Here is a 57,671-nt window from a genome sequence, read left to right as displayed (position 1 = left end):
TTGCGTTGCTCTGCCTGTTTTATTATGGCAGAGGCCACACTGTTGTCCTGCACTCTTATAACTTCTGCACCAAGTTCGGTAGCGAGTTTAAAATTATTAATCAGATGTCGTTGTCTGTCAAGCGGTATTTTATTGGCACTCTCACAAGGGAGTTCTACATAAAGAAGATACCATTTGCTATGATAATAATTAGCCAGCCTTGCCGTTTTACGGATTACCGTTTTAGCCGTATTATGATTACTGCTAATACAAGCCATAAACTTTTCCTGTTTAAAGTTGCGAAGACCTACCACTTCGGTCTCTACCTTTCGCTCAACCTGACTGGCAACTTCTTTGAGTGCCAGTTCTCTGAGCTGTAGTATATGTTCAGCTTTAAAAAAGTTATTTAATGCCGACGGAATTTTATCCGGCGTATAGATTTTACCCTCCTTAAGACGAGTAATTAGTTCATCAGCAGTAAGGTCTATATTTACAACTTCGTCAGCGGCTTTTAGTACGCTGTCAGGCACTCGTTCTTTAACCTCTATTCCTGTAATTTCTTTAATATCATCATTCAGGCTTTCGATATGCTGAATATTAACGGCACTGATAACATTAATCCCGGCATTTATAATATCCATTACATCCTGCCAGCGTTTTTCATTTTTACTGCCTTCAACATTCGTATGGGCCAGCTCGTCTACGATTACCACCTCAGGGCGCAAATTGATAATGCCCTGAACATCCATTTCTTCAAGGTACTTGCCCTTGTAAAATATTGAGCGTTGCGGTACAACAGGCAATCCTTCCAGCAATTCGTGGGTTTCTTTTCTCCGGTGAGTTTCAACAAAGCCTACTTTAACATCGATACCATTCCGCAAAAGGGTATGTGCTTCCTGTAGCATACGATAAGTTTTGCCTACACCGGCACTCATCCCGATGTAGACTTTAAACTTACCTTTTCTCGACTTTTGAATGAGGTCGAGAAAATGTTTTACATGATTTTCTTTCTCACTGTCCATTAAAAAGAAATTGCGAGTGCCGTTGTAACAAAAGTATTGTTTTTAGTAGAATTACCATCTTTTATAAAGATTTCATCCTTGCTATTAAGTGAGCGGGCTTCAATTCTCCATACAACATTGCTGTATAGGTTATAGTCAAAGTTTAAAGAATATCCAAAGGTTTTAAAACCATTTTGGGTACCTGTAGTAATAATTACCCCGTTTTCATCAACATAATACTCTCCTCTTGCAGTTAACGAAAATCTATCACTCAAAGAATATTTTGCGATAACTATAGGAGTATACCAACAGTTATAACTTTCGCTGCCTTTCGCTTTTTGTTCAGCGCCAATATCAAATCCAGCAATCAATCCTAAATTGTCTGATATCTGAAACTGTCCATAAAAATTATGGAAATAGCGCATACGCTTATCATCGGCGGGCTTATCGTTCCCTATAAAAGAACTACTGTTTAATGTTACCTTGCCATTAGGCTTATATGTCAGTTGGTGGCCAAATGCCAGACTTTTATTGCCATCAACCCTTTGAATGCGCTGCCACCCGTTAAGTACCAGACCACTCATAAACCATTTCCCTGAAGGTGAGGTATAGGATAGTTTTGCGCCACTCTCATAATACGGAGAATTGTCTGCCAAAATACTGCGGGTTAATGCCCAACAATCTTTGCCTACAGCACTTTCAAATCCCAAATGGGACGAAAATATTCCGGCATCAATCCATAAGTTGGCTGATTTAGATAATTTCACTCCTGCATTTGCTTCAAAAACATTTTTTAAAACTCCCTCTTCTGCAGAAAGGTTGGCGTTAGAATAGGTTCCCGCCATTAAGGCAAGGTTTCCACGCACGTTTCCGTTGTCATAAGCTGCTTTTATAAAGCCCAGGTTAAGAGCCACTTCATTATTTCTGTTGTACGAATAAAAAAATCCGGGACGAACATTACTGTCCGGCTTATTAAAATCGTAACTATAATAGGTTTCTATATATCCACTGAATTTAAGCGCAGGGATTTCACTCTGCGGTAAAATTTTAATTGTGTCATTTACTTGTTGTGCAGTTGCAGCAAAACCTATAAGGCTTACTACAATAACTGATAGTACTGCTTTCATTTATTTAAGTTTGTCTAACGCTAAGTTAAGTTTTAATACATTAATTTTCTCAGTTCCCAAAGCACCCAGCAATGGTGCTTCAGTATTTTCTTCAATAAGCTTTACTAGTTTAAGCTCATCTATTTTCCGTGCAGCCGCAATACGTTTTACCTGTACTTTAGCCCCCTGTATAGAGATATTGGGATCAAGTCCGCTACCGGAAGCCGTTACCAGCTCGCTTGGTATATCTTCAGCGTTAACAGCCGGATTTTGCAATAAAAAAGTATCAATTCTTTGTTGTATCATTTCCAGATATTGAGGGTTAGAAGGCCCTTTATTACTTCCTCCAGAACCCGCTGCATTATAATCTACAGCACTTGGCCGAGGCCAAAAATACTCCGGTTTAGTAAAACCCTGAGCAATATTAATATAGTGTTGTTTACCATCCTGTTCTACAACATCACCTTTACCTTTATTAGGTGTAAGCTGAGCCACGCCCCAAATAGCCATAGTGTAGATTCCGGAAAAAAAGACTGCACAAAACAAAGTGAGTCTTATTGCGGGCATTATATTCTGTTTCATTTTATTTTAATTTTAGAAGAATACTGAAACCAGCATATCTATAAGTTTTATTCCAATAAAAGGTACAATCACACCACCTAACCCATATATAAAAAGATTACGGCGAAGCAGTGCCGAAGCACCTATAGGCTTGTAAGCAACACCCTTCAATGCTAGCGGAATAAGGAAAGGTATAATAATAGCGTTAAATATTACAGCTGACAGGATTGCACTCTCAGGACTGTGTAATCTCATGATATTCAAACCTTGTAATGATGGGATTGCCATGATAAACAATGCAGGGATAATGGCAAAATATTTAGCGACATCATTAGCAATACTAAAAGTTGTAAGCGTACCACGCGTCATGAGCAATTGCTTACCTATTTCCACGATCTCAATCAATTTGGTAGGGTCATTATCCAAATCAACCATATTACCGGCTTCCTTGGCAGCCTGTGTACCACTATTCATTGCCACACCCACATCTGCCTGGGCAAGAGCCGGTGCATCATTTGTACCATCGCCCATCATTGCCACCAGTTTGCCCTGCTGCTGTTCTGCCTTAATATAATTCATTTTATCCTCAGGTTTCGCTTCGGCAATAAAATCATCCACACCGGCCTTCTCTGCTATGAATTTTGCCGTAAGAGGATTGTCTCCCGTTACCATAACTGTTTTTACGCCCATTTTGCGCAAACGCTCAAAACGTTCTGCAATACCCGTTTTAATTATGTCCTGAAGTTCGATAACTCCTAATACTTTTTCATTTTCTGAAACAACCAGAGGCGTTCCTCCATTTCCTGAGATTTCCTCGACTTTTTGGGTAATGGCCTTAGAGAAATTGTTTCCTGCTTTCTCCACAATGTTTTTAATAGCATCATAAGCCCCTTTGCGAATCCTGTTGCCTTCATAATCAATACCAGAACTTCTTGTTTCCGCCGTAAACTTTATAAAAGTTGCTCCCTTTACATTATAATCAGGATTAATTACTCCAGCCAGTTCCAAAATCGATTTCCCTTCTGGTGTTTCATCTGCTACTGAGCTTAACACCGATGCTTTAACAAACTCTTCTCTGGTTACTCCTTCAGCCGGCCAAAATTGTGTGGCTTTACGGTTACCTATCGTTATCGTACCTGTCTTATCCAAAAGGAGTACATCTATATCGCCTGCCGTTTCAACTGCTTTACCCGATTTTGTAATTACATTCGCGCGCAATGCCCTGTCCATTCCCGCAATACCAATCGCAGATAATAATCCACCAATAGTTGTTGGTATAAGACAGACAAAAAGTGAAATAAATGATGCAATGGTTATGGTAACATTAGCATAGGCCGCAAATGGCTGTAATGTTGTACACACAATAATAAAAACAAGCGTAAACCCTGCAAGCAATATAGTAAGTGCTATCTCGTTAGGTGTCTTTTGTCTTGATGCACCTTCAACAAGAGCGATCATCTTATCAAGAAAACTTTCGCCCGGTTCAGTCGACACACGTACTTTTATGTAATCCGAAAGCACTTTAGTACCACCCGTTACCGAGCTTTTATCGCCTCCTGCCTCACGTATTACCGGGGCGCTTTCACCTGTTATGGCACTTTCATCGATGGTAGCAAGCCCTTCTATGATTTCTCCATCCATGGGTATAATGTCGCCCGGTTCACAAATAAAAACATCACCCTTTTTAAGGGTTGAAGAAGGTACTACCTTTACTTCATCCTTGAAAATTTCACCTAACATCTCAATTTTCCTGGCGGGTGTTTCTTCGCGGGTTTTACGCAGGCTATCAGCCTGCGCCTTACCACGCGCTTCTGCAATAGCTTCTGCAAAATTGGCAAACAGAAGCGTAAAAAGAAGAATCAGAAAAATAGTAAAATTATAAGCAAAGCTCCCCTGGCTTGTTTCTCCGGCAAGAATCCAGGCACATACACATAACATGATTACGGTTCCTATCTCGACCGTAAACATAACCGGATTTTTTACTAAGGATGCAGGGTTTAGCTTTACAAAAGATTGTTTTAATGCCTGCTTAACCAAATCGGGCTGAAACAGCGTTGTATTTTGATTTTTCATTTCGTTCTAAAAAATTATTTGTAAAGTGAAAAATATTCGGCAATAGGCCCAAGCGTTAGTGCCGGAAAGAATGACAAAGCAGCAACTATAAAAATTACGGCAAATGCCATAAAACCAAATGTTGCAGTATCTGTTTTAAGTGTACCTGAACTTTCAGGCACATATTTTTTGGCTGCCAGTATACCCGCTATGGCAACAGGACCTATAATTGGCAGATAACGCGCCATAAGCATTACTATTCCGCATGCGATATTCCAAAAAGGAGTATTATCGCCAAGCCCTTCAAACCCACTACCATTATTAGCTGATGATGAAGTGAACTCATACAGCATTTCGCTAAAACCATGGTAACCCGGGTTTGCCAGCCAGCTGGCATATTCTTCAGGATTTCCTGTATAAACATGTGAAGCAATTGCGGTCCCTGCAAGAATTAGCAACGGATGTAACAACGCAATAATCATGGCGATTTTCATCTCTTTAGCTTCAATCTTCTTACCAAGAAATTCCGGTGTACGCCCTACCATAAGCCCACTAATAAATACAGCAAGTATCATGAAAATGTAAAAATTGAGGAAGCCTACTCCTACACCACCATAAAAGCAGTTCACCATCATTCCCAAAAGGGCTGCCATTCCTCCAATAGGAGTAAAGCTGTCATGCATGGCATTAACTGAACCATTACTGGTACAAGTGGTATATGTAGCCCAGTTGGCCGAAGCAGCTGCACCAAAGCGTACTTCTTTACCTTCCATACTACCCATTGATTGCGCAATACCCATCCTGTCAATTAAAGGGTTACCCCTCATTTCAGATGTAACAGATGTCATCAGAAGCATTAAAAACCCTGCTGTCATTACGCCATATATAGTAAGAGCAAGTTTCCTCCTTTTTAATAAATACCCAAATGCAAACACCATGGCTATTGGAATTATAAACAAGCTTATAGTCTCTACCATATTAGTTAGATAATTAGGATTTTCCATTGGATGGGCGGAGTTTGGTCCATAAAATCCACCACCATTGGTTCCCAACTGCTTGATAGCTACAAAGGCAGCTACCGGTCCGCGGCTAACGAGCTGTTCTTTGCCTTCAAGCGTTGTTATACTGTCTTTACCCTCAAAAGTCATAGGAGTTCCATTCACCACAAGTATAACAGCCACAATAGTAGATAGAGGCAAAAGTATTCTTGTACATGAGCGAACAAAATAGCTGTAGAAATTACCTAAAGAGGTGGCTGTTCTCTCTTTCATAGCATTAAACACCATAGCACATATAGCCATACCACAGCCGGCACTGATAAACTGCCATAGCATAAGTGTAAGCTGTCCGAGATAAGATAAGCCCGTCTCACCACTATAATGTTGCAGATTAGTGTTTGTTACAAAACTAACTGATGTATTAAATGCCAAATCACCACTCATAGAAGGGTTTTTATCCGGATTTAGTGGTAGCCATTCCATATTTGTAAGCACAAACATAGACAGCAGGAACCAAAACAAATTAATTACCAGTAGAGCCATTAAATGTTGCTTCCAGGTCATTTCCCTATCAGGATTGATACCTCCTATTTTGAAAAATAATCTGTCAAGGGGATTGAACACTTTGTCAAGCCAGGTGTTTTCATAATTAAATATCTTGCCTATATATCGGCCCAATGGTATTGCAAGAAGCAAGACGATGCCGTACATAGCAATAATTCCTAAAATTTCGCTGTTCATCGTTTAAAATTTTTCAGGTTTTACAAGTACGTAACAGATGTATCCGAACACCAGTAACGCCACAATAAATAATGCTGTCATAGTTTAGACTTTTTCGAAAAAATCGAGTGATTTGATAAATAAGATAAATAAGGCAATTCCGGTTACTACAAGTATAGTTGTCATAGCTTTTAGATTTTAGAATTTGATTTATACTCCCGAAGTATTAATCTGAGCGATATACTCCTTTCGTAAAGATTGTGGAAACATATTAGCTATATTACATTTACGCAGCTCCATAAAGGTGGACACCGAGAAAATATAAATATTCACAATAAGGTTTTTTGTCTCTGCATTACCTGTGGTCAGTAGGCGTTCTGCCACTTCAAGGCATTTTTTTGCCCTTGGTATATTACCCTTACGAATAAGGCTTTTAGTAATCTCTGCAAATTGCACCACCTTGGCGGAAGCAGGTTTGACTTGGTTTTTCATTTTAAAAAAATTACAGTTTGAACCATACTAGCCAAATAATATGCCCTTTGTAAAACAAAAAAACAACATGCTTAAAAACAGCAACTTACATCTTAACCGGAATTTTTAAATAAAAAAACCCTATCAAAATGATAGGGTCTGTTTCTCAAAATGATACTATTTTATGTACTCAGATTATACTCATCCATCTTGCGGTATAGCGTAGCAAGACCAATATTAAGCAATCGTGCTGTTTCGGCTTTATTACCACTGGTATAATTTAAAACTTTTTGTATGTGGATTTTTTCTGCAGAAGCCATAGAAAATGCAGATAAAGTATTATTATCCTCACCTGATGGATTAAGGGCATTTGACTGAAGCTCAATCGGAAGGCTTCTTAATGTAACGGAATCACTTCCTTCAAGAATGACGCTTCGCTCCATAACGTTTTTTAGTTCCCTTATATTTCCGGGCCAATTGTGAAGCTTCAAAACGTGCAGAGCTTCTTTGGTTATCGAATGAATTTTTTTATTTGTCTTATCACTAAACATTTTCAGGAAAAAGAGAGACAATTGCTCTATATCCTTCACCCGCTCCCTTAGCGGGGGCAGGTGAATTTCAAAAGCAGAAAGCCTATAGTATAGATCTTCCCTGAAATGCCCGGCAGCTATTTCTTTCTTAAAATCCCGGTTCGAAGCCGCTATAACTCTGACATCCGCCTTAGTTACCTTGCTACTCCCCACCTTCATAAATTCACCACTTTCTAATACACGAAGTAATTTAGCTTGTAAATCAATCGGCAGTTCTCCCAACTCATCAAGAAAAATTGTTCCTTGGTTAGCTTCTTCAAACAACCCCTTTTTATCTTTCAGCGCACCAGTAAAGGAACCTGCTAAATGGCCAAACATTTCGCTTTCTAAAAGATCATGGCTAAATGCTGAACAGTTTATAGCAACAAAGTTTTTGTTTTTGCGACTGCTATTTTGATGAATTGCATTAGCAAAAACTTCCTTACCTGTACCCGTTTCGCCTGTTAGCAAAACTGTAGCATCGGTAGGTGCCACCTTTTGCGCCAGATTAATAGCTTCGGTTATGCTTTTAGAATTACCCAATATACCTTCAAAGGAATATTTTTTCTCAAGTTGCGCTTCTAAAACGACAACGCGATTTTCCAGACTTCTTTTTTCGATAGCCCGGTGAATCAAAGGAATTATTTTATTATTGTCGTCTCCTTTGATGATATAATCGAATGCTCCATTTTTGATTGCCTGAACACCATCCTGAATATTGCCATAGGCTGTAAGCAGTATAACTTCAATACCCGGTAATTTTTGTTTTATCGTAAGGGTAAGATCTACACCATTACCATCCGGCAACTTTACATCGCACAGTACAACATCAACCGACTGTTGCTCGAGTATTTTTAAGGCAGAACGACAATCGGCAGCCTGATAAAGTTCAAAATTTTCAAGTTTTAAGATCCTTACCAGTAGGCTCCTTAATTTCTCTTCATCGTCTATAACAAGTATCTTGTTCAAAATTTTATATTTTTTGCTTGACTATAACAAAAGTAATCCATTTTCATATTGCCATCTTTTTATAAGCAATAAAGTTAACTTTATAAGCATTCACTAACTTGCAATCATCTTCATGATGCAACCGAATACCATGATGATAGCAAAAGCCAGCGTCAGGAGATGCGCCGACGTAAATCTTGATCCGGATGGTATAACTTTCTTAAGTTGCTGGATTCTTATATCCCATTGAACACCTTTCTTTAAAGTTTTCATATTTAGCTTTTTTGATTGAGGATATCCATCAAAGTATATACCTAAAACAAACAAAACTTATAATAAACTGATATACAAATAAATACCAGCATATTTGTTTAATTCGAAAATCATACACCTTATCATTATGATAAGGTGTATGTATCATATTGAGAATAATCAATAATTCAAAAACAGTTATTCTATGTATCGAAACCTATGATAAACCCTAAAATAATGATGCAGGTGTAGAGGTAAGAAAAATCACAACAGAGCATACAATACCCATATCAAATATTGTAAGAAAATTATCAAAAAAAATATTCATAATTTAATTTAAAATATATTCAAGATTATTATATTCGCATTTAAAAAAAAATCAGAAAATAATTACGAAAAAAGGTAATTTGCTGATTTTTAAAACAAACCACCAAATCAATACAATGAAAAAACTAATTACTTTATTATTAGCAAGTGTCGGCTTGCAAATGACAGCACAGCAGTGCTGGAAAAGTGTTTCAACCGGAGAGAACCATTCGCTTGCCATTGGCCAGAATGGAACATTATGGGTATGGGGAAGTAACACCTCAGGCCAATTGGGTGATGGAACTACTATAACTAAATTTACGCCTATACAGATAGGCAGTGCTACAAACTGGGAAATTGTTTCGGCCGGAGATGATTATTCGGTAGCCAAAAAATCTGACGGTACCATCTGGGCGTGGGGAGACAATTATTATGGCCAGATAGGTAACGGATCAACCAATTACCCAACCGTACCCACACAGATAGGTTCTGCAACAACATGGAAAACCATTTCTGCAGGATATTCTCATACTGCTGCTATTAGAAATAACGGTACATTATGGGCATGGGGAGATAATTACGACGGACAATTAGGAAATGGAAATACTACTGATAGTTCTTCACCAGTTCAGATTGGCACTGCTACAGACTGGAAAAGTGTCGTGGTAGGAAACAGCTTTACTGTTGCTTTAAAGACGAACGGTACACTTTGGGCATGGGGATCTAATTCTTATGGCAAACTAGGTGATGGAACCACAGTTTCTAAAACTACACCAACTCAAATTGGAACACTGACCACGTGGCAGGAAATTGAAGCGGGTTCAAGCCATGTTATTGCAAGAAAATCTGATGGCACCATCTGGAGCTGGGGTTACAATAACAACGGTCAGCTTGGAATAGGAAATACTACAAACAGCAATACCCCGACACAGATAGGCACAGCCACAAACTGGAAAACTATCGGTGCAGGTTATGCACACACAATTGCCATAAAAACAGATGGCAGTCTTTGGGCATGGGGAGACAACTATGATGGACAGCTGGGTGATGGTACAACGAATGATAAAACTACACCAACCCACATTGGAACTTCAACTGACTGGGAAGCTGTTTCTGCCGGAGATAATTTTACAATTGCTAAAAAAACAGACGGATCATTCTGGAGCTGGGGTGATTATAGCGGTGGAAGTTTAGGTCTTGACAACGATACAATTAATGATGTATTAGTCCCAATGGCAATGGACTGTCCTGCGAGCTTATTCATTCCTGAAATGTGTTGGAAAGAGGCTGTAAGCGGTCTAAATCATTCAATAGCAATTAAAGCTGACGGAACGCTGTGGGCTTGGGGTAAAAACAATTATGGTCAATTAGGTACAGGAACAAACACTGATACTACTGAACCAAAACAAATTGGAGGAGCTAGCAACTGGAAATCTATCGCGACAGGTGCTAACCACATCGTTGCCATTAAAACTAATGGAACGTTGTGGACATGGGGTTATAACAACTATGGGCAGTTAGGCGACGGCACAACCACAACTTTTAGAAACTCCCCCCTACAAATTGGAACCAGTACCGACTGGGTTAAAATTATTGCCGGAGAAGAATTTACCTTAGCCATCAAATCTAATGGAACGCTTTGGGGTTGGGGAAGAAACAACTACAACCAATTAGGAAACGGAACATATTACAATGAAAATGTTCCTGTACAAATAGGAACTGCTACCAATTGGCAAAGTCTTGCTGCCGGTCAGTACCATACATTAGCAATTAAAACCAATGGCACACTATGGGCATGGGGAAGAAATAATGTTGGACAATTGGGCGATGGCACATTAACAAACAGGGACGAACCTGTGCAAATTGGTTCAGCAACAAACTGGCAATTAGTTAGTGCAAGTGAACTGCACTCAGTTGCGAAAAAATCAAACGGAACACTGTGGTCTTGGGGAGATGGTTTTGATGGAAAACTAGGTCATAATTCATTTGACGATATGCTTGTTCCTACACAAATTGGTACAGCAACAAACTGGTTAATGGTCTCTGCCGGAGATATGCACACAATGGCTTTAAAGAGTGATGGCACGCTTTGGGGTTGGGGTAACAACACTTACGAGCAACTTGGTAACGGTTCAACTACATCAACACAAGCACCAATGCAAATTGGAACTGCTTCAGGCTGGAAGAGTGTTTCAGCAAGCAGATATAACGGAATTGCAGTAAAAACTGAGAATTCTTTATGGACATGGGGTTCAAATTATGATGGCCAGGCCGGAAACGGAACAACCGATTATCTATTATCTCCTGAAAGCGTAGGATGCTACGATTCAGTTATTCTTGGCATAGAAGATTTTGAAACTGCAGGCAATAAACTTATAGTTTATCCTAACCCGGTTAGAGAAACGCTTACTATTTCACTGGATAATGAAATATCTTCCGTTTCAATCTATAATATGTTAGGCCAGGAAGTTATTACAAAAACAATAAACGCAACCGAAGGCAATATAGATGTTTCTACTCTAAGTCATGGGACTTACATTGTAAAAGTACAAGCAGGAAAACAGGTTAAAAGCATAAAGGTTATAAAAGAGTAAATGACTATTGCTGCATCCGGTTTTAATAAATCGGGTACAATTTTCTAAGCCACACAACCTATCATTAATAACACCAAAATCACCAATGAAAAAAATAATATTATCCCTGCTTGTCATAGCAGGCATCAACAGCAATACTAATGCACAGGGGTTTACAAGCCCCGCACAGCAATGGAATATCCCTGCCGTTCTGGACGGTGACGAACATCACTTTGCAGACCTTTACCACGTAGTTGTCGATATGAACGGCGATGGAAAACCGGATTTGGTTCATACCGAAAACCCGGCTACTAATAATGTTTATGATCCGTTTTTAAACGGTCAGCAAAAATACTGGAAGGTATATTTTAATAACGGTACAGGTTTCAGCGCAACAGCAATACAATGGAATATCCCTGCCGTTCTGGACGGTGACGAACATCACTTTGCAGATGATTACCACGTAGTTGTCGACATGAACGGCGATGGAAAACCGGACCTGGTTCATACTGAAAATCCTGCAACCAATAATGATTATGATCCGTTTTTAAATGGCCAGCAACAATACTGGAAAGTATATCTTAATAACGGTACAGGATTCAGCGCAACAGCAACACAATGGAATATCCCGGCTATACTGGATGATTATGAGCATCGTTTTGCGTATGATTACCACAGTGTTGCCGATATGAATGGCGATGGAAAACCGGATTTGGTTCATACTGAAAACCCGGCAACTAATAATGATTATGACCCATTTTTAAATGGCCAGCAAAAATACTGGAAAGTATATCTTAATAACGGTACAGGATTCAGCGCAACAGCAACGCAGTGGAATATTCCGGTTGTACTGGATGACTATGAGCATCGTTTTGCGTATGATTACCACACGGTTGTGGATATGAACGGCGATTTAAAACCGGATTTGGTTCATACCGAAAATCCGGCTACCAATAATGATTATGACCCATTTTTAAACGGGCAGCAAAAATACTGGAAAGTATATCTTAATAACGGTTCAGGATTTAGCGCAACAGCAACACAATGGAATATACCGGCTGTACTGGATGACTATGAGCATCGCTTTGCGTATGATTACCACACTGTTGCCGACATGAACGGCGATGGAAAACCGGATTTAATTCATACTGAAAACCCGGCTACTAATAATGATTATGACCCATTTTTAAGCGGTCAGCAAAAATACTGGAAGGTGTACCTTAGCAATGGTTCAGGATTCAGCGCAACTGCAACACAATGGAATATTCCTATCGTACTCGACGATTATGAGCATCGCTTTGCATACGATTACCATGTTGTTGTTGATATGAATGGCGATTTAAAACCGGATCTGATCCATACTGAAAACCCGGCTACTAATAATGCTTATGATCCATTTTTAAACGGACAGCAAAAATACTGGAAGGTATACCTTAATGGCTCTTCGACTGTAGGGGTTGAGGATTTTGGAAGTACAGAAAACCAAATCTCAATATATCCAAATCCGTCGAAAGGTATATTTAAAGTAGAATTTAACAACAATAATGTAACTGATTACACACTGGAGATCTTCAATTTACAAGGTCAGAAAGTTTATATGGATGCAGTAACGAATATTCAGGAAATTGACCTGAGCAGTCAGGCCAGCGGAATCTATCTGATGAAATTTACTGATGGGCAATCAACATTTACAAAGAAAATTGTAAAAGAATAACTCTTACTTCCTATCCTAAAACTTAAAAAGCCATACTTAAATTAAGTATGGCTTTTTAATTAAAGTGGAGAAGATGGGGCTTGAGCGGTACAAAAATCGTACACACAAAAGAAACACTAAACTCTACAAAAAGTCCTTTATTTACAATGCTTTTGGCAGAGACAAATATATTACATTATTGTTTTTGTTTGCGATTTATTGTTCGAAATTGCGATTTACCGTACAATTATCGTACATCTTTTATGCTACTTTTGTCATATAAATTTATTATCATGGCAGCAGTAAATTTCCTATATCGTTCAAATAAAGAAAGTGCTCATTTAATCTTACGCCTTTTATACCGATATGACAATAAAGATTACGTTTTTGGGACATCGACCAAGTACGAAGTTTCAAAAGAATATTGGTCAAAGCAGCACAAAAAAAGGCTTAAAGATATTGACATGATTGAAAGGCAGGCTAATATAAAGGCAGACCTTAATAAAATAGAGAACCATATTCTCAAAGCATTTAATGAAAGTGACATTTCTTTAATAAATAAAGAATGGCTAGAAACGCAAATCAACACTTATTATAGCCCCTCTGCTGGCAAAGACATCTTACCCAAAGAACTAGTAAAATATATGGATACATATATTGATTTCAAGCGAAATGAGGTAACAGAGAGTACCCTTAGAAAATGTAGAGTAATAAAACAGGTGTTAATTCGGTTTGAAGCTGCAAGGAAAAAACCTATTCTTATATTAGATATTGACACTCATTTCAAAAGAGTTTGAAGATTATTGCACAGAAAACCATTATGCCCCAAACACAATTGCTCGAAATATACGATTCATTAAAACTGTTTGTCGACATGCTAAATTTAATGGAATTGAAACTAGTCATCAGCTAGACAACATAAAAACAAAATACCACAAAACTGATACTATTTATTTGACTAATGAGGAATTAGAAATTCTATCAAATTCTAATTTAGAAAAAGAATATTTAGAAAACGCGAAAGATTGGCTATTAATAAGTTGTTACATTGGACAAAGAGTTTCAGATTTTATGCGTTTCAAAAAGGACTGGATTCGTTATGAGAAAAATAAAATGGGTGAATTGAAACCTCTTATAGAATTTACACAGATAAAAACCAGTAAAAAAATGACAGTCCCATTATCTCCAAAAATTGTTGATATACTAAATAAACGTAATGGCGAATTTCCTAGAACAATTTCTGATCAAAAATATAATCGTTATATAAAAGAAGTATGTAGAATTGCAGGATTAACACAATTAATAGAAGGTAGCAAAAAAGCTGAAACAGTTCCAGGAAATAAAATTTACCGAAAAGGCAAAGGAACTTATGAGAAATGGGAATTGGTGAGTTCACACATTGGACGGCGATCTTTTGCCACTAACAACTATGGCAATATTCCAACTTCTTATTTAACTTATATTACAGGACACACTACTGAAGCTATGTTTCTTAACTATATTGGTAAGAGCAACAAAGACATTGCAATGGAATTAACTAGTTATTTTTAAGAAATCAGAACAATGCAAGACAACTATATAAGAACTGGCTTATCAATATTTTTCGAAACTAATTATGAGTTAGCCTTAAAAGAGTTTCTTATTGCCAATCCTTTGGCCAATGATGAGTTTTTTATTCGACAAGTATTTTCAAACCAAGATAAAGAAATCAAACACCTGCACAATAATGTTATTTTTTTTGATTATAATGACTCTGAATTTAAGCAGGTTTTAAAGGATGATATTCTCTTTAATGACTGGATAGAAAACAAAAAAAATCGTGACAAATTTTGGTTGTTGAGAGAGTATTTCAGTTTCCTCACTGAAAAGCTCAAGAAAATTGAGTCTGAAGAAAATCTAGAAGTATCTCCTATAAATGACATGGTAAATCTTACTTTAAAAGAAATTGCTTTACTACATTATTATAAACAGGAGCATATAACACTCATTAATGCTGATAGTGTTATTTTGAAATATGGTTTTATATCCGGAAAAAAACTATACCAACATTATGTAGAATATTGTCAAAAGGCTAATCGTATTGCTCCCGGAGAAAGCTCGACTAAACAGAAAAATAAAGTTCAAATTTTTGAAAAAGTAATTGAAATTTTGAGCCTACAAAACTATGATACACATAAAGCTAAAAACGATTTACAAGACTTAAAGAAAAATTTTGAAAATCAATAACCAGTTTTAACCAGTTACTACCAATGTACTTGAGTAAATATTTGCAATGAATTTAAAATTATTGCAAATGGAAACAGTTCAATTCATTCAAACAACCCCTGAAGCTTTAGCAGAGCTAATAAGTATAGGGTTAAAATCTCAATTAGAGAATTTTGGCAAAAATCTACAAATATCAGAAGAAGATGTTCTTTTGACACGAAAGGAAGCATGCGATTTTCTTAAAATTGACAGTAGCACTCTTTGGCACTGGACTAATAAAGGAAAAATAAAAGCGTACGGTATTGCCAATCGTAGATACTACAAAAAAAATGAGCTGATTGATTGCCTTAAACCATTAAATAAATAAAGATGATGGACGGCAAAATAGAGGGAATACTCCAACAGCTATTAGAAAACATTACCGAAATTGACTTCAGAAATTATTTTGAAACAGACGACAACAAAACTAAGTTGCAAAAAAAGCATTTTTTAATCCCAGTCATTGATAATCTTTTATTAAAAACAAATCAGAATGAATTTAGCCTATGCAGGAAAAATGGCATGATATATCTTTATAATGGGCAGTATTGGGAATATGTAGAAGCAGAAAAGTTTAAAGATTTTTTGGGGCAAGTTGCTCAAAAATCTGGAGTAGATAAATATGATGCAAGATATTATTTATTTAAAGACGATTTGACAAAACAATTTATGTCTGATGCAGGACTAAAGGAAATACCCACTAATTCAAAAACCCTAGTCAATTTAAAAAATGGAACTTTCGAAATAAGCACTAAAGAACAAATTTTAAGAAAATTTGAAAAAGCGGATTTTTTGACTTATCAATTACCTTTTGAATTTATTCCTAACTCGGATGCCCCAACATTTATGAGGTTTATAAATCGGGTGTTACCTGAAAAAGAACTTCAAAATGTTTTGGCTGAATATTTGGGCTACATTTTTATAAAAAATAGTGTTCTAAAACTTGAAAAAGTAATGATTTTATTTGGTTCAGGGGCTAATGGCAAAAGCGTATTATTCGAAATCATTAGTGCACTTTTAGGTGAGCAAAATATCACATCGTTTAGCCTAAGCTCACTAACTGATAAAAATGGATATTTTCGAGCCATGATATCTCATAAATTATTAAACTATGCATCTGAAATAAACGGAAAGCTTGAAACAAGTTTTTTTAAACAACTATGCTCAGGCGAACCCGTTGAGGCTAGATCTCCACACGAAAAACCAATTTTAATAAGAGATTATGCTAAACTCCTTTTTAATGCTAACGTTTTACCTAAAGAAATAGAAAACACCCATGCTTATTTCAGAAGATTTTTAATAATCCCTTTTAACATTACCATTCCACCTGAACAACAGGACAAAGAACTTGCTCAGAAAATCATTTCCAGTGAATTATCTGGAGTATTCAACTGGATATTGGATGGCTTAAAAAGATTATTGGAAAATAAAAACTTCAGTAGTAGTGAAATTGTTGAACAACAAGTAAAAATTTATGAAACCGAGAGCGATAGTGTTTTAATGTTTTTGGAGGATGAGCAATATTTCACTTCTACTACGCATAATATGAAGCTGAAGGAGCTCTTCCAAGAATACAAAAATAATTGCAGCATCAATAACTGCATTCCTTGCTCCGAAAAAGTGTTTTCACAAAAGCTCGAAAAAAGAGGATTTAAGAAAAAAAGATTAAGTGCAGGATATGTAATTTACTTAGAAAAAAGAAGTATTTAATCCTACATAATGTACACAACCTACATAATGTAGCTTATGCAGCTTATGTAAGTATAAAAACAATTTTATTATGGATATTAATATAAAAACTATGAAATATAAAGTGGTTCGAGATTGTAACTTAGACGATTTTGAAAAAGAAATCAACAAACTACTCCAAAAAGGTTGGCAATTATATGGAGGTATAAAAATAAAACAAGGGCTTTTACACCAAGCCCTTGTTTTATTAAGTACTAAATGAATAACAGATTAATTCAAATCTGCAAAAACACTTTCAAGTTCTGCATGTTTTAATGTCTCAAATTTCTCATTTGGTAAATACATTGTTCCATCAAGCTGATATAAATCTTTAAATGCGTTAGTCTTCAAGTATTTTTTTAAGACTTCCTGCGCTTTAGTTCGCGTAATGGTAATAGTCTGTTTTAAAACATCTTGCTTCTTTCCATCATACATTAAATTAGGATTAAAAGATGTCCTTACAATAGGTATAGAAGTAACAGTAAACTTATCTAACTTAGTTTCTGCAAACACTTGAAAAATCACATAAACAACATCTCGTTTAGCTTGTTGTTTTAAAAGCGATATGTCTTCATTAGGCAAAAATTCACTTGACACCCTTACGTGACTGTCATCACCTTTAGAAAGGTCTTCTAAACATTGATTTTGATAGTCATTATTTGCTTTAAGTACCTCCATAGCATTCTGATATTGCGGAAAAGGAGCAGCAGCTTTATTGTTTAGCTTGCCTGCTGCTATTTTCTCCCCCAAAATATCCATTTCAAAGCCAGGAGTAAAACTTGCTACAGCCCATGCACCATTGCCATCACTCTCCGGTAATAAATCTCGCAAGTAGAATGAAATCCAAAGCTTATCATAACCTTTTCTATCATCTCTTAATTCATTTGCTATTGCCTCTAACTGTTCTTCATTAATTTTTTGAGGTATTTTTATTTGCATTCTACAGATGTTTACGTTAACATCTTCTTTAATAACTTCATACTTTTTATCTGCACATGATGCTATCATAAAAAGTAACAATACACACACTAGTTTCTTCATTGTTGTTTGGTTGGTCTCTGAACATCCCAAAACAGAGGTTACTAAAAATAATCAGCGTGGGACATTTCCCATCTGTCAGCACGTCCGACCAAGAACGCATACGAAGAATAAGAAAGCCCACGCCTTTGCGTGTGCAATCCTTATATCCCTTCGTACTTGTTTAAAAATTTGGTCGATTCGCTGACAAGAAAAGGACGCCGATATGTTATTATAAATCTTTTTTATTTCATGGTCTAAATATATTATTTTATTATTTACAAACATCACTCAAATTAATTTAAAATCGTAAGCTTTTACTTTCATTTCATTAAAAAATATACTTACCATTTTGGTTCCACATGAAAAATTCTTAAACTATCTTAGCATATATAAAAAAAAATGGAAAAAAAAAGATAGATTCTAGAGCATCAATATTTTATGAGAGATTTTTCAATTGAGTTACAGTCTGAAAAAATATATTCAGCAAAAACTAGGGATTATTTTCAAGAAGTTATCAAATCATATTACAGTGAAAGCTATCGCTCAGCTGTAGTTATGCTATATTCAATTGCTGTGGCTGATTTACTTTATAAAATTGAAGAATTGCATGAAACTTATAGTGATCCGAATGCAACTAAGATTTTAGAAGAAATCAAAACACTACAGACTAAAAATTCAGTTTCAGCTGAATGGGAAACAAAATTAATTGATCTCATAAAAGATAAAACAAATCTTTTGGAGCCGTCAGATTATCTTCATATTAATACTCTTAGACAGCATAGACATTTATGCGCTCATCCAGTCCTCACTCAAAATTTTGAATTATATAGACCAAATAAAGAAACTACTAGGGCTCATATAAGAAACATTTTAGAAGGAGTATTAATTAAACCTCCCTTTTTATCTAGAAAAATATTTGAAGATCTATTAGAAAATTTATCCTCTATAAAAACTATCATATATGATGAAATTCAATTGGAAAGACATCTAAAGGCAAAATATTTAGACAAAATAAACCCAAAAGTAACACTTCATATCTTTAGATCTTTATGGAAAGTTACATTTAAAACTTCTAACCAATTGTGTGATGATAATAGAGAAATTAATTTAAGAGCTATACTAATTATCTTAAAAACTGATTATAAAAATTTAATTACAACAATTGCTACTGAACAGGATTATTACAGCGATTTAGATGAAAAGTATTTAATGAACTTAATTACTCTTTTTAATCAATTTCCAGAGATTTTCAAAGTATTGAATGACAGTGCTAAGATATTAATTCAAAATATTATTGAAAAGGACGCTGATCTAGATACATACGCAGTTTTTTTATCAGAAAACATTACAGCCCACATTAATAAAATTTCGTCTATAACATGGGAAAGTGGTTATGAGGAAACCCATATAACAACTGAAAGCATTCTATATGTTTTTAATTATGCAAATAGGGAAGGTAATAGAAATGTTGCATTCGACTTTTTAATTGAAATGTTTGGCAAAAGTCACCAGTATTCTATTGCTGATATGCGCTTTGATCACTTAATTAGGCCTTTTTTAAATGAATTTGATAAGGATGAGATAAGAAAAATTGTAAAAGTAGTAAATAGTAATTCTCAGATACATGACAGAAGAGAAGCAAGATCAAGCAATTACCACATTCGTAATAGGATAGAAGAATTATATGGAGCAACATTTGATTTCAAAATGTATTCCTATTTCAAATAAGTATTTAAATAATAAGTTAAGAGCAGAATAAATAAACTATGAGTACAACAACTATTATAAAATCCATTCGTGATATAATGCGTAAAGACACTGGCGTAGATGGTGATGCACAGCGTATATCCCAAATAGTTTGGATGTTATTCATGAAAATATTTTCAGATAAGGAAGAAGAGTGGAGAAGTAAAATCAAGGATTATTCAAGTCCAATACCTGAAGAATTTAGATGGAAGAAATGGGCTATTGATCAAACTTTAACAGGTGAAGAATTAATAGAATTTATTAACTCTAAATTATTTCCTGCACTAAAAAGTTTAGATAGAACTGGAAATGACCAATCTAAAATTGTCAAATCTGTCTTTGAAGACACTTACAATTTTATGAAAAACGGAACACTTTTCAGACAAGTTATTAATGAAATTAACAAAATTGATTTCGCTAATACAACTGATACTCATGTCTTTAATGATATTTACGAAAGTATCTTAAAAGAATTGCAGAGTGCAGGTTCATCGGGGGAATATTATACCCCTAGAGCGATAACTCAATTTATGGTTGAGATGGTTAATCCTAAAGAAGGAGAGTCTATTTTAGACCCTGCTTGTGGGACAGGGGGCTTCCTCACATGTAGTATCGATCATGTACGTAAATTTCATGACAAAGAAGAAAATATAATCCTACAAGAAAATATTAGGGGAATTGAAAAGAAACCCCTTCCACATTTATTATGTACAACAAACTTAATGTTGCATGGATTTAACATACCATCAATTAATAGAGATAATTTATTGAGTAAACCTTATGATAGCTGGAAGGGGGATAAATTAGTAGACATAATTTTATCAAATCCACCCTTTGGGGGTACTGAGGAAGATGGTACTGAAACAAACTTCCCACAAGAATTTAGAACAAAAGAAACAGCAGATCTTTTCCTTATTTTGATTGTAAAACTTTTGAAAAAAAACGGAAGAGCAGCAGTTGTGTTACCAGATGGATTTCTTTTTGGAGAAGGCGTTAGAACACGCATTAAAGAAGAATTATTAGCCAAATGTAACTTACACACTATCATTCGCCTCCCTAATGGTGTATTTAATCCCTACACTTCAATTAAAACTAATTTATTGTTTTTTGATAAAGGAATGCCAACCAAAGAAATTTGGTATTTTGAGCATCCATACCCTGACGGTCATAAAAGTTATACAAAATCGCGACCTATTAATCTTGAAGAATTTGACTTAGAAAAAAATTGGTGGCATAATCGACAAGAAAATGATTACGCTTGGAAAGTATCTATTAAAGACATTAAAAAAAGAAATTATAACTTAGATATCTCAAGCCCATATTTTGGTGAAACAGATGAGGAGCAATTGAGTAGAGAAGAAATATTACAGCAGTTAAATGAATCATTTGAATTAAGCAAACAGTTGCTTTCACAATTAGATCAAATTTTCAAATGAAAGATTGGAAAAAAGTTAAATTAGGCGAAATACTTACTTTATCAAAAGTAGTTTCTGAATCTCCTGACCCAAAGAAAAGAATTAGGGTCAAACTAAACAATGGCGGTGTTGAAAAAAGGCCTTATGCAAATGACAAAGAGGGAGCAACAAGATACTATATCCGTAAATCCGGGCAATTTATTTATGGAAGCCAAAACTTACATAAAGGAGCTTTCGGAATAGTCCCAACTGAATTAGATGGATATGAATCAAGTCAGGATATTCCAGCATTCGATGTTAGTGACTCCTGCTATGTAGAATGGATATATTATTTTTTTAGACAAGGTAATTTTTATTTAAAACTTGAGGGGCTGGCTAAAGGAGTTGGCTCGAAGAGGATAAATCCCAATCAACTATTGGAGATATCTGTTTATTTACCCCCAAAAATTGAACAAAAAAGAATTCTTGAATCTATTAATGATTTTGAGAAAAAAAGTATTATTGTTGAACATGAAATAAAACATCAGTTAGATTTAATTGATAAACTATATACTACTACTCTTCAAGATGCAATTACTGGCAAACTAACATCTGAATGGAGAGAAAATAACAATATCCAAGAAGACGGAAATTTTTTATTAAAAAAATTTATTCAGAAAAAGCAAGATTTAATTGAACAAAAAATAATAGTAAAACAATTACCATTACCTAAAATAAAAGACAGCGAAAGGCCATTCGTTCTGCCAAGCACCTGGACATGGGCAAGAATGGGAGATATATCCTTAAAATTAGGTGCAGGCAGCACCCCTACAGGTGGCAAATCAGTATATATTAATAAAGGAATAAAATTTTTCAGATCTCAAAACATATATAATGATGGTGTAAAAACTGATGATATCGCATATATAAGTCCAACTATTCATGAAAAGATGAAAGGTTCTCAAGTAAAACCCAAAGATATCTTATTAAATATAACTGGCGGTTCAATTGGGAGATGCGCTTTAATTGCCGACGATTTTGACGAAGGAAATGTAAGCCAGCACGTAGCTATTATAAGATTGCTAGACTTAAATATTAGAGAATATATACATTACTTAATTATATCTCATTATTTTCAAGAAACTATAATGAATGTTCAGGTCGGTGTATCTAGAGAAGGTTTAAGTATGGCAAGTTTAAAGATGATAAAAATACCTCTACCTCCACTAAAAGAAATTTTTAAGATCGTTAAATACTTAAATGATTTTGAGAATAGTTACATTAGACTTAAAGAAATAGGGAGTAAACGCAAAGAAGAGTTTGAAACTCTTAAACATACAGTATTAAGAGAGGCCTTTGGAAATATAAATATTGAAATTGATAATATGGCTAGAAAACCAAAACCTAGTAGTGGATCTTTTCATCCAAATTTAGTAAACACACTTGGTAATTATACTAGAAGCGAAAACTTAGTTGAAATTGAAGATCTTTTAAAAGAGTATGGTAAAATGTCTGCTTTAAGTTTATGGAAAATGTCAAAACATGAGAAAGATATTGATGAATTTTATGAAGATTTGAAGTTGAAAGTTGAAATTTCTAATATTATAAAAGAAAGTGATGAAAAAGGCTTTTTAGAATTAGTAAAATGAAAATTGATAAAGTAAAAATAAACGGGTTTAAAAATCTGAACAATTTCATAATTGATTTAGATGAGACTAAAATGCATACTATTTTGCTCGGAATAAATGCCGCTGGTAAATCTAATTTTCTTGAAGCCCTTGTAATAATCTTTAGAGACTTGGATTTAAATGAAAAAAAAACAATCACACCTGAATTTAATTTTGACATTCATTATAAATGCAAGAATAACAATATCAGAGTTATTGGTATAAAAAACAATTCACTAAAAGAAGGAGCTCCTGAATTTATCAAAGCAGACAAGGTAGGTTTTACATTTTTTGTAAATGATATAAAACTTACAAAGTCAGATTTCTATAAGCTTAAGGATGAACACTTGCCTAAATATGTTTTTTCATATTATTCGGGTATAAGTAATAGACTTGAAAAGCATTTCGACACACATCAGAGAAGATTTTTAAAAGACTTAATGGATGGATTAGATGACCCTATGCGACCATTATTTTATACACGACTAATTCATAGCCACTTTGTCTTATTAGCTTTCTATGGATTTCCAGAAGAGAAGATAAACGTATTCTTGAAAGAATACCTTAACATACTAGGTCTAGAATCTATTTTATTTGTTTTTAAAAACCCTTACTGGTATAAGGGAAAACAGAGAGAAGGAGGTGATTCAAAATTTTGGTATGCTAAAGGTGTAGTCAAAGATTTTCTTAATGATTTATGGGATGCTTCACTAGCACCTATACCTATTACTGAAAAGGTTAGAGAGGACTTTCATAAAAACCCTGAAGAAGAGCACATATATCTATATATTTCAAATCAGGAAAAGCTAGCAAATCTAGCTAAGAAATATGGAAACAACGCAGATTTTTTTAAGATGCTTGAAAGTACATATATATCCGATTTAATACATGAAGTTAAAGTAAAAGTCAGAAAACTAAATGTTGATGGTCATATTACATTTAAGGAACTAAGCGAGGGTGAACAACAATTACTTACAGTTTTAGGATTAATGAGATTCACTAAAGATGAAGACACTTTATTCTTATTAGATGAACCAGACACACATCTCAATCCTTTATGGAAGTGGAAATATATGAGTCTAATGGAGGAAGTTGTAGATAAAGATAAAAGTAGTCAAGTAATTATGACCACCCATGACCCATTAGTTATTGGTGGCCTAACTAAAGAAGAAATTAGAATATTTTATCCAGAAGGTGATAAGAAAACTATTAAGGCGATTGAGCCTTCTTTTGATCCAAAAGGTTTAGGTGTTGCGGGTATATTAACCAGCGAATTTTTTAATTTACCTTCTTCATTAGATTATGATACAGAACAAGAAGTCATTAAACAATATGAACTCCTAGCAAAGAAAAATCATGAAGGTTTATCAGTAGAAGAAGAAACGCTTTTATTGAACCTTAATCAATATTTGGATGAAATTGGCCTTAATCAAAAATCGATTGATCCATTATATGACAAATTTCTAGAGGCACTTATCAAGGAAAAAGATTTTAAGCCTCGCCCCAATAATCCTGAAGAGATAAAGAAGCAGGAAGAACTAGTTTTAAAAGTTCTTAAAGAAATATCAAGCAGCAAGTGAGATACGTTGACCCAAATAAGATAATAATTCCTAAGGAGTGGCTAGATAAAGCCGCAAAACTCCAATTAGAGTTAGAGGCTATTCCTTTATTGAGGGATAAATTAAAACATATCGACAAAAATCAAATATGGCAAGATAAAACCCTATTTAAAGCATTAAGCGATGTGATGGATGGAAAATGTTGGTATTCTGAGGCAAAAGATTTGATGTCGGATAGGGATGTAGATCATTTCAGACCAAAAAAATCGGCAAAAAATATTGATAATATTGAAAGAGATGGATATTGGTTTCTAGCATACGACTGGGAAAATTACAGATTCAGCAGCATTTACAGTAATAGACTAAGAAAAGATAAATATACTGATGAGGATATCGCATTTGGGAAAGGAATCTATTTCCCTTTAAAAGAAGGTTCCGTTGCTGCGATATCCAAAAGAGCTCTAGCTGATGAACGTCCATATTTACTCGATCCCACTATAAAAGAAGATGCTGCTCTTATTTCTTTTAATGGATTTGGAAAAGCAGTTCCTAATGCCCCTAAAACATTTACATGGGAAATCGAAAGAGTAAATACTTCAATAAAATATTATCATTTAAATCATAGTCCCTTAAAGGCGGCTAGAAAAACTAAATGGCAAGCTTGCCAAAGAAATATTAATCAAATTATAAATCTCTGTACTATTCCTGACAGAACCTTAACCGATGACAACATGATAACATTTTTAAAAAATCAATTGATAGAATGGGCTAACGAAAAGGAACTTTTATCGGGCGTTGTCATTGCTTGTCTTAACAAAAATAACTTGAGTGCTATTCTGACGATTTGACAAGGCAATTATATAAATTATATAACAAATTATAAAGTAATGTTTTTTTATAACCGCATGTTTAAGGCACTACCTTCACAAATTTGAATAACAGTAACAAAAAAAATAACATCTTTAAAATCTGTGCAAAGTATGTATGCAACGCTGTACACAACATATTGCATGTTATTAAAAGGAAAAATTACAGTACCTTACAAATCAAAAGTGAAAAAAAATATACTATAATAATTTATGATAATGAGACTGATGTCAAGGAGTTGTCTGAATTTTATAGCGCATTTTCAAGTGTCGTAACGAATAATCTTATTTTTGATTTTAATGGCTTAAAGGAGAAAATTGCACCTAAGTTTTTTGTAGTCAAAAAACATGATGAAATAATTGGTTTTGGTAGCGTATTTAAACTTAAAAATTATTATTTAGATTTAAGACGATTTATAAGCCCTCATTATAGACATAAAGGGATTGGGGAAAAATTACTGGATTTTATTATTGAGGATGCGAGAATAAATAATGTAAAAATTATAGATGGTCAATTAAATAATCCCGATAAAAGAACAATAGAGTTTTTTACTTCGAAAGGTTTCAGTTTAAACGATAAAAATACATTTATGAAACTCAATTTATAAGTACATTTGAAAGGCAACACTCCAAATCGTACAGAAATCGTACAATTTTACAAAACAAAAAACCGCAATTATTTAATTATAAACATATTGCGGTTTTTCTTTGTGGAGAAGATGGGAGTCGAACCCAATCCGTAAAACCTGCATAAATGCTAAGTTCCTTATATTTTCCGTTTACTTTGCCACGATTTCGCCACAACTTAAACCTTTATAACACCTTGATTTAAAGAACGATATAATTTTAAGCAAATATACGAAAGTTATATCCGACTCCTCTTATTTTCTATTATAAAAGGATTTAAAACTTTAGGAAGGGGGTTGAACTCTTCGCATAACCCCATATTAATGCTATGTTTACCATATTTTAAGAAGCATTGTGCCGCGAAAGCGGCCATAGTAACAAACTACTTATTTACTTTACAAACAATTTAATTCATAGTAAATATAATTAAAAAACTATTAAACAATGAGATACATAATCTCATATCGCTAAAAAGAGCTTGTTGCTTTAAACAATTCTATAACCGACAACAGCCCATCAACAGATCTCAAATACAACATTATAGCCAGCAAGTTTATGACTGACATCTCTAACCACCATAAACGAAATGCATCTACATCATTAATAACCACTTAAGATGGTGGTGCTCTGGTGCAACTTATTATAACTTTACAGGTTATTGTTGCGAGGCATACATTTGATCTGGAAACGGTTAAACTATCATCTATACATTTAAAATACTATGTTCATTTTAACAGTTTTATATGTTTTAATAACTTATATAATAAAATAATCTGAATTAATACTTTAATTCAGATTGTTGCTTAAAAGCTGTTCTCTATAAATGTTTTCTCAACAATTATGCAACAACCGATTGATATATTACCAATATAATTCTATCAACGATTACTTTCAAAACAATCTTTAGAATTAGGAATACCATTTGGGAATAGTTTGTTTAACTTTTGAACATTACCACGATTTCCTAATTCATATGATTTAATTAGATTATAGATGGCTAAATTTTGCATTGCCTTCTCTTTTGAAGCATTTAAAATTTGATAATTAGTTTCAAAAGCAGGCTCATAATTATATTTTTCCGCCATAATAGTTGAAAAATAAAGAAAATCAGCCGAATGCTCGCTAATCATAAAAATGTATTTGAGTTCTTTAAAAGCTATAGTATCGCCCTCAACTAATACACTTTTAAAAAGCTTATTAATTTTAACTTTATCATTATAAGAAGCAACAAAACTACTATTCATGGGCTTAGCATCTATTTTTTTGCTTTCATCATTCATATTTCTATCTTGTTTGCATGCAAACAAAAATAAAATACCTATCAAAAATATTTTTTTCATAATTTTTAATTTAATATAGCACTTACAGCAGCAGCAGCAGTATTAGAGGAAATCCTATAAGTTTCAACACCATTTTGATAATAAACCATTGTGCCTTTTCTATCATTAGGCATGTCACCGCTAAACCCTTCAGGCCTTTTATTATGGCTTAAACCTTCCAAAACCAACTTACCAGATTTCGCACTAAAATGTCCTCTCCCATCAAAACCAGATATAGTTGCCCAAGGATATAACAACGATACCTGTTTTGCTAACGAACCGTTTTCAGATAAAGAAGTAGCGGACCAACAAATCAATAAGGTAAGAGTAAATGGCTGTTTTTCTTCAACCGCTTTTTTAAAAGAGGGACTTTTTTGTTTCATATAGTAATCTAACTCCTGTGCCGAATCAATATAGTCATCATTACTTGCATTTGGCTCCATATTCCAAATCGCGCCAGTCAAATCAGATCCATGTCCTACCGCAAAAAAATTCAAGTCATGACCTGTTTTTTGAAATTTCTTCTCCAAAGCACTAACTATAGACATCGCAGCAGAACCACCTCCCTTTCCGAAAAAATGAACAGGAGGCTCATTATCATTTCGATTTAATGCTTGTGAAATATCTTCCAAATATCTAGAAAACCTTCCCGTTTGGTTTGGTTTGGTTTCACTCCCCGGCCTAAAATAAGAGCCATCAACAGCTGTATTAAGTTGTTCTGCCGTTCTCACCCTACCATATCCAATATCCACACCCTCATTTTCCGTAGCCATCATCCCGTCAGGGTCGATAAAGTAAACAGGATTATCAAGAGCATAAGTATAAGGAGAATACCTTCTTGATACTTCCGCCAATGGGTCAATATTAAACCATCTTCCTATTGAAGGGTCATAGTTACGTGCATGATAGTCGTACCAGCCAAGCCCCAGCTCGTATTGAAGCTCTTTTCCATTGTACTTAATTTTCTGTGCAGTCGTATTTCCTCCTGATAAAGTTACGTTATTTTCATGCTGTAAACCAAAAGGATAGTAGTCATTATTATCAACAACTTCGCTTGGCGCATTTGTTTTCTTTAGACTAACGTCATCAAACCAAACCTCACCATTACCAACTATATCTAACCTTACTATCAATTGTTTTGTTCTTGCTGGAACTAAGATAGTTCCAGAAATCTGTCGCCAATCTGATCCGGATTGAGTTGGTAATATTGTACTGTAATAATTACCATCAACTATTGGCAGCATCAATAAAGTAATCTGTCCCTTACCACTTCCTTTCACCCAGGCAGTAAAGGTATATTGTGTGGCAACAATATTATCAATATTAATTCTGTAATCACTTTCCCTGTAGGATGACACATTGTTATTACATACTAGCTTAGCTGAATAATTACCATTTCTTTTTACAGTATTATCAAATACTAGATTCTCTCCATAACCTCCGGTCCAGCTACTACTATCTTCAAAACCATCATAAAATAAAGATGTATCATTTATCCCACCATCCTTATCAAGGTCACTATAGCTTAACCTGACATTACCCAGGTGGTCTTTGTATTGATAAACATACGAAAAAGTCCCATCACTGTCTTTTTTCACATAACCCTCCGGATGTGAAAAATACTGAAGATTATTATTTTCATAAACAAACCCATACGAATAATTTGTAGTTGTTAAATTACCTGCTCCATTGGTAAATTTCTTCTGGACTTTTGAACCTGAAGCGTCATATAGATATTCGATCTTCTGATTCGCATCGTTGTTTTTAACTACTTCTTTAGGTAGATTTAGATGGTTATAGGCGATAGCTGTTATAGCCTTATTCTGGTCTTTAATTAAATTCCCTGCTGAGTCATAATCATAATCGTTACCCTGTGATGTGAAACTATCGCCAAAGCCTTTGCCTGACCCGGAGATATCAGTAACATTTAATAACTGATTGCTTAGAGGTTTATACGCATAATTAAGTATATCAATTGTATCAAATACGTTTGAATAGGCATTTCCTTTCCTTTGAAGTTTGGTTATGTTTCCATTTTTATCATATTCAATAGGCCCCTCAGTATAATTTTCTGTACTCAAGTCACCCGGATTATATGTTGCATGGGTTAACCTGTTTAAGCCATCATATTCATAACTATACGTTCTTAATGAAGTATTTAGTACCGTTTTCCATGCCGTCCCTGATATATTACCGTTAAAAAGCCCGGCATAATCAAGTTTGAAGGCGAAGAGATCATTTGTACTTGTACTATCATCCGTCACACCATTAATACCTGATAGCCAACCTCGTATATTTTGAGTATAATCAACTGTTTGTAATGCATTGAAAGGAGCATATGATGTTACTCCACCATTTATTTTTCCGCCTACTTTCTTTTGTTGCATTACCCCTAAAGCATCATATTTATTCCAGGAGATCATCTCATAAACTTTAGTGGGACTTTCTACGATCTCATCTAAACTTTGTAAATTTCCTCCCACAAACTGAGTATGTTTTAAAGGTCTGTCAGCATTGTCATAGGTAAAATAATCCAAAAGCATTATTATATCATTGTTGCCTGTCTTATTTCTGCTAACCGTTGCAATCATCTTCCCTATGAAGTCAATGTTGAAATCCAGGCTATTCCATGCGTTCAATTGCTCATTATAACTCCATTGCCACATTGGGCGGGCTCTTTTATCATAACGGGTAAAGCTGGTAATACATTTCTCTGTATCAAGTATCCTTACTACATTACCAGTCGCCAATCCTTTATTTTTAGTAGTAAATTCTCCATAAAAACTACTTGTAGGCATGTAGACACCACCGGCAAAACCTGCTTCATACATTTTGTAGTCAAAAGCATAATCGTCATAATAATTAACCGTTAGAACTGTGGGACCTTCATAACCAAAACCAGTATTGTTATAGAATACCTTCATCCCTTTGTTAATCACAGGCGTCTGACTTCTGGTTTCATTCACTATAGGTTGTGTAGCAAATCCTTCCCTGAGATTTTGAAATGGAGTCGCCGAATAATAACTACCTGTGAGAGCAATTCTATCCAATGCATCATATCCGGTAAAAAACCAATTGTGTTCAGGTGCCTGTTTAGCTCTCATGTTCTCATCCTGCGTCATTACAAGCCTATCAAGCTTATCATATACCATATAAGTCCAGCCATTATCCGGTATATGTTTTTTAATCAAACGGTTTCGGTAGTCATAGTGGTATTCATAACATAAGTTCAACACATCTGCATATGTGTAATTACCAATATTTGTAAATTTGTCTACAGCTAATGGAGGGATAACATACGTAAGATTTGAGTAGCGGTCATACACATAGTAAGTATCATGGGGTATATCTACCATAACAGAAGGATTATTCTTATCCGGCTCTCTGGTATAGTTTCGCTTTAGAATCAGTTTTCCTTCAAAATCTTTAAATTCCTCGGTCGTCTTGCTTTTCCCATCTTGTGTAGTCCAGTTCTCATCCTTTATAATATTCTTATACAGTTTATTAGGAGCATAGTAATCATCTATAATTAATTCCGGATTCTCAGTATCTACCGGGAAACTCACATTAAATTTCACTACTTCATTTATACTATTCGTCTGATAATCAAACCTTATGGTATGATCATTGTTATTGGATGGATTTCCTTTCCATAATTCACCCGGAGCTGCCGTTTTTGTAGGCCTGTTTAATGGTGATTTCTCAAAAAACTGTTGCGCGTAAGGGTTTGTAGTATTTTCATATTTAGGAGTATTATAAAACTGTTGTGTATGCAATAATGACTCCGGGTCGAACTGCAAGGCATTACCGGAGGCCTCGTATGGTAGGTATTCTTTTGCCTGCCTCCCATACTGGTCATATTCAATATGGGTAATAATGTCCTTACTGGCTGGAGAAGCTTTACCTGCTATCTGTTGTATTGGCCTTCCCAACCCATCAAAATAGGTAACACTCTCTCTTTTCTGAACACCATTTTCACTGGTGTAGGTTTCGGTTTTTACGTAGTTTAAATTATCGTTTTGGCTTAAAACCATCATAGGCATCAAAAACAGTATATAAAATATCTTCTTCATAATAATGATTCTTTAGTGCTGGATTAGTTTGAGTTTGGCCTAAAATTATATATGTTCCTGGAAATAAGGTTACCGACTTCATTGGCATTAGACTCATTAAATTCCTTCTCCCTAACTTCCTCCAGCCTTCCAAAGCCATCATAAGAATAAGTGGTCTTATTACCTCTGGAATCTATTTTCGCAATTGCTCCAACCAGTGGCTTATATGCAAAAGCTGTAACGGGTGAAACAGAAGGAAGCGCAGCTCTAAGATTATTAAGGCTTTGCAGCATCAATGTTGTCTTTTGCGAATACTGGGATTGCCCAGGCTTAAGGTTTGAATAACCAATCGCATTGTTGACATATCCAATCCATGACGTATTAGATACCAAAGTACTATAATCCATGTTTTCTATAATAGCAACAGGATAACTGGAGTCGTATCCCCATATATAACAAACGCTCTTACCATCTTCCTGTTTCGCCTCCACAGGATTACTGTATTTATCATATCTAAGAAACTGAATCTTTGGCTCCGGAGTAATATTTCCTTTACCTATTGAAATAGTTTTAGGCAGAAATGATATATTCTCAGATCCCCAGGCAGTATTGGAGAATGTTATCGATTTTTTATCTGTCAATATATTATCCCTATATGATTCGGTTCCTCTCAAAACACCTATACGGTTTCTATTAGCATGGTTGTTGTCATAAAAGTTTAATGTTTTAAGCACTTCATCTTTACTGGTAACAGTAGAAGATTCCGCTAGCTTTTTCAAATTAAAATTGTATTTGTACTCCTCGTATGACGATACAATTTGTGCTGATGAATTTGAGGTAGGATAAAAATAATTATTGGTTGTTTTTTTCTTAAGCACTGGCCAACCAAAGTGAGCCTCCATCTCTTGCCCCAGAGAATGAAATGCATACAAATCGTAACTTGTCCCCCAATCAGGATCATAACTGAGCGCTTCCTTGAAAAGATCATACGAACCATAAGACGAAGCCATCGGTGATGGGCTGGGTGGCATCTGATACCCTACATGAATTTTGCCTTCATATCCCGGGATACTGTCATTAATAATATGGTATTCATAGATACTCTCAGACACGGGTTTGTATTGTGTGATAAAAGATATATCCTGACTATACTGTTTTTCCTTTTGCAGTAGCCCTCGTTTATAGTCCTTATCTAACGGAAAGTAAAAGGGTGGTCTAACCGAAAAATCTATCTCGGGATAGTCTATTGGAGAAGTATATGTATATTCTGTTTTTCCGTTTCCAGTCTCATAAACAGTAACATTTTTATATCCTACATCCGATCCCTGGGTCCGAATATATTTAAGGTTATTCAGAAGCGTTTGATTACGATATACTACCATAAATGCCTGGCTTGAGGTCGCTACCGGTGGAATTGTAGAAGATAAATTCTGTAAAGGTTCTAAGTGAAAGGGATCTCTAATCGTTCCTCCCGGACCCGAACTTCCACTCGCTGCTACATAGGCTTCCTTTGCTTGATCATAATTGTAGAGCGGCAAAGGAGAAACCAAAGAACCACTGCTTCTCTGTGGGTCATCGAATTTTGTATATTTAAAACGCTTTTCCTTACTGGGTGTATTAGCCTGGTTAGCATCGGCATAATACGAAATTTTATTGATTCGCAGCCCTCCGCCTGTTAACCATAGACTATCAAGAGGATTTATGTTAGCTATGTCCCAATAGGCTCTTAATTTAATAGGTGTATAACCATCAGGAGATGTATAAGAGACATAATATTTAACATCACTTTTTAAGGAGTATGTAGCTGTCCTTGCCGTGCCGTCATTTCGATAATTATCACCTAATGTAGTAAGAGACTGTCCGAATCTATTAAATTCAGGCCTTATGTAAATTTCGCCCCCATCAACAGGAGAATCCGGAACAAAATAAATTTGATGAATATCTATTTGCGGGTCCAGTGGAAAAATCCCCACCTCGCCATCTGCAGGGATCTCCATCTCAAACAAGAATTGTTCAGAAGCATCATCAACTGTAAAATCTGTGATCTCCTTGTCTCCCTCGTATGAATAAGTGTTAGGGCCCCAGTCAAAAACAACACTGCCCCCTGTAGGATAAATGATACTTTCCAAAACATGCGTAGAACACCACTTCTCGTCGGTGCGTTTACTACCAAAGGGTCTCTGACTAAAATACCCCCAATAGTCCCTCTTTAATCCTAATTGAGAAGTGGCATATGGGAACCTGTAATTCATCACATGTGACAATTCTTTACCTTGCTCACTATTTAGACCATATCGACAATCTTTCTCCGTAATCTTTGAAAGTGCAAGCCTTGAAAGGCTACTTTGACCTGCCGCTATGGTAAGATAATCATACGTAAACTTGTATTGCTTGATTCTTTCACCATACCAGTTCTTCACAACTATCGAATCTAACTTTGGAGCCAATTCATTAGTATTTTTATTAAGGTTACTATCCTCTCTTCCCAAACCCGTGTAAAAGTTGATTCGGGCCTTATCTGTCACTTCAATTAATGATAACTTTTTTGTTGTAGTTTCGGTTCTTGTTTTCTGTGTGATCGATCGCGGTAAAAGACCGTATATCTGAAAACCTGCACTAGCTAAAGAATGATATGGCTCGGTAGTGATAGAACTCTGGGTTGAGTTTTCCATTTCCACTTCTTCTACCGCATCTGTATAAAAGAACTGAGCAATAATCTTATCATTATTGTCATATATTGCGGTTAGATTATACGCACTTATATAATTTAATGTTGAACTCGAAGCACCAGCAGATCCTCCACCAAAAGGTAATGAAGAATTATAAATACTTTCTTTTGTTATCTCTTTTGCATTAAATGAATACCTATAACCTTTATCATCAAAGAGGTCAAAACCATCAAAAGTATAATCATAAAAAAAACTGGCTCCGTATTGAGCTTGAGCTTGTGTATAATTGAAAACAATCTTCATATTATTATTGTTGTCAAGCTTTATGGGCTCCAGTCGTTGAGTCACAGGATTTCTTTTGATCATAAACCTGCCGGTATAACCCATAAAATTATATTGGTAAAGATCATACTCGGTGTCCATCCAGCCCTTTTGGCACACATTCCATCCAAAATTACCAATCATCCTTAATTGCTCCAGGCTTAAGGACTGGTTAGCACCCAATAGGCCAAGCACTTGTTCATACCTGTTAACCAAATAACTTTCTCCTGCATCGGCAATATTATCCTGAAAAATCCCGATTCGATAATTATTCGCACCAGTACCCTCAGCATCCACGCCCTCGTCCGGAGCGCCTTTAACGGTTCTTGAGATAGTTCCTCCGGCAAAAAGACTCCAGCCCAATCCTGTATAGGATGCTGTTTCCAAAACAGCTACTGAAGAGGGATGGTACTTTAAAGCTATGTCAAGCTTTACATCTTTGGAATGCGTATCAACACTATATAATGGAATACTTATATCAGGAATACCATTATAGTTATTAACCGGCACTTCTTCAAATTTCATTAAATTTGCCACCGTAGGTGAAGGAGGGGTTATTTCAGGCAACTGCCCCTCAATTGACCTTGGTGCGTTTGTAGGTAAAGTCTGTGCCCGAAGTAACGTAGGTGTAATGAGCGAAAGACAAAACACCAAGCCCAAGACTACCCTGGATTTTAAAATTAAATTCATTTTCAATTGGTTAAGATTTGTAAGTAAAATATTGTCAATAAAAATATTATAAATAAGGTAAACACTTTTACTGAAAACCTCATTATCACAAAATGAAATAAATTTTGTGTTTTTATAACAAGAAAATTGTAATATTAAAATAGCGTAATTTATTTTATATCAATATTTTTGCGTAAATCAATCAAGGATATGCAAAGATATTCAACTAAAAAACTACCCTCCTATAACCTGCAGGAAATACTTATAGTACTGGCAATTATAGGTATACTTTTATTGATAGCTTTACCTAATCTAATGCCTCTTATTTCAAAGGCTAAGAGTGTAGAAGCACAAACACAGCTCAAAGCAATTTCGAATGCTCAGAAACAATACTTCTATATGTATTCAAAGTACAGCATGGATTTCAATGAAATTGACTTTGAAGTACCAAAAACCGTTAAAGAGAACGGCACAGCTAATTATTCCTATGAAATTATACAGGCGACCAATAATGAATTTAAAGCCAGGGCTACAGCCATTACCGATTTTAATGGTGATGGCATTTTTAATGTTTGGGAAATAGACCATAACGGTAATCCTAAAGAGGTTACCAATGATTGATTTCATATTGAAGGCCGGTATTATTGCCGTATTTTTTATAATTTTTCTACAGGATTTTAGGGATAGACTAGTATACTGGTTCTTATATCCCCTAGTAGGAGTGATAGGATATATAGTACAGGCGAAGAATTTAGGATACGAGCTTTCGTTAGTTTATTCTTTAATAAATCTGAGCATTATAATTATCCTTTTACTGATTCTGTTTTTGTATTCAAGGTTAAAACTGAAGATGAATTTCATTAACGGCACTATGGGTATTGGAGACATCTTATTGTTGCTTTTTCTGAGTTTTATTTTTCCAACAACAACCTTTGTAGTGCTTTTTGTCTTTTCACTTTTTTTCTCTCTTCTCATCCATTATTTTTTAAAGAATACCGGTACACATAAAAATGTACCTTTAGCGGGATATATTGCTCTATTTTTTTTATTTATTTATGTAGCTTCATTTTTTCTGGAGCCTTATTATTTGTATTCATAGCCAATGGAGCATAATTTCAACATTCCTGTCGAGTTACAGCAACTCGTCAATGCGGAACAGGCTTACCATTATCGGATAGTGCCCGAATCCAAAACTACGGAAGTCACAACATTTAAAACAGACAACCCCAACATTGACCAGTTAAAATCGGAATTGTTCATATTATTAGGGTTACAGGTAGAGTTGGTAGCAGAAACCAGTGAAAACATCAGCCGTTATCTTTCGACTAATTACAGAAAATCGAACCATTCCCGCGTCTCTGAAATCCATTATTCAACGGATTTCCTTGAAAAAATATTACTTTCAGCAAAAGAAACAGGAAGCAGTGACATCCATCTGGAGCCTTATGAGGCAAAGGCAAGAGTTCGCTTTCGTCTTGATGGAAAACTTAAAGAGCAGTTCCATATAAGCCTGGAAGAGTATCCGATAATTGTCAATAAAGTTAAGATCCGTGCACAACTGGATATTTCTGAAAAAAGATTGCCACAAGATGGCCGTATAACCGTTACTACAGAATATGAGGATTTTGATGTGAGGGTTTCGGTACTTCCTACCCTGCACGGTGAGAAAATAGTGCTAAGGATTTTGAGTAAAGATACCGACCATATCGCACTGGAATCGATTGGCTTTACCCCTAAAGAACTAAGAACTTATCTGGAAGGTATAAGAAAGCCTAATGGAATTGTGCTGATTTCCGGACCTACGGGGTCGGGAAAAACTACCACATTATATGCGACTTTAAAAAAGCTAAATCTGCCGGATACAAATATACTTACTGTAGAAGACCCTATAGAATATACTCTCGAAGGTATCAATCAGGTTCAGTTAAAGGAAAACATAGGCCTCGATTTTGCCGCTACACTCCGAACTTTCCTAAGGCAGGATCCGGATATCATCATGGTTGGTGAGATTCGTGATGTCAACACAGCCAACATGGCAATCAGGGCAGCATTGACCGGCCACCTTGTACTTTCCACTATACATACTAACTCCGCCTGGGCAACTGTATCACGACTCATTGATATGGGAGTACCTCCTTTTCTGATTGCAAGTACTTTGAATATAAGTATCGCGCAAAGACTGGTTCGTAAACTATGTAATAGCTGTAAAACACAAAAGCCGATCCATCAGGATTTGTTCCCTACCGGTTTTAAAATTCCTGATACCTTAACATATCATTATGAAGCTACAGGATGTGAACAATGTTATCATACCGGCTATTCCGGACGTAAAGCAATTTATGAGATACTTCCGGTAAACAAAGAGCTGATGGCATTAATAAAATCAAACACGCTATCCATTGACCACTATTTGCAGGAAAACACTATACAGACCCTCCAAAAAAATGCAATTGACTTAATAAATGACGGCACAACTGCAATAGAGGAAGTTTTTTCTCTGTTAATGGAATGATTTAATATATTTGACGTGATTAGAAAGTTACTAGAAAAACCTTACATGAAATACCTACTCCCTGTTTTATTTTTTTTTGTTTCAACTTTTGTTTTTTCCCAGGAAAATCAACGAATCGATAATCTTCGCAATAACATTGAAGCAATTGCTGCGGATAGCCCGGGTTTAACCCAGAAAGTCAATATTAATATTAAGGAAAGTTCCCTTTCAGATTTTTTGCTTGCGGTAGCCGATATACATAAGGTTAATTTAAACGTTTCACCTGCCCTTAAACAAATTAATATAGTCAACAATTTTACCGATGTAGCAGTAGCCGATCTTTTAGTATATCTGTGCAAAGAATATAAGTTAACCATTGATTTTACAGGTAACATTCTTTCGATAAAACCTTATGAGGCGCCAAAACCCGTTCCTGTAGAAAAAAACATAGAGGCTAGCTATGATCCCACCAGCGATTTATTGACACTAAACTTAAAAGACGATAAACTTTATGATGCTTTTAGGAAAATAATGGACATATCAGGTAAAAATCTTGTATTTACACCTGGAATGGAAAACCTTAGCCTAACAGCATATATTAAAAGTATGCCTTTTGATGCAGCACTAAACAAACTGGCTTACGGCAACGACCTTTTTGTTACAAAATCAAGAGATAACTTCTATCTGTTTGATCGTGACGGCTCAACAGGAAATTCAGCGACCGGTAATGATTCTTCCACTGCTGCGATCAAACAGAGCAGACCAATGAAGTCCCGTAAATCCAATTTCTTTTTCACTATCATTGATAAAGACAAGCAGCTGCTTGAAGTTGATTTTGAAAATACCCCTATTGCCAGTATAGTATATGACATAGGCACAGAGCTTGGAATAGATATGTTTATTGCAAGCCCTCTTGAGAATGCAGGTAATGCAACTGTCAAGGCCAGACACATTACTTTTGATGAGCTTTTAAGCAAAATTTTTGCTTCAAATTCGCAAAATTCCGCACAACCAACTACTAATACAACTTCTCGAAATTCCGCGCAATCAGCCAATTCCCAATATATTGATGGAAATACCGCAGGTATGTCAATGCCAGCGGCAGGATCGGATACCTACAGCTTTCTAAAAAGTAATGGAATATATTATTTCGGTACAAAAACACAACTCACCATCCGAAATGTAAAATCTATTCCAATGATGCACCGCTCTATTGAACTTATGGCAGACCCGGACATAGTGGAACGAAATGTAGGCAGAACATCTACACCAAATTATACCAATTATAATACTGGTGGCTTCAATACCACGGGAACCGGACAAACTCAAAACACGCAAAGCCAAAATACAAACCGTGATAGTAAGCCTGCTGAATCGATACTTACAATTATACCTGAGGAAGTAAAAAGGGATCTCGATATCAAAGTAGATAAGGAACTGAATAGTTTTATAGTGAATGGCCCTGCAGAAAACATCCAACGTTTTGAATCTTTTATTCAGTATATCGACAAGCCGGTTCCTGTTATATTAATAGAAGTGATGCTGCTTGAAGTAAGTCGAAGCGCCATAATAGAAACGGGCATACAGGCAGGAATTGGCGACAAGTCGGCCACTACTCAGGGATCTGTATTTCCTTCGGCAGATATAACCCTGGGAGCCAATACCATCAATAACATTATTAACCGTTTTGACGGCTTTGGTTCGCTTAATATCGGTAGTGTTGTCCCTAACTTTTACCTAAGCCTAAAAGCGATGGAATCAAATGGAGACCTAAAAATACGCTCCTCACCAAGACTATCCACACTAAATGGACATAAAGCACATCTATCTATTGGCGAGACTACTTATTATGTGGTAACCAACCAAAATTTTTATGGTTCGCAAATCCCTCAGGCATCAGAAATTAAGAATTACCAGCCTATAGATGCTGAGCTATCAGTTACCATACGTCCATTGGTTTCAGGTGATGGGCAGATAACACTGGATGTTAAAGTAATACAATCAAGCTTTAATGGAGACCGAATTGACAAAGATGCCCCTCCGGGTATTAATTCAAGGGAATTCACTTCACTGATCAGGGTACGCGATCAGGATCTTATTGTTTTGGGAGGACTTGAAGAAAAGGTAAAAAATGATTCGGGAACGGGTGTTCCTTTGCTGGCCAGGATACCGATCATAAAATGGCTATTTAGTTCGCGTAAAAGAGAAGATTCCAGAAAAAAACTGACAATACTTATAAAACCTACAGTCATATACTAATGGCAAAAACTCTGGACACATTATTGTTGGGAAAACACTATAACGGCATTGAGTTCTTTTCTGTCAACAATGAAGAAAAAATTGCCTTTCTTCAGGTTGAAAAGAAAAAGGACAATCTTGATATTTCTAAAAATGAAATATTTAATGACCGCGACACCTTGTTCAAAGCGAAAAATAAACTACCAACAGTTATTATATTGAACAATGGTAATGTATTACAGAAAGAAGTACAATTTTCCGATTCAAACGATAAGAAACTCGTAAACAAGGCATTTCCAAATTTGCAACTGGAAGACTTTTATTATGAAATCTGGCGCACTGGTAGTGGCGCACTAGTTGCAATATGCCGTAAAAGTTACGTCGATGGTCTTATTTCCTCTTTAAAGGAGCATTTTAAGATTGCACGAATAAGTCTGGGATTGTGTTCACTTGATAGCATGATGTCCTTTACAATTCCTGACACAATTACAACGAACACTCATACGATCACTCCGCAAGGAGATACTCTCATCCAGACAGGAGTTAATTCTCCTATAATTATGGAAATTAATGGATTATCCATCGAAAATAATTACATCCTGAGCTTTGGCGGTATCCTTGGGTTGTTCTTATTTAGAAATACCAACGGATCGATACAGCAAATAAACGACTTTCTTCTTGAAGATTTTAAGCAAGGTAGCTTTTATGAAATAGGCCTCAAATCAGGAATTGGACTGATGTTAGGAATTCTTCTTCTGAATTTCATTGCTTTCAGTTATTATTTTGACAAAGCCAATGCAGCTGATGAAGCCATAGCCTTAAATAAAGCTGGTATAGAAACTATTGTGAAGCTGAGAGAGAAGATCAAAAACAAAGAATTGGCATTGAATGGTATATCGGATCATTCTATATCCAGAAGGAGCTTATTACTCAACAGTATTGCCCAGGGTATACCCTCAACGGTTTCCCTTTCAGGATTAACTTATAATCCACTCGAGAAAAAAGTCAGAGAAGACGAGGCAATCCTATTTCAGGAAAAACAACTGATCATAGAAGGTACTACACTAAGCAATGAAGATTTTTCAAATTGGATTGCTGCTTTGGAAAAACTCCCTGATATTAAAAAAGTCACAATAGCTAACTTTGGAAAGAATGCCGAAGGGGAAACATATTTCTTGCTAAAAGCGATTGTAAAATGAAATTAAACAAGAAAAACAAAATACTACTGGCAGGACTGGTAGTGGGATTTTATATTTGTTATGCCTTTGCCATAAGCAAAACGTTACACTATTATAATCATTTTAAAGAGCAGGAACAACTTTTATCACAAGATTTCAACAATCCGCAAATGCTGCAAAAACTTGTGCAAAAGGACCGACAACTTAACACCGTTTTATCACAATATAATTTTAACAGTAATGATTCATTTCAAAACCAGTTATTAAAAATGCTCACCCGCTCCAGCAGGGACAATAACCTGAGAATAATAGACTTTCAGGAACCTCATACCATTACTCAAAATGAAGTAGTAACTACTAGCTATATTTTTTCTCTTGAAGGAAACTATAATAGTATGCTCTTGCTTTTAAACGACATTGAAAATAATCCTTCCTGGGGAATAATCAAACATACCGATTTTGTAAAAAAGAAAAATTATAAAACAAATAGCGATTATCTCACTCTAGAGGTCATCTTACAAAAAACAGAATCAAAAAATGCCGGTTAACCCGTTACATAAAAAAAAATTATGAGAATCTTATATTTTTTTGCGTTGCTTTTTACTGCAATGTCCTGTCAGACAACAAAAATTAAAAATAAAGAATACAAAATATCAGCAGCTACAGTAGAGATTGGAAGTGTCGGGACAGAAAGCTCATTCAGCAAACTCAATTATGATTTTGATACGCGGCTTTTTCCTTTATTTGAAAACAAGATCAGGCTGGATGTACAATTATTACCCTTTAACAAAGCAGTAAATAAAATATATACCGCTAAAAATAAAGTAAATCAGCTACCGAACAAAATTAACTATATTGATAGCTTACCCGATAAGCCAAGGTTTGTGACTGTTACTTTCCTTGATTATGCCGGAATCATTGACGAGCTTAATGCACCCCATAATAAAAAAGTGGTCAATTATCTTAAAGATATTAGTAAAGCATCTATTATTACCAGCGTAGCGCTAGTGCTTCCTAATGATCAGCTTTCCAAAATGGAACAAGCCGATTCGTATTACCTTATCAATGAAGACAAAACAAAATATGGGATACTTCTGTATAAAGATGGTAAAAAGATTGATACGGTTGACCTGCAATTCTCAACCGTTCTTGCATACACCACCGGTAAATTCTGTTGGGCAATAAATGAAAGGCACAACTGGTACATTGGAGACATCGTAAATGAAGGCACATCATGCCCCGGAGATACGTATAGCAAGATAAAAGAAAAAGAAGAAGTGAATCTTTTCAAACTCTAAATATGATGAAAAAAATATATAGTTTAATAATACTGTGCGCTTTATTTGGGGCTTGTGAAGAAATTGTGCTGGAGACAGATATATCAGATCAGGCGGTTTCTCTCATCGCTCCATACGATGGTGCACAATTTGCATCAACAGGCATTACCTTTACGTGGAATCCTATTGAAAATGGCACGCAATATCAAATACAGATCGCTAGACCTGACTTTAATAATCCATTGCAGATAATTACCGATACTACCATTGATACAACTTCTTTTACAACCCAACTGAACATCGGACAATACGAATGGCGTGTAAGAGCTGTAAACAGTGCTTATGCCACACCTTTTACTACAAGATCTTTTACAATTGTCAGTAATGAGGATTTTCAAAGCAACTCCGTAGCGTTGTTGTCCCCAGCGAATAATATTATTACAAATACCGCTGCACAAAGCCTTTCATGGTCATCAGTTATCGGTGCAACAGCCTATCATCTACAAATAGTTGATAATACCAGTACAGTCATTTTTGAGCAGGATGTCATACCTACAAGTTACAACTATACTTTTCCCGAAGGAAACTATCAATGGAAGATAAGAGCTACAAACGGTAGCCAAAACACTTTATATTCAGCGCGTTCTTTACTGGTAGATACTACTGCTCCAAACACACCTGTACTGACAACACCTGCGAATCTCAGCAGTTCTTCTGACAGTGAGGTTACTTTTCAGTGGACAAGAACTCCTGTTTCGGGAAGTAGCGAGAAGGACAGCCTTTATATTTACTCAAATCAAAACCTGACAAATCTGGTTTATAAAAATTTACAGGGTAGTCCATATACTACCTCTACACTAAACAACGGTACCTACTATTGGTTTGTAAAATCTTTTGATGAGGCCGGAAACACAAGCCAACAAAGCACCGTTTTCAGCTTTACCCTTAACTGATGAAGAAGAAAAAAAACACATATCTGCTACTGGTCCTTGTCCTTGGTATTTGGGGTATGGTGATTTATCGTTTCTTTTCCTATACTAATCCTGAACTACCACAGGACGCAACGCCCCAACTTACAGTTACACCGGTTAAATCGAAAAAAAGAGAAATAATAACCATCGATGTAAACTACAGGGATCCCTTTTTAGGAAAAATGTATGCCCCTGCAACAGCCAATAAACAAATACCAAAAAAAAACAGGATAGTCGAACCCATACCATGGCCGCAGCTCATATATAAAGGTACTGTATCGGATATAAAAGACAAAAAGAAAGTATTCCTGGTTATCATAAATGGAAAATCCTATATGATGAAAGAAAAAGAAACCATAGAGGATATAACACTTAAAACGGGAAACAGGCATTCAATAACAGTGAAGTATAGGGGTGAACTGACAACGATAGCGATACAGGAATGAAAATAAGGTGGAAAGAAAAGATAAAATCCGGGGCATTACAATTTACCCTGTTTATATCCGTGCTTATTGCTTTGCTGCTTGCCGCAATTGTACTTTTGGCATATACCCACCGTTATTTTATTGAACAGTCAAAAGCAATAGTCAATAATATCCAGTTATCAGAAACCGGTATCATCATGCTTCAAAAACACGAAACTTTGAGTAATGACACGCTCTTGCCTGTATTGAAAGATGTCAGGGAAGATCAGTCAATAAAAATCCATCTTTCACAATGGGGTATCTTCGAAAAAGGTTTTGTGCAGACTATCCACCGCAAAAAAGTTTTTACAAAATGTGTACTTCTGGGGAGTGGTATCAACAAGGAGGACAGACCCAGTATATATCTTACAGAGAATTACAATCCACTTGCTGTTGTAGGGAATACGGTTGTAAAAGGAAAAGCTTTTCTTCCGCAACAAGGTATCAGGCCGGGCAATATTTCAGGGAACAGTTATTACGGCTCCAGACTAATGTATGGGATAATGGATAAAAGTGATAATAAATTACCTGAACTAAAGTATGATTACAAAAGAAAACTAAGGCAACTTCTCAAAGAGTACGAGCCCTTGAACATGCAAGACTATATTCCGCTAGGAAAAAAAAGCATTCTTACAAATTCCTTTAAAGAAGCAACCAAAGGATATTATAGTACCTCAGAAGTAGTTCTTGAAAATACGACAATAAGGGGCAACATAATTATTCGTTCCTCACAAAAAATTATTGTCCGTGCTACAGCAAACCTTGGTGATATAATACTCCTAGCACCAGAAATAATAATCGACGATGGTGTTTCAGGCAATTTTCAGGCAATTGCAGACAAATCAATAAGAGTTGGGCAGCATTGCAGATTATCTTACCCAACTGCTTTGGTATTGCTTGAAAATGAAAATCAGGTCTCTCCTCCTTCCAGGCAGAACGACATCTACAGCAACACTATTTTTATCAATAAAGGTGCTCTTGTAAAAGGTACAATTTGTTATTTTGATGAAGTGCTCCAGCAAAGGGATTTTAAACCGAATATCTGTTTTTCAGAAAAATCAGAACTTACCGGCGAGATCTATTGTGACGGAAACCTTGAACTTAAAGACAGTAGTGTATTTGGTACTGTTTACACCAACTACTTTATAAGTAATGAGGGCGGGACTGTTTTTGTAAACCATCTTTATAATTGCGAGATTAACAGTGAAAAATTACCCGAAGCTTTTGGAGGCATCTTATTTGAAAGACAAAATAAAAACGTGATGCAATGGCTTTATTAAAAAAAATTAGATCTTCTACACTTATGGAAGCTCTTGTAGCCACAGTACTAATTGTTATCATATTCATGATAGCAAGCCTTGTGCTTAATAACGTGCTGCTAAATTCCTTTTCCAAAAACACTCATGCCGTAGAAACAAGAATCTCAGAATTAGAATACCAGATGCATTACGGCAACATACCTCTGCCCTATACAGAAGAATTCAAAAACTGGAATATCAGCATAGAAAAAAAAACTATAGGAAAATATTCCTGGATAACAGCCATAGGAGTTAACAAAACCAATAAAAAGGAAATTATCAAAACAAGGCTTAATGAAGCGGAATAAAGTCAAATCATTCACATTATCCGAAATGCTCGTAGTAATGGTTATTACCGTTATTGTGGTAGGACTAGCTTTTAGTGTGCTAAACCTTGTTCAAAAACAAATAAGGGGAATCGAGAAGAATTTTAGAAAAACAACTGAATTGAGCCTATTGGAACAACGCCTATGGCAGGATTTTAATGAGCATGATTTCATCAGTTACAATGATGGAAAGTTATTTATGAAGTCGGTATCGGATACCGTAAATTATGATTTTTCAGAAGGATATATTTTGCGAAACACTGACACTATACCGCTTACAATATCAGTAAGTAAAACCTATTATATGGGACATGAAACTACATCAGGTTCAATTGATGCTTTATCCCTGGCAGCAGATAAAGAAATACCTGATTATGCTATTTTTATCTCTGCTAAACATGATGCATCACATTTTATAAACAACAATGGCTTTTAATCTCAATAATTCCACGTCCCCTTCGGCTCCTAAAAATACAGCCAGCGAAATTGAACGTCTGCTAAAAACAGAGATAGTTCTATTCGGCAGCGGCTTTCCTAATAAAAAGAAACAGTCTTTCTATATGGAACTTGCTGTGTTATTAAAAGCCGGGATAACAATAAAGGAAGCTTTAACCCTTATAATTGAGTCGTTTAAAAAGAAAAATGATAAGGAAATGCTTGAGGGTATCCTGAATAAGATTGTTAACGGAAAGCCTCTCTCTGAAGCGCTAAAAGCGTCCAAATATTTTACTGAATATGAATATTATTCCATCAAAATTGGAGAGGAGACCGGAACAACCGCAAGGGTATGCCATGAACTTGGTGTTTTCTATCAACGCAAAAATGAACAGCAGCGTATTGTAATATCGGCCCTTACCTACCCTTCTATAGTTTTATCTACAGCTATACTTGTTGTGTTATTTATGCTTAGTTATGTAGTACCAATGTTTGAGGACATCTTTAAACAGAATGGTATGGAATTACCATTCCTTACACGGGTAATCATAAAAATGTCAGCTTTTACAAAATCGTATGGTCTACTGTTTATCTTCACCATTGTAGTTTTTGTTATTTCCGGAAAACTCATGAAAGATAATTCTAAATACAAAAGAACATTACATTATATACTCCTGAAAATACCTGTTTTTGGATCGTTTTTATCAAAAGTATATATAACACAATTTACACAGGCAGTGGCACTTTTAACCACTAGTAAAGTACCAATGCTAAACAGCATCCAGATGGTTAGTAAAATGATTCAGTTTGTGCCATTACAGGATGCTCTGGAAAAAGTTGAAACCGGTATCTTAAAAGGACAAAGCTTAAGTGAAAGTATGAAAGAAAATAAGCTATTTGACAGCAGGATCATATCCCTTGTTAAGGTCGCGGAAGAAACCAATCAGACCGAATATGTATTCAATCAGCTCAATGAGCAATACAATCAGGAAGTAGTGCAACAATCGAAAATAATGGCAACCATTCTCGAACCTTTTATTATAGTTTTTGTAGGTGTATTAGTGGCTGTATTATTGATTGCAATGTATTTACCTATGTTCCAACTAAGTAGTGCTATAGGATAAAAAATACCAGCTATATCTTTTACCATAGAAGAAAGCATCCTGATACAGGTTATGGTATCATTGTAAAGGTAAACACAACTCAAATACGACATAATAGACAGCAAGTTTATGACTGGCATCTCTAACCACCATAAACAAAATACACCTACATCATTAAGTAATGACTTAGGACTTATTAGTGCCGTGTTACAGCTAATTGTTGCCTTACTGGTTATTGTTGGGGCGGGACTGCATTGGCTTTGGAACGATTGTAGAAACAAAAAGGATGAACATTGTTCATCTCTTTTTCTATTATTCTAAATATTGTTTCAAAACCCGTGTCTCCATCTCTTCTGATGGCCATATTTCAATTCTATAATAATCATTATCTGTATCATGTGCTAAATCTGTCTCTTTAACACTTGATAAATTTGAGCTATATATTCGCACTCTATATTTACCTGGTATTACTTTTAACTCTAATTGTATCTGATTATCAGGGCAATTTAAAATTTGCAATTCACCTGAATTAATATCAATTCCTCCTTCTACAATATGGTTAAACAAGCCATTTTCTAAAATATTAGTAGATCTATCTAAAATAATTATTTCTCCTTTAATATTACCGTAACTTTGAGTACGGATGCCAATTATCCCATATTCTAAAGCTAATCTTTCCGAAAAAGCTTTATCAGTCCAAAATTTTGAAGAGTTTGTGTTTGCTGTACATTTTTTATCTTTAATATAAAACTGATTATACTCAGTATGAAAACTTAAACTATTTATAGGCATTATGTTCTTTTTATTGATTGAGCATGACATGCTCAATATTAATATTAAAAATATTTTTTTCATATAGATTTTAAGGGGTAACTAGAAGACCACAACCTCCACATTCAAACGTGGCCAATCCAACAATTGCTTTATAAATTATATAAGCTGCCGTTGCAGTTCCAACTGCTGTCGCCACACCCCTAGGTGTTAGAATGGGGTTATAGTTAATTTGGTCATCATTAACAGGTGCTGGTCTTTTATATGGAGCAGGAACCCTTCCTGGCTCTCTTTCTTTTTCAATAGGAACAGGAAAAACAAGAAAAGAGTCTCCAGATTCTAATGTACTATAAAGACGACTTAAACTTCCTCCCTGAGATAGATTTTCAGATGCAGGAACATAAGCTACATCAGCATTTGAACCTTCAATTGTAGATGCATACGGATATTCATCTCTATGAAAACCTGGTTTAGTAGTAAGTCCACTATTTTTAAAATTTTCTTTTCTTCTTTCATCTCTTGCCTTGGTATTAGAGTCATAATGTAAAACATTAGGTTTTCCTTTTCTAAAAGAATTTAATGTATGTCCATAAATAGAAGGAGTTCTAGACTCATATACAAAATGTATTCCTTTAAAGCCTTCTTTATTGTCAAGTTGAGTTTTTATTGAAGTAAAAGCTTTCTTAGCATCTTCACCAGTAAATCTAACACCTCCAGTAATATTCTCTATATCTCTTCCATCTGGGTCAATATGACTAAGTGGGTCATTTATAGCATAATTATATGGTGAAAACTGATAATATTTCTCCGCCAATGGGTCAATATTAAACCATCTACCAATTGCAGGGTCATAATTCCTTGCTCCATAATCATAAATTCCAAGTCCCAGCTCGTCTTGTAGCTCTTTACCGTTGTACTTAATCTTTTGCGCTACACTATTTCCCCCTGTATTTGTAAAATTATAACCTTTATGCGTAAGGCCAAAAGGATAATAATTGTTTTCTTCAATAATTTGGGTGGTAACGTTATAAACTTCAAAATTTAACAATTTAAAGTTTGTTGTAATATTTAATTGTGTACTTGTTTCTTCTTTATCCAAAGTTAGATTAATTATACTTTGTTCCTTTACAACATAATCAAAATTAAGCGTTTGTTGACCTGGTGCCAGACGAGCTATCAGGTATTCAGTCCACAAACCTGTTACAGGATTTGCCTCTGATATAAAAATTCGTACTGCATCAGTTGTTCCCCTGTCAGCGATTACGTTAAACCTAAAGCGTTGCCCCGGTACAGCCGTGTTGCTAATATTTTTCCTTACCCCTTGATAAGCCCCAGTTGCGCTTACCACCATAGCCCCAGACTGGAGGACAGATGTTGCTCCTCCTTTTACTATAAAGCCTCCTGCCGAGGAATCAAATGTGGTACTTGAGAGTAATTTAGTTGTAGCGGTATAACTCGTCCTTACATTTCCCAAATGATCTTTATACTGGTAAATATAGTCAAGTTTACCTTGACTATTCTTTATAGCATATCCTTCGTTATGTGGTATAAATTGAAGCTCTGCATATTGATCCGATGGTGTTTTTTGGTACACAAGTGTACCATGATACTGCGTAATAGTAGGTGTTCCACCAATAGTTTCAGTCACCCTTTTTTCAAGTTTTTTACCTGATGCGTCATAAACATAGTTTATAAAACTACCCTCACTAAATGTTATGGTAGTTGGAAGATTAAGATGATTATACATTATACCGTGTGTTGTCGCACTACCGATGCCTTTATTTAAATCTCTTGTCATGTTACCATTATCATCGTACCAATAATCCTTTACTCCGGTTACAGACGCAACATTCCCATCTATGAAACTCTCAGAGGCTGTACCAGTATCATTCACGTTGTCTAGCTTATTTCCAGTGTAAGTATATGAAAGTTGGTCAATAGTATTAGATGTTGTACCGTTTGAAAGCCACCCCCCCCGTGTAAGGTTTGTTATATTTCCATTTTTATCGTACTGTATTGTTTCATTATAAGGTTGGGAAGTTCTAGCCCTTGATAAGAGATAATTACTTGTACTGGTAAGCCTATTAAGGTCGTCATAAAAATAATCGTAGCCTCTACCTCTTGGACTACCATCGTTAGGTGTCATAGAAAGAAGATTACTTATATTTCCATTATAAAGTGCTGAAGCTCCGGTCTCATAGCTCAAATTTAATGTAAACAATGAAGTATAATAACCTGGGTAAGCTGTTTCAGGGGTATTTATGCTTTTGAGCCAACCTCTTATATTATAATCATAATCTACTACTTGTAAACCATTTACCTGATCATAAATATCATTTGGATTATAATAGCCTCCCACCTTTTTTTGAATTAACTGCCCTAATTCATTATATTTATTGAATGCTATTAATTCTAATGAGCTATTATTAGAACTTTTTTGGGTGTGTGTGAGTGCCCTACCGACATGGTCGTATGTATAGTAATCCGTAATTGTTAATGGATTCCAGTATGTTAAACTTGACGTAGTTATTTTTTGATTACTATTAAAGGAGGTTTCCAACACTAATCCCGTTATTGGCTCCAATCTTATTTTTGTGTTTGAATCATAATCTAAGTAGTTGTCTTTGGTATACTGATAGATGGGTTTTGCTTTTTTATCATATGCTGTAAAATTGGTAATCCATTTATCTGTATCTAATACCCTCACCACTGAACCCGTAGGAAGAGAGTTAACATTCGCAGTTACGTTATTGGTTCCATAAACAGATGTTGGTACTAAGGCTTGGTTAGCAAACCTATAGTCATCATAATAATTTACAGTAAGTAATTCCATACTCGTTGTTGGTACAGCATGTAATGTAGTTGGATAAGAACTATTTGTATAGTATACGCCCTGAGTATTCATAGTAAAACCTACTGCTGTTGTACTGGTAACATTTAATGTTGGCCATGCATTTACCGCCGTTTGTATTGTAGCACGGCTTACATTGTTGGAAAACTTGCCTGTTAAGGCAACTCGGTTAAATTTATCATATTTAGTAAAAAGCCACTTACCAAGATTCCTTAATTCTTTGTCCTGTGTAAGTACAACCCTGTCCAGGCTATCATATACCAGATATTCCCAGCCTTTTCCAGGTAATTTCTTTTCTACAAGACGGTTTTTATAGTCATATTTATATTGATAGCACAGATTGTCAAGGTCAGCTGCACTTATACTTGTTATACCGACAGAGCTATTGGCTAAGGGAGGTATTACATATGTGAGGTTACCATATTTGTCATAAACATAATAAGTGTCATGAGGAACTCCGGCATTAAATGACCTTTTTAAAATAATCCTGCCTTGTTTGTCTTTGAACTCCTGCGATGTCTTATTGTCTCCCGATGTGCTGGTCCAGTTTTCATTTTTGGTAATTGTCTTGAATAACTGATTGGCTTCATAATCTGTAGTTACAATAAGCGATGGAGCTTCTGTGTTTTCTATCCCATTTACTATTGGAAAATTTACACTAAATTTTCGCACTTCATTACTTAAATTACTTGAGTAAACTAATTTAATAGTATGGTCGGCATCACTGTTCGGATCGCCGAGCCATGCAAGACCTGGAGCTGTCTGCTCCATTATCTTATTCAGAGGTGAGGCTTCAAAAAATTTTTCACTATAAGGATTAGTTTCATTTATGCCATAAATACCTTGGTAATATGATACAGTTTTACTTTGAAGCCCATCTTCATAATTCAGATCATTTAACGATGATGGATAGGGTAAATAATTCCTGCTTTCACGACCTAAAGGGTCATACTCAAAATATTGTACAATATTTTTACCAGAAGGTGAAGCTTGGTAATTTATCTGGTGTGCAGGGCGCCCAAGCCCATCGTAAAAAATTTTGGTTATCTGTGCTTGCTGTACCGTAGGGTTAATTATTGTATTGGTTGTAGCGATCTTATATTTAGTCGACTTAATAAAAGTTCGATCCATTACCTGTGCAAAACTAAAAACAGGTAATAGTAACAGGAGTAAGAATTGTTTTTTCATGGTTTGGTTTTAGTTCATTTTGTATTGGTATTCAAACTCTTCTAAAATATTTCCGTCAATATCTTTAATACTTTTTACATAGAGTAAATTATTATACTCATAAAAAGTTGTATAATTTTTTTCGTCGGTTATACTAGTAACTCCTGCAATGTAATTGTGTGTATACGTTTTTATTTTCAGTGTTGGGTTGGATAAGAGTAATGCATCTCTCATACCATTTAACTGGACACGTAAGTTGTTTTCAGACGGCCCATTAGGTCCTGAATCGATATCTAAATCTGATATATTTTGTAAATTTGATACATAAGGCTCAATAGTACTATAAGGTGCTCCTTCAATTATAGCAATAGGTAATTGCTTATTATATCCCCATATTATACTTACTGGTATACCTTTCTCTTTATTATACTCCAAAAGTTTACCATTCGCATTACCGTTGCTATCAGTATCATATTTAACATAGGTTAACAATCTCTCCATTTGGCCTACCGGAGGAGATGTAACGCTTGGTAAGCTATTAGGATACTTGGCTGCATATTCATATTTTACTAGTGGAAGATTTCCTGTTGATACATCATTAGCATAAATGTTCTTCTTCGCTGTAAGTTTTTGTGTATTACGATAGGTTTCGGTAAGTATGACCGAATTTATCCTATTGGCAGTTATAAGTGTAGACATTTGTGGGTCGGTTGGGAGATCGTTAGGGTAGTAGTATCTAACAATCTCATTTTCATTACTTACAGATGTATTGGCAGTTTCACTTGCTAACTGGTTATAATTATTATATGTGAAAGTTTTAGTTTCAACTACAGGATTATTACCCGAAGAATCGTAAGTGGTAAGCTCAGTTTTTACAGGATAATAATTATACTTAAAGATCTTATTAGAAGCTACGAATTGAAGAGCACTACCGACATTGCATCCATAAGAGTTTGTAAAAATTATCTGTTTTACAAATTCATTAAACCTGCCTAAATCTGTCCTAAAGAAGATATTTTTTTTTCGCAACAAAATATTATTTGATTTATAATCAAACACAGCTGTTTCAAATCCTCTTTCCAATTCAAGTGATGAAAATGGCATATATGGATCATCTCCTGTAATCCATCCAATACTTCCTAATGGTGCTTGGTCAAAGTGACTGACTCCATTTATATCAACACCATAATTTGTAAAATAATGTTTGGTGTAAGAGCCGTCGGCATTTACTTCTGTCACTTCATTATAGCCTATATGTGAACCTCCACTGTAGCTGTAATTGGCTGCAGTGTAAAGACTTGTCTCTCCATACGTCACAGTAGTAGCGCCTGTATAGCTCACTCTATTAGGACTGTAAAAATTATACCTTGGTGTACCATTTAATACACCACTTGATGAAAGAGTTGAAGGATTAGTCGAGGAAGAATAGCCTGTCACATAATAATAATTTTTCTTATCTGACAATTGACCTGTCGCGCTATAATTTCTCACTTCTCTAATCCTGCCCCCACCAGCATAACCTGTAATTGATGCAAGCGAATTACGGGCATTTGAAACTACTTTTGAATAAGAGTTAGCCTCCCATGTAAATTCTGTATATCCTCCGGCAGGATACCTTATTTTATTGAGAAGTCCTTTAATAGTATATGTTGGATTGGGTTCTTTAAGATTATAAATTTGTGATGCTGATGCACCAGTAATGTCAATATTGTTGTAAAAACCCCAATGATCCGTATAATTACCATTAAAACCAGGCAGAGTTTCTAATGCGTCATAGCTAAATGTATAATGTTTAGAATTAGGTCCTCCTGTACTTTCTTGGAAGCTTCCAAGAGTAAGTCGTTGAATAGGTGAGCTTATATATCCGAAATTATAAGATCTTACATATGCGCCGCTAAGATTATTGTTATTCCTAACCACAAAATTATCAAGTTTTTTCCACTGCAGGTTAGCAATGTTTTTGTCAATTAAGGTTAAGTTAGGGTCCTGAGGATTCCAAGGATTGAGCTGCAGATCAGTATATCGGGTAATGTTTTGAGCTACAGAACTTAAAAACTGGATTGTTTCGGTACTAGAGGTTATTTTCTGCAAATACATTGGAAAAATATAACTACCAGATAGTTTCGTCATATTGACAGGCTGAAAACTAAATTCAGATCCGCTTTGGGATAACCCTCCATTAGTTACACAAGTGGCGTATTTGTTTATAAAAGTGCCGGAAAGCGCACAGTTAATATAATCTCGATTATATTGAAAGTTAACGGTATTGCCATAAACATCGGTTACCTTTTTAAGAAGCCATGAATCTGCCCTTACACCAGGAAATGGTGCTGCTCCGTAAGGGGAACTAAATTCTACTGCATCACTTCCTCCAAATGTATATTTGCTTCCGTCTTCCATGGTCAGTGTAAAACCAAGAAACATTCTAGGTTGTAAAGTAGCCTCATTGTACCCAAGTGTATAGCTGGGTGTATATTGATTTATTTCAGCGATAATCTGAGTTGGCTCCAGAAAGCCATCCATTTCAATTTTTATATTTTCGTTTGATATTACTACCCATCCCAAACTTGGGCCAGCATAATAAAATTTACCACTATGTCCAAAAAAATTAAATGTAAATTCATCCGCTTCTACATCTGTGTCTACAGCTTCTCCGGGTTGTAAAGTATAGTAATTATGAAGTGCTGATGACGAATACCAATCAGTAGTGTTATTTACTTTTTCACTTCCAGATATTTGCGAAGATGCATTCGGATAATATGGAACTATAGCTCCTTCACTTGTACTCCCCCCAAATTCGTCAAGTTTTCCTTTTAAAGTGCGTGAAATTATTCCATAGCATTCTATATTCCATCCTAGACCAACCCATCCAGGATGTTGATTAGGCTTTACAGATGCCGGATGATAATTTAAACTAATTGGTAATTTTATTGATCCAGACACAATGGTATGCAACGGTATAGAAATTCTGGGAGAACCCGTAAATAAATTTACAGGAACTTCTCCATACTTGTCAATAGCAGCAGCATTTGGGCTTTGAATTTTAGGTACGACATCCGATTGCGCAGAAATTGTATTAAAAAAAAACAGGCAAATAATTACACTAAAATATTTAAACATGGCAGATTGATTTTGATACAAAAATATAAAAATAATCTTACGAAATATGGATGGAGGGAATTTTACAGCTATTTCCACAACTACAATAAGGGAAAAAAAATAAAATGTAAAACTTATTCAAAACTGCAAGTTTACTGCAATCCTATAGTTTTCTAATATTTCTGTGGATTAAAATAATTATCTTTGACTTCTTTTCGTTCTTCGTCTTTTAAGCTCTTTGTACACATCATCAAAATTATTCTCCACCCTCATTAAAATGTCCAAAAAATTAGTCAGACCTTTTATCCCCATAGAGGCACTATGCTCATGCAAAACATCAGTTAATTCTTTTCGCGAATAATCGATTTCCTGTCCAACCTTTTCTTGTTTCATTACTAGCATATCCTGCAATCCTTTCGCACTATAATCCTTCCCTATGCTGCTCCCATTAAAAACAGATTTAGTCTTATGGTCAACAAATGTAACACCATACACCAACCCTTCGGCATTCTGACGCAAGACTGTATCAACACCCTCCTTTTGAAGTTGCCTCAAAAGTTGAGGCAGAATAATAATTTTACCATTTAGAAAAACTGAGTCAATCGAAGTTTTGATCCTGGCTTTATCCGGTTGCCGCTTTATCTCATTGACAATAAATTTCTTTTCCAGATTCTTCAATGTTGGCTTATCATAAAAACATGCTGGCCTTTATTGGAACGCCAATGCGGTTTCCTTTTTAATCAAGTGCATGGTACAGCAATCCATTATGCTTCGCAACCCTAGAATTTCCTGTTCCCTTGTCAGCTTCAATATTGTACAGTTTTAGCACTGCATTTAGTTCTGGCAGGCTTGTGTACTTATAATTGTTTACTACAAAGTTTAGTACATTATCAATTGCTTTTTTAGTTTCTGTTTTGCCATATTGGACTCTTGCTGAAACAGCCTCTGGTTTGTATTCCTTCTTTTTTTGGTTCTCCGCTTTTACAAGATTGAAGACCTCTTCAATTTCCTTGCGTGCCGGTTCCGATATGTCTTTGCCGATATTGTGCATGGCAATCCGCTTTCCATTTTCCATTACATTAGTGGTTGTAATATGTAAATGAGGATGCCCTGCATCGTGATGTTGATAGATTAAATATGGCTGATTTCCAAAACCAATCTTATCCATATAATTCCCTGCTACCTCCAATAATTTTTCTTTAGGCAGGCTTGCCTCACTTGGGGTCAAAGTTCAGTGAGATATGAACCGTGTTGCGCTTCACATTCTCATTGAGCTTGCATTGCTTGTCAAGTCGATTCAGCTTTATTGAATAGGTTAACTTCTCGGCATCCACAGGATAATTTCCCTGGCAAATGCATTCTGCTTTGCCTTCCTTAATCTTCTTTTCGTTGTAGTTAAGCATCGACCTGATAGAATGCCTAGTCTTGATTATTGCAACCATCTTTTAGAAAGCTTTTGAAGTTGTTCTTTTACCTCATTAATCTTAGAGAACATTGCTTTCTTTTGGCTGTCAAAAAGAAGCAAACCTTTAATTTCAGCTGCTTGTGACGCTGCATTTATCTTCCTGACCAGCTGGTTAAAGTTGTTACCAATAGCATTCAGCTCGCGGTTAAGGGGCTCATTTGCATGATGGCTTCATCAGCTGAAGCATCCCTTGTGAGGGTGGTGATTGGTTTGCTGAATAAGCAGTGCCTCACATAGTCGCTTACGCTGCGACAGGTAGTATTCTTGAAGTGATTTTCAAGGGTAGTAAATTCTTTGTCAGTAAGGCCCACATAGATACGCCTTTTACGGTTGTTGTCTTCAGCCTCCATAATATCCTTTCATTGATTCAACAGCTGTAAAGCATATCAGTGTCCCCCCCACGACTCCGGAGTATGGGGCAGCAAGATGCCGTTGTCCGACAACGGGGCATCTTGCCATTGCCGCGGACAAGGCAATCGACCACAGCCTTTTCTATGCTTCAAACTAATGTAATACGGTTCAGAGGATAAAAACAATTAAGGGTAAATTTTGACTAGGATATTGTAATTTGGTTAATCCATTTTCTATTTATAAAATTGCAGAATTGACCAATCACCTTATTACCATAGCAGAGTTCCTAACAACAAATGGCGCTTCTCACTATATCGAAAATATAATTATCGAAGCAAATATGAACTTGTTTTGGTATCTCCTTATCTACAGATTTCGAAAACATTTTTTGAGCGACTCAAAGATGCCTCTAACCGACGTGTACGAATCAAAATCATTTATGGCAAAGAAGATTTACACTCCAACGAAAAGGCTCTAATTGCAGAACTTAACGGTATAGAACTTTACTACTTTGAAAATCTACATGCGAAGTGTTACTATAATAAAAATAGTATGGTAATAACTTCAATGAATATGTACCAATTCTCCGAAAAGAATAACCGTGAAACGGACATACTGATAGATTCAGAAAGCGATTCAAGACTTTATCAAAAAGCCACTTCTGAAGTAAAATCAATTTTGCAATCTGCGGATTAAAAAATTTTTAATAACAGATTTACAAAACCTGAAAGGAATTTTGAAATCCAAAAATCACATCGGACTGCACGGGTTAAAACTGGTTTTTGTATTCGTTGTGAAACCTCAATCCCTTACGAACCCGCAGCACCATATTGTTACAATTGCTACTAGACATAGGCTAATTTTTAAAACCCATTTTACGAAGAGAACGTCTGCCACAAATGCGGAAATGAAGAGAGCACCATGATGGCACGCCCAAGGTGTTACAGCTACTATAATACATTAAACTTTTAATTATTACTTCCAAAAGAAATTCTCATGACTAAACACATTTTTAGAGTCACCAACAGGCATGAAAAAGGCATCGCATATCTCAGTACTTTAGTGAATCAAATATT

47 protein-coding genes (1 of these 47 running past the window's edge) are annotated in these 57,671 nt (G+C 35.5%); 27 read left to right on the top strand and 20 right to left on the bottom strand.

Features of this window, described 5'->3' with window-relative positions; translation table 11 throughout:
* The 9 genes from DEU42_RS14310 to DEU42_RS17480 all read right to left on the bottom strand — a co-directional run.
* A protein-coding gene (locus DEU42_RS14310) for a sensor protein KdpD (RefSeq protein ID WP_114758992.1) crosses the window boundary here: on the bottom strand, positions 1-1,001 show its 5' portion. It extends 127 nt beyond the left edge of the window; the window shows 1,001 of its 1,128 coding nt (coding positions 1-1,001); its start codon is at positions 999-1,001; its stop codon lies off the left edge, out of view.
* Entirely contained in the window at positions 1,001-2,107 is a 1,107-nt protein-coding gene (locus DEU42_RS14305; protein ID WP_114758991.1) for a porin, read from the bottom strand. The genes DEU42_RS14310 and DEU42_RS14305 overlap by 1 nt, the downstream gene beginning before the upstream one ends.
* Positions 2,108-2,668 (bottom strand): K(+)-transporting ATPase subunit C, encoded by a 561-nt coding sequence (locus DEU42_RS14300; protein WP_114758990.1) that lies wholly within the window; start codon positions 2,666-2,668, stop codon positions 2,108-2,110. It lies immediately after the preceding gene.
* 12 nt (positions 2,669-2,680) lie between these two features.
* Positions 2,681-4,720: a potassium-transporting ATPase subunit KdpB gene (gene kdpB, locus DEU42_RS14295; protein ID WP_114758989.1), complete on the bottom strand. Its 2,040-nt coding sequence runs from the start codon at positions 4,718-4,720 to the stop codon at positions 2,681-2,683.
* A 14-nt stretch (positions 4,721-4,734) separates the two neighbouring features.
* A complete protein-coding gene (gene kdpA / locus DEU42_RS14290) occupies positions 4,735-6,438 on the bottom strand; it encodes a potassium-transporting ATPase subunit KdpA (RefSeq protein WP_114758988.1) in 1,704 nt (567 codons plus the stop codon).
* A 3-nt stretch (positions 6,439-6,441) separates the two neighbouring features.
* A complete protein-coding gene (locus tag DEU42_RS14285; RefSeq protein ID WP_114759067.1) occupies positions 6,442-6,519 on the bottom strand; it encodes a potassium-transporting ATPase subunit F in 78 nt (25 codons plus the stop codon).
* Between the two features lie 108 nt (positions 6,520-6,627).
* Positions 6,628-6,909, bottom strand: a complete 282-nt coding sequence (locus DEU42_RS14280) for a hypothetical protein (protein ID WP_114758987.1) — start codon at positions 6,907-6,909, stop codon at positions 6,628-6,630.
* A 161-nt stretch (positions 6,910-7,070) separates the two neighbouring features.
* Positions 7,071-8,429 (bottom strand): sigma-54-dependent transcriptional regulator, encoded by a 1,359-nt coding sequence (locus DEU42_RS14275; protein WP_114758986.1) that lies wholly within the window; start codon positions 8,427-8,429, stop codon positions 7,071-7,073.
* A 90-nt stretch (positions 8,430-8,519) separates the two neighbouring features.
* Positions 8,520-8,678 carry a hypothetical protein gene (locus DEU42_RS17480; protein ID WP_158537886.1) on the bottom strand — a complete coding sequence of 53 codons (159 nt, stop codon included), beginning with the start codon at positions 8,676-8,678 and terminating at the stop codon, positions 8,520-8,522.
* A 422-nt stretch (positions 8,679-9,100) separates the two neighbouring features.
* Between DEU42_RS17480 and DEU42_RS14265 the strand changes: the two genes are divergently transcribed.
* The 8 genes from DEU42_RS14265 to DEU42_RS14235 all read left to right on the top strand — a co-directional run bounded on the left by DEU42_RS14265 (position 9,101) and on the right by DEU42_RS14235 (position 17,424).
* Complete coding sequence (locus DEU42_RS14265) at positions 9,101-11,557, top strand: T9SS type A sorting domain-containing protein (RefSeq protein ID WP_114758984.1); 2,457 nt, start codon at positions 9,101-9,103, stop codon at positions 11,555-11,557.
* Between the two features lie 85 nt (positions 11,558-11,642).
* Entirely contained in the window at positions 11,643-13,250 is a 1,608-nt protein-coding gene (locus DEU42_RS14260) for a T9SS type A sorting domain-containing protein (RefSeq protein WP_114758983.1), read from the top strand.
* A gap of 272 nt (positions 13,251-13,522) precedes the next feature.
* Positions 13,523-14,026: a hypothetical protein gene (locus tag DEU42_RS17570; RefSeq protein WP_199509099.1), complete on the top strand. Its 504-nt coding sequence runs from the start codon at positions 13,523-13,525 to the stop codon at positions 14,024-14,026.
* The gene (locus DEU42_RS17565; protein WP_199509098.1) at positions 14,001-14,780 is read left to right on the top strand and encodes a hypothetical protein; all 780 of its coding nucleotides are present in this window, start codon (positions 14,001-14,003) and stop codon (positions 14,778-14,780) included. Before DEU42_RS17570 ends, DEU42_RS17565 begins: the two co-directional genes overlap by 26 nt.
* 12 nt (positions 14,781-14,792) lie before the next feature.
* Complete coding sequence (locus tag DEU42_RS14250) at positions 14,793-15,455, top strand: hypothetical protein (protein WP_114758982.1); 663 nt, start codon at positions 14,793-14,795, stop codon at positions 15,453-15,455.
* A gap of 67 nt (positions 15,456-15,522) precedes the next feature.
* Positions 15,523-15,801 (top strand): helix-turn-helix domain-containing protein, encoded by a 279-nt coding sequence (locus tag DEU42_RS14245; RefSeq protein WP_114758981.1) that lies wholly within the window; start codon positions 15,523-15,525, stop codon positions 15,799-15,801.
* A gap of 2 nt (positions 15,802-15,803) precedes the next feature.
* Positions 15,804-17,183, top strand: a complete 1,380-nt coding sequence (locus DEU42_RS14240; RefSeq protein WP_114758980.1) for a phage/plasmid primase, P4 family — start codon at positions 15,804-15,806, stop codon at positions 17,181-17,183.
* 70 nt (positions 17,184-17,253) lie between these two features.
* Positions 17,254-17,424 (top strand): DUF1737 domain-containing protein, encoded by a 171-nt coding sequence (locus DEU42_RS14235; protein WP_114758979.1) that lies wholly within the window; start codon positions 17,254-17,256, stop codon positions 17,422-17,424.
* Positions 17,425-17,432: 8 nt separating this feature from the next.
* Here DEU42_RS14235 and DEU42_RS14230 read toward each other — a convergent pair whose 3' ends face one another.
* On the bottom strand, positions 17,433-18,242 hold the full coding sequence (locus DEU42_RS14230; protein WP_114758978.1) for a hypothetical protein: 810 nt from the start codon (positions 18,240-18,242) through the stop codon (positions 17,433-17,435).
* A gap of 417 nt (positions 18,243-18,659) precedes the next feature.
* Here DEU42_RS14230 and DEU42_RS14225 point away from each other — a divergent pair, with 417 nt between their 5' ends.
* The 6 genes from DEU42_RS14225 (at position 18,660) to DEU42_RS14200 (ending at position 26,061) form a co-directional block, all read left to right on the top strand.
* Positions 18,660-19,949, top strand: a complete 1,290-nt coding sequence (locus tag DEU42_RS14225; protein ID WP_147278133.1) for a hypothetical protein — start codon at positions 18,660-18,662, stop codon at positions 19,947-19,949.
* Positions 19,950-19,987: 38 nt separating this feature from the next.
* Complete coding sequence (locus DEU42_RS14220) at positions 19,988-21,403, top strand: type I restriction-modification system subunit M (protein ID WP_114758976.1); 1,416 nt, start codon at positions 19,988-19,990, stop codon at positions 21,401-21,403.
* Positions 21,400-23,010, top strand: coding sequence for a restriction endonuclease subunit S (locus tag DEU42_RS14215; RefSeq protein ID WP_114758975.1), 1,611 nt, complete (start codon positions 21,400-21,402; stop codon positions 23,008-23,010). The genes DEU42_RS14220 and DEU42_RS14215 overlap by 4 nt, the downstream gene beginning before the upstream one ends.
* Positions 23,007-24,608 (top strand): AAA family ATPase, encoded by a 1,602-nt coding sequence (locus DEU42_RS14210; protein ID WP_114758974.1) that lies wholly within the window; start codon positions 23,007-23,009, stop codon positions 24,606-24,608. Before DEU42_RS14215 ends, DEU42_RS14210 begins: the two co-directional genes overlap by 4 nt.
* Positions 24,605-25,435: a hypothetical protein gene (locus DEU42_RS14205; protein WP_114758973.1), complete on the top strand. Its 831-nt coding sequence runs from the start codon at positions 24,605-24,607 to the stop codon at positions 25,433-25,435. The genes DEU42_RS14210 and DEU42_RS14205 overlap by 4 nt, the downstream gene beginning before the upstream one ends.
* Before the next feature lie 158 nt (positions 25,436-25,593).
* Positions 25,594-26,061 carry a GNAT family N-acetyltransferase gene (locus tag DEU42_RS14200; protein ID WP_158537885.1) on the top strand — a complete coding sequence of 156 codons (468 nt, stop codon included), beginning with the start codon at positions 25,594-25,596 and terminating at the stop codon, positions 26,059-26,061.
* An 897-nt stretch (positions 26,062-26,958) separates the two neighbouring features.
* On the opposite strand, the gene DEU42_RS14195 is transcribed toward DEU42_RS14200, so the two are convergent.
* The 3 genes from DEU42_RS14195 to DEU42_RS14185 are packed head-to-tail and all read right to left on the bottom strand — an operon-like array spanning position 26,959 to position 35,131.
* Positions 26,959-27,420 (bottom strand): hypothetical protein, encoded by a 462-nt coding sequence (locus tag DEU42_RS14195; protein WP_147278132.1) that lies wholly within the window; start codon positions 27,418-27,420, stop codon positions 26,959-26,961.
* A 5-nt stretch (positions 27,421-27,425) separates the two neighbouring features.
* Positions 27,426-31,472, bottom strand: coding sequence for a DUF6443 domain-containing protein (locus DEU42_RS14190; RefSeq protein ID WP_233506698.1), 4,047 nt, complete (start codon positions 31,470-31,472; stop codon positions 27,426-27,428).
* Between the two features lie 23 nt (positions 31,473-31,495).
* On the bottom strand, positions 31,496-35,131 hold the full coding sequence (locus DEU42_RS14185; protein WP_147278131.1) for a hypothetical protein: 3,636 nt from the start codon (positions 35,129-35,131) through the stop codon (positions 31,496-31,498).
* A gap of 189 nt (positions 35,132-35,320) precedes the next feature.
* Between DEU42_RS14185 and DEU42_RS14180 the strand changes: the two genes are divergently transcribed.
* On the top strand, positions 35,321-35,731 hold the full coding sequence (locus DEU42_RS14180; RefSeq protein WP_114758969.1) for a type IV pilin protein: 411 nt from the start codon (positions 35,321-35,323) through the stop codon (positions 35,729-35,731).
* Positions 35,732-35,884: 153 nt separating this feature from the next.
* Here DEU42_RS14180 and DEU42_RS17380 read toward each other — a convergent pair whose 3' ends face one another.
* Positions 35,885-36,085 carry a hypothetical protein gene (locus DEU42_RS17380; RefSeq protein ID WP_147278130.1) on the bottom strand — a complete coding sequence of 67 codons (201 nt, stop codon included), beginning with the start codon at positions 36,083-36,085 and terminating at the stop codon, positions 35,885-35,887.
* A gap of 127 nt (positions 36,086-36,212) precedes the next feature.
* On the opposite strand from DEU42_RS17380, the gene DEU42_RS14170 reads away from it, so the two are divergent.
* The 11 genes from DEU42_RS14170 to DEU42_RS14120 are packed head-to-tail and all read left to right on the top strand — an operon-like array spanning position 36,213 to position 46,912.
* Positions 36,213-37,622, top strand: a complete 1,410-nt coding sequence (locus DEU42_RS14170) for a GspE/PulE family protein (RefSeq protein ID WP_114758967.1) — start codon at positions 36,213-36,215, stop codon at positions 37,620-37,622.
* A 45-nt stretch (positions 37,623-37,667) separates the two neighbouring features.
* Positions 37,668-39,860 carry a type II secretion system protein GspD gene (locus DEU42_RS14165; RefSeq protein WP_114758966.1) on the top strand — a complete coding sequence of 731 codons (2,193 nt, stop codon included), beginning with the start codon at positions 37,668-37,670 and terminating at the stop codon, positions 39,858-39,860.
* Positions 39,860-41,038, top strand: a complete 1,179-nt coding sequence (locus DEU42_RS14160) for a PilN domain-containing protein (protein ID WP_114758965.1) — start codon at positions 39,860-39,862, stop codon at positions 41,036-41,038. Before DEU42_RS14165 ends, DEU42_RS14160 begins: the two co-directional genes overlap by 1 nt.
* Complete coding sequence (locus DEU42_RS14155; RefSeq protein WP_114758964.1) at positions 41,035-41,565, top strand: general secretion pathway protein; 531 nt, start codon at positions 41,035-41,037, stop codon at positions 41,563-41,565. Before DEU42_RS14160 ends, DEU42_RS14155 begins: the two co-directional genes overlap by 4 nt.
* A 21-nt stretch (positions 41,566-41,586) precedes the next feature.
* The gene (locus DEU42_RS14150; protein WP_147278129.1) at positions 41,587-42,315 is read left to right on the top strand and encodes a hypothetical protein; all 729 of its coding nucleotides are present in this window, start codon (positions 41,587-41,589) and stop codon (positions 42,313-42,315) included.
* A gap of 2 nt (positions 42,316-42,317) precedes the next feature.
* Positions 42,318-43,247: a hypothetical protein gene (locus DEU42_RS14145; protein ID WP_233506696.1), complete on the top strand. Its 930-nt coding sequence runs from the start codon at positions 42,318-42,320 to the stop codon at positions 43,245-43,247.
* Complete coding sequence (locus tag DEU42_RS14140) at positions 43,247-43,711, top strand: hypothetical protein (RefSeq protein ID WP_114758962.1); 465 nt, start codon at positions 43,247-43,249, stop codon at positions 43,709-43,711. The genes DEU42_RS14145 and DEU42_RS14140 overlap by 1 nt, the downstream gene beginning before the upstream one ends.
* Positions 43,708-45,009, top strand: a complete 1,302-nt coding sequence (locus DEU42_RS14135) for a hypothetical protein (protein ID WP_114758961.1) — start codon at positions 43,708-43,710, stop codon at positions 45,007-45,009. The genes DEU42_RS14140 and DEU42_RS14135 overlap by 4 nt, the downstream gene beginning before the upstream one ends.
* A complete protein-coding gene (locus tag DEU42_RS14130; protein WP_114758960.1) occupies positions 44,997-45,335 on the top strand; it encodes a hypothetical protein in 339 nt (112 codons plus the stop codon). The genes DEU42_RS14135 and DEU42_RS14130 overlap by 13 nt, the downstream gene beginning before the upstream one ends.
* The gene (locus tag DEU42_RS14125; protein ID WP_114758959.1) at positions 45,322-45,789 is read left to right on the top strand and encodes a prepilin-type N-terminal cleavage/methylation domain-containing protein; all 468 of its coding nucleotides are present in this window, start codon (positions 45,322-45,324) and stop codon (positions 45,787-45,789) included. Before DEU42_RS14130 ends, DEU42_RS14125 begins: the two co-directional genes overlap by 14 nt.
* Positions 45,779-46,912 carry a type II secretion system F family protein gene (locus DEU42_RS14120; protein WP_114758958.1) on the top strand — a complete coding sequence of 378 codons (1,134 nt, stop codon included), beginning with the start codon at positions 45,779-45,781 and terminating at the stop codon, positions 46,910-46,912. The genes DEU42_RS14125 and DEU42_RS14120 overlap by 11 nt, the downstream gene beginning before the upstream one ends.
* Positions 46,913-47,203: 291 nt before the next feature.
* Here DEU42_RS14120 and DEU42_RS14115 read toward each other — a convergent pair whose 3' ends face one another.
* From DEU42_RS14115 to DEU42_RS17675, 6 genes are all read right to left on the bottom strand, one after another.
* Complete coding sequence (locus tag DEU42_RS14115) at positions 47,204-47,746, bottom strand: hypothetical protein (RefSeq protein ID WP_147278128.1); 543 nt, start codon at positions 47,744-47,746, stop codon at positions 47,204-47,206.
* Between the two features lie 7 nt (positions 47,747-47,753).
* Positions 47,754-51,701, bottom strand: a complete 3,948-nt coding sequence (locus DEU42_RS17475; RefSeq protein ID WP_158537884.1) for a DUF6443 domain-containing protein — start codon at positions 51,699-51,701, stop codon at positions 47,754-47,756.
* Between the two features lie 9 nt (positions 51,702-51,710).
* Complete coding sequence (locus DEU42_RS14105) at positions 51,711-54,800, bottom strand: hypothetical protein (protein ID WP_114758956.1); 3,090 nt, start codon at positions 54,798-54,800, stop codon at positions 51,711-51,713.
* 177 nt (positions 54,801-54,977) lie between these two features.
* Complete coding sequence (locus DEU42_RS17685) at positions 54,978-55,457, bottom strand: hypothetical protein (RefSeq protein WP_233506694.1); 480 nt, start codon at positions 55,455-55,457, stop codon at positions 54,978-54,980.
* 58 nt (positions 55,458-55,515) lie between these two features.
* Positions 55,516-56,007 (bottom strand): relaxase/mobilization nuclease domain-containing protein, encoded by a 492-nt coding sequence (locus tag DEU42_RS17680; protein WP_233506693.1) that lies wholly within the window; start codon positions 56,005-56,007, stop codon positions 55,516-55,518.
* A 371-nt stretch (positions 56,008-56,378) separates the two neighbouring features.
* The gene (locus tag DEU42_RS17675) at positions 56,379-56,594 is read right to left on the bottom strand and encodes a hypothetical protein (RefSeq protein WP_114758954.1); all 216 of its coding nucleotides are present in this window, start codon (positions 56,592-56,594) and stop codon (positions 56,379-56,381) included.
* Between the two features lie 253 nt (positions 56,595-56,847).
* Here DEU42_RS17675 and DEU42_RS17780 point away from each other — a divergent pair, with 253 nt between their 5' ends.
* Positions 56,848-57,291, top strand: a complete 444-nt coding sequence (locus DEU42_RS17780) for a phospholipase D-like domain-containing protein (RefSeq protein ID WP_410501024.1) — start codon at positions 56,848-56,850, stop codon at positions 57,289-57,291.
* Positions 57,292-57,671: the final 380 nt, after the last annotated feature.

It is taken from the genome of Flavobacterium sp. AG291 (assembly GCF_003350375.1).
Taxonomy (GTDB): domain Bacteria; phylum Bacteroidota; class Bacteroidia; order Flavobacteriales; family Flavobacteriaceae; genus Flavobacterium; species Flavobacterium suzhouense.
This window is presented reverse-complemented; position numbering and strand designations above follow the sequence as displayed.

Bases quoted from the DNA above. Each gene is read 5' to 3' on its own strand.
- DEU42_RS14305 (WP_114758991.1), bottom strand. From the start codon at position 2,107: ATGAAAGCAGTACTATCAGTTATTGTAGTAAGCCTTATAGGTTTTGCT.
- DEU42_RS14300 (WP_114758990.1), bottom strand. From the start codon at position 2,668: ATGAAACAGAATATAATGCCCGCAATAAGACTCACTTTGTTTTGTGCA.
- kdpB (WP_114758989.1), bottom strand. From the start codon at position 4,720: ATGAAAAATCAAAATACAACGCTGTTTCAGCCCGATTTGGTTAAGCAG.
- kdpA (WP_114758988.1), bottom strand. From the start codon at position 6,438: ATGAACAGCGAAATTTTAGGAATTATTGCTATGTACGGCATCGTCTTG.
- DEU42_RS14285 (WP_114759067.1), bottom strand. From the start codon at position 6,519: ATGACAGCATTATTTATTGTGGCGTTACTGGTGTTCGGATACATCTGT.
- DEU42_RS14280 (WP_114758987.1), bottom strand. From the start codon at position 6,909: ATGAAAAACCAAGTCAAACCTGCTTCCGCCAAGGTGGTGCAATTTGCA.
- DEU42_RS17480 (WP_158537886.1), bottom strand. From the start codon at position 8,678: ATGAAAACTTTAAAGAAAGGTGTTCAATGGGATATAAGAATCCAGCAA.
- DEU42_RS14265 (WP_114758984.1), top strand. From the start codon at position 9,101: ATGAAAAAACTAATTACTTTATTATTAGCAAGTGTCGGCTTGCAAATG.
- DEU42_RS14260 (WP_114758983.1), top strand. From the start codon at position 11,643: ATGAAAAAAATAATATTATCCCTGCTTGTCATAGCAGGCATCAACAGC.
- DEU42_RS17570 (WP_199509099.1), top strand. From the start codon at position 13,523: ATGGCAGCAGTAAATTTCCTATATCGTTCAAATAAAGAAAGTGCTCAT.
- DEU42_RS14250 (WP_114758982.1), top strand. From the start codon at position 14,793: ATGCAAGACAACTATATAAGAACTGGCTTATCAATATTTTTCGAAACT.
- DEU42_RS14245 (WP_114758981.1), top strand. From the start codon at position 15,523: ATGGAAACAGTTCAATTCATTCAAACAACCCCTGAAGCTTTAGCAGAG.
- DEU42_RS14240 (WP_114758980.1), top strand. From the start codon at position 15,804: ATGATGGACGGCAAAATAGAGGGAATACTCCAACAGCTATTAGAAAAC.
- DEU42_RS14235 (WP_114758979.1), top strand. From the start codon at position 17,254: ATGGATATTAATATAAAAACTATGAAATATAAAGTGGTTCGAGATTGT.
- DEU42_RS14230 (WP_114758978.1), bottom strand. From the start codon at position 18,242: ATGAAGAAACTAGTGTGTGTATTGTTACTTTTTATGATAGCATCATGT.
- DEU42_RS14225 (WP_147278133.1), top strand. From the start codon at position 18,660: ATGAGAGATTTTTCAATTGAGTTACAGTCTGAAAAAATATATTCAGCA.
- DEU42_RS14220 (WP_114758976.1), top strand. From the start codon at position 19,988: ATGAGTACAACAACTATTATAAAATCCATTCGTGATATAATGCGTAAA.
- DEU42_RS14215 (WP_114758975.1), top strand. From the start codon at position 21,400: ATGAAAGATTGGAAAAAAGTTAAATTAGGCGAAATACTTACTTTATCA.
- DEU42_RS14210 (WP_114758974.1), top strand. From the start codon at position 23,007: ATGAAAATTGATAAAGTAAAAATAAACGGGTTTAAAAATCTGAACAAT.
- DEU42_RS14195 (WP_147278132.1), bottom strand. From the start codon at position 27,420: ATGAAAAAAATATTTTTGATAGGTATTTTATTTTTGTTTGCATGCAAA.
- DEU42_RS14190 (WP_233506698.1), bottom strand. From the start codon at position 31,472: ATGAAGAAGATATTTTATATACTGTTTTTGATGCCTATGATGGTTTTA.
- DEU42_RS14185 (WP_147278131.1), bottom strand. From the start codon at position 35,131: ATGAATTTAATTTTAAAATCCAGGGTAGTCTTGGGCTTGGTGTTTTGT.
- DEU42_RS14180 (WP_114758969.1), top strand. From the start codon at position 35,321: ATGCAAAGATATTCAACTAAAAAACTACCCTCCTATAACCTGCAGGAA.
- DEU42_RS17380 (WP_147278130.1), bottom strand. From the start codon at position 36,085: ATGAGAAGAGAGAAAAAAAGTGAAAAGACAAAAAGCACTACAAAGGTT.
- DEU42_RS14170 (WP_114758967.1), top strand. From the start codon at position 36,213: ATGGAGCATAATTTCAACATTCCTGTCGAGTTACAGCAACTCGTCAAT.
- DEU42_RS14165 (WP_114758966.1), top strand. From the start codon at position 37,668: ATGAAATACCTACTCCCTGTTTTATTTTTTTTTGTTTCAACTTTTGTT.
- DEU42_RS14160 (WP_114758965.1), top strand. From the start codon at position 39,860: ATGGCAAAAACTCTGGACACATTATTGTTGGGAAAACACTATAACGGC.
- DEU42_RS14155 (WP_114758964.1), top strand. From the start codon at position 41,035: ATGAAATTAAACAAGAAAAACAAAATACTACTGGCAGGACTGGTAGTG.
- DEU42_RS14150 (WP_147278129.1), top strand. From the start codon at position 41,587: ATGAGAATCTTATATTTTTTTGCGTTGCTTTTTACTGCAATGTCCTGT.
- DEU42_RS14145 (WP_233506696.1), top strand. From the start codon at position 42,318: ATGATGAAAAAAATATATAGTTTAATAATACTGTGCGCTTTATTTGGG.
- DEU42_RS14140 (WP_114758962.1), top strand. From the start codon at position 43,247: ATGAAGAAGAAAAAAAACACATATCTGCTACTGGTCCTTGTCCTTGGT.
- DEU42_RS14135 (WP_114758961.1), top strand. From the start codon at position 43,708: ATGAAAATAAGGTGGAAAGAAAAGATAAAATCCGGGGCATTACAATTT.
- DEU42_RS14130 (WP_114758960.1), top strand. From the start codon at position 44,997: ATGGCTTTATTAAAAAAAATTAGATCTTCTACACTTATGGAAGCTCTT.
- DEU42_RS14125 (WP_114758959.1), top strand. From the start codon at position 45,322: ATGAAGCGGAATAAAGTCAAATCATTCACATTATCCGAAATGCTCGTA.
- DEU42_RS14120 (WP_114758958.1), top strand. From the start codon at position 45,779: ATGGCTTTTAATCTCAATAATTCCACGTCCCCTTCGGCTCCTAAAAAT.
- DEU42_RS14115 (WP_147278128.1), bottom strand. From the start codon at position 47,746: ATGAAAAAAATATTTTTAATATTAATATTGAGCATGTCATGCTCAATC.
- DEU42_RS17475 (WP_158537884.1), bottom strand. From the start codon at position 51,701: ATGAAAAAACAATTCTTACTCCTGTTACTATTACCTGTTTTTAGTTTT.
- DEU42_RS14105 (WP_114758956.1), bottom strand. From the start codon at position 54,800: ATGTTTAAATATTTTAGTGTAATTATTTGCCTGTTTTTTTTTAATACA.
- DEU42_RS17675 (WP_114758954.1), bottom strand. From the start codon at position 56,594: ATGGAGGCTGAAGACAACAACCGTAAAAGGCGTATCTATGTGGGCCTT.